The 57,671-nt window shown below is 72.6% G+C and carries 49 protein-coding genes and 1 tRNA gene (2 of these 50 only partly in view); 27 read left to right on the top strand and 23 right to left on the bottom strand.

The annotated features are described in order from the left end of the window. The 5 genes from AB0O53_RS11455 to AB0O53_RS11435 form a co-directional block, all read right to left on the bottom strand. Window positions 1-732, bottom strand: the start of a protein-coding gene (locus tag AB0O53_RS11455) for an FAD-binding oxidoreductase (RefSeq protein WP_350996132.1). It extends 756 nt beyond the left edge of the window; only the first 732 of its 1,488 coding nucleotides appear in the window; its start codon is at window positions 730-732; the stop codon falls past the left edge of the window. A 58-nt stretch (window positions 733-790) separates the two neighbouring features. After that, window positions 791-1,201: a chorismate mutase gene (locus tag AB0O53_RS11450; RefSeq protein WP_365194717.1), complete on the bottom strand. Its 411-nt coding sequence runs from the start codon at window positions 1,199-1,201 to the stop codon at window positions 791-793. After that, complete coding sequence (locus tag AB0O53_RS11445) at window positions 1,198-1,662, bottom strand: flavin reductase family protein (protein ID WP_350996532.1); 465 nt, start codon at window positions 1,660-1,662, stop codon at window positions 1,198-1,200. The genes AB0O53_RS11450 and AB0O53_RS11445 overlap by 4 nt, the downstream gene beginning before the upstream one ends. A 513-nt stretch (window positions 1,663-2,175) precedes the next feature. Then, on the bottom strand, window positions 2,176-2,853 hold the full coding sequence (locus tag AB0O53_RS11440; RefSeq protein ID WP_365194715.1) for an HAD family acid phosphatase: 678 nt from the start codon (window positions 2,851-2,853) through the stop codon (window positions 2,176-2,178). Between the two features lie 153 nt (window positions 2,854-3,006). Then, window positions 3,007-3,909, bottom strand: a complete 903-nt coding sequence (locus AB0O53_RS11435; RefSeq protein ID WP_350996123.1) for a hypothetical protein — start codon at window positions 3,907-3,909, stop codon at window positions 3,007-3,009. 174 nt (window positions 3,910-4,083) lie between these two features. Here AB0O53_RS11435 and AB0O53_RS11430 point away from each other — a divergent pair, with 174 nt between their 5' ends. The 8 genes from AB0O53_RS11430 (at window position 4,084) to AB0O53_RS11395 (ending at window position 14,997) form a co-directional block, all read left to right on the top strand. Further along, on the top strand, window positions 4,084-4,836 hold the full coding sequence (locus AB0O53_RS11430; protein ID WP_240803803.1) for a S1 family peptidase: 753 nt from the start codon (window positions 4,084-4,086) through the stop codon (window positions 4,834-4,836). Between the two features lie 235 nt (window positions 4,837-5,071). Further along, a complete protein-coding gene (locus tag AB0O53_RS11425; protein ID WP_350996119.1) occupies window positions 5,072-5,725 on the top strand; it encodes a response regulator in 654 nt (217 codons plus the stop codon). A gap of 319 nt (window positions 5,726-6,044) precedes the next feature. After that, window positions 6,045-7,217, top strand: coding sequence for a sensor histidine kinase (locus tag AB0O53_RS11420; protein WP_350996116.1), 1,173 nt, complete (start codon window positions 6,045-6,047; stop codon window positions 7,215-7,217). Between the two features lie 81 nt (window positions 7,218-7,298). Continuing rightward, a complete protein-coding gene (locus tag AB0O53_RS11415) occupies window positions 7,299-7,655 on the top strand; it encodes a chorismate mutase (RefSeq protein ID WP_365194711.1) in 357 nt (118 codons plus the stop codon). Window positions 7,656-7,695: 40 nt separating this feature from the next. Further along, entirely contained in the window at window positions 7,696-10,206 is a 2,511-nt protein-coding gene (gene pepN, locus AB0O53_RS11410) for an aminopeptidase N (RefSeq protein WP_365194708.1), read from the top strand. A gap of 375 nt (window positions 10,207-10,581) precedes the next feature. Further along, the gene (locus AB0O53_RS11405) at window positions 10,582-11,988 is read left to right on the top strand and encodes a pyridoxal phosphate-dependent decarboxylase family protein (protein WP_365194706.1); all 1,407 of its coding nucleotides are present in this window, start codon (window positions 10,582-10,584) and stop codon (window positions 11,986-11,988) included. Next, window positions 11,985-13,394 (top strand): lysine N(6)-hydroxylase/L-ornithine N(5)-oxygenase family protein, encoded by a 1,410-nt coding sequence (locus tag AB0O53_RS11400; RefSeq protein ID WP_350994970.1) that lies wholly within the window; start codon window positions 11,985-11,987, stop codon window positions 13,392-13,394. Before AB0O53_RS11405 ends, AB0O53_RS11400 begins: the two co-directional genes overlap by 4 nt. A gap of 103 nt (window positions 13,395-13,497) precedes the next feature. Then, window positions 13,498-14,997 (top strand): peptidase M16 family protein, encoded by a 1,500-nt coding sequence (locus AB0O53_RS11395; RefSeq protein WP_365194703.1) that lies wholly within the window; start codon window positions 13,498-13,500, stop codon window positions 14,995-14,997. A gap of 62 nt (window positions 14,998-15,059) precedes the next feature. Here AB0O53_RS11395 and AB0O53_RS11390 read toward each other — a convergent pair whose 3' ends face one another. Continuing rightward, window positions 15,060-16,871: a bifunctional metallophosphatase/5'-nucleotidase gene (locus AB0O53_RS11390; RefSeq protein ID WP_350994966.1), complete on the bottom strand. Its 1,812-nt coding sequence runs from the start codon at window positions 16,869-16,871 to the stop codon at window positions 15,060-15,062. A 127-nt stretch (window positions 16,872-16,998) separates the two neighbouring features. Here AB0O53_RS11390 and AB0O53_RS11385 point away from each other — a divergent pair, with 127 nt between their 5' ends. The 5 genes from AB0O53_RS11385 (at window position 16,999) to AB0O53_RS11365 (ending at window position 21,013) form a co-directional block, all read left to right on the top strand. After that, a complete protein-coding gene (locus AB0O53_RS11385) occupies window positions 16,999-17,703 on the top strand; it encodes an SIMPL domain-containing protein (RefSeq protein ID WP_350994964.1) in 705 nt (234 codons plus the stop codon). 146 nt (window positions 17,704-17,849) lie between these two features. Next, on the top strand, window positions 17,850-19,277 hold the full coding sequence (gene pyk / locus AB0O53_RS11380; RefSeq protein ID WP_350994963.1) for a pyruvate kinase: 1,428 nt from the start codon (window positions 17,850-17,852) through the stop codon (window positions 19,275-19,277). A 170-nt stretch (window positions 19,278-19,447) separates the two neighbouring features. Further along, entirely contained in the window at window positions 19,448-20,041 is a 594-nt protein-coding gene (locus AB0O53_RS11375; protein WP_350994961.1) for a GNAT family N-acetyltransferase, read from the top strand. Further along, window positions 20,038-20,592 carry a GNAT family N-acetyltransferase gene (locus AB0O53_RS11370; protein WP_365194698.1) on the top strand — a complete coding sequence of 185 codons (555 nt, stop codon included), beginning with the start codon at window positions 20,038-20,040 and terminating at the stop codon, window positions 20,590-20,592. Before AB0O53_RS11375 ends, AB0O53_RS11370 begins: the two co-directional genes overlap by 4 nt. A gap of 70 nt (window positions 20,593-20,662) precedes the next feature. Continuing rightward, window positions 20,663-21,013: a hypothetical protein gene (locus tag AB0O53_RS11365; protein ID WP_365194695.1), complete on the top strand. Its 351-nt coding sequence runs from the start codon at window positions 20,663-20,665 to the stop codon at window positions 21,011-21,013. Between the two features lie 34 nt (window positions 21,014-21,047). On the opposite strand, the gene AB0O53_RS11360 is transcribed toward AB0O53_RS11365, so the two are convergent. From AB0O53_RS11360 to AB0O53_RS11350, 3 genes are all read right to left on the bottom strand, one after another. Then, a complete protein-coding gene (locus AB0O53_RS11360) occupies window positions 21,048-21,761 on the bottom strand; it encodes an alpha/beta fold hydrolase (protein ID WP_365194692.1) in 714 nt (237 codons plus the stop codon). A gap of 39 nt (window positions 21,762-21,800) precedes the next feature. Then, on the bottom strand, window positions 21,801-22,580 hold the full coding sequence (locus AB0O53_RS11355) for a helix-turn-helix domain-containing protein (RefSeq protein WP_365194689.1): 780 nt from the start codon (window positions 22,578-22,580) through the stop codon (window positions 21,801-21,803). 86 nt (window positions 22,581-22,666) lie between these two features. Next, a tRNA-Leu gene (locus AB0O53_RS11350) sits at window positions 22,667-22,749 on the bottom strand. Window positions 22,750-22,841: 92 nt separating this feature from the next. On the opposite strand from AB0O53_RS11350, the gene AB0O53_RS11345 reads away from it, so the two are divergent. Beyond that, window positions 22,842-23,495, top strand: a complete 654-nt coding sequence (locus AB0O53_RS11345; RefSeq protein ID WP_350994952.1) for an ANTAR domain-containing response regulator — start codon at window positions 22,842-22,844, stop codon at window positions 23,493-23,495. A gap of 83 nt (window positions 23,496-23,578) precedes the next feature. On the opposite strand, the gene AB0O53_RS11340 is transcribed toward AB0O53_RS11345, so the two are convergent. From AB0O53_RS11340 to AB0O53_RS11305, 8 genes are all read right to left on the bottom strand, one after another. Next, window positions 23,579-24,295, bottom strand: a complete 717-nt coding sequence (locus tag AB0O53_RS11340) for an ABC transporter ATP-binding protein (RefSeq protein WP_030664901.1) — start codon at window positions 24,293-24,295, stop codon at window positions 23,579-23,581. Then, on the bottom strand, window positions 24,292-25,329 hold the full coding sequence (locus AB0O53_RS11335; protein ID WP_365194843.1) for an ABC transporter ATP-binding protein: 1,038 nt from the start codon (window positions 25,327-25,329) through the stop codon (window positions 24,292-24,294). The genes AB0O53_RS11340 and AB0O53_RS11335 overlap by 4 nt, the downstream gene beginning before the upstream one ends. 5 nt (window positions 25,330-25,334) lie before the next feature. Then, window positions 25,335-27,071 (bottom strand): branched-chain amino acid ABC transporter permease, encoded by a 1,737-nt coding sequence (locus AB0O53_RS11330; protein WP_350995090.1) that lies wholly within the window; start codon window positions 27,069-27,071, stop codon window positions 25,335-25,337. A 5-nt stretch (window positions 27,072-27,076) separates the two neighbouring features. Continuing rightward, window positions 27,077-28,009, bottom strand: a complete 933-nt coding sequence (locus tag AB0O53_RS11325; RefSeq protein WP_030664890.1) for a branched-chain amino acid ABC transporter permease — start codon at window positions 28,007-28,009, stop codon at window positions 27,077-27,079. A gap of 108 nt (window positions 28,010-28,117) precedes the next feature. Continuing rightward, complete coding sequence (locus AB0O53_RS11320) at window positions 28,118-29,350, bottom strand: branched-chain amino acid ABC transporter substrate-binding protein (RefSeq protein ID WP_031149227.1); 1,233 nt, start codon at window positions 29,348-29,350, stop codon at window positions 28,118-28,120. 540 nt (window positions 29,351-29,890) lie between these two features. After that, window positions 29,891-30,292 (bottom strand): hypothetical protein, encoded by a 402-nt coding sequence (locus tag AB0O53_RS11315; RefSeq protein ID WP_350994950.1) that lies wholly within the window; start codon window positions 30,290-30,292, stop codon window positions 29,891-29,893. Between the two features lie 441 nt (window positions 30,293-30,733). Next, complete coding sequence (locus AB0O53_RS11310; protein ID WP_350994948.1) at window positions 30,734-31,225, bottom strand: PaaI family thioesterase; 492 nt, start codon at window positions 31,223-31,225, stop codon at window positions 30,734-30,736. 54 nt (window positions 31,226-31,279) lie between these two features. Then, entirely contained in the window at window positions 31,280-33,550 is a 2,271-nt protein-coding gene (locus AB0O53_RS11305; protein ID WP_350994946.1) for an FdhF/YdeP family oxidoreductase, read from the bottom strand. Between the two features lie 200 nt (window positions 33,551-33,750). On the opposite strand from AB0O53_RS11305, the gene polA reads away from it, so the two are divergent. Continuing rightward, window positions 33,751-36,474 (top strand): DNA polymerase I, encoded by a 2,724-nt coding sequence (gene polA, locus AB0O53_RS11300; protein ID WP_365194686.1) that lies wholly within the window; start codon window positions 33,751-33,753, stop codon window positions 36,472-36,474. A 54-nt stretch (window positions 36,475-36,528) separates the two neighbouring features. Here the strand turns inward: polA and AB0O53_RS11295 are convergent, their stop codons facing one another. Next, window positions 36,529-37,410, bottom strand: a complete 882-nt coding sequence (locus AB0O53_RS11295) for a DUF4184 family protein (protein ID WP_365194684.1) — start codon at window positions 37,408-37,410, stop codon at window positions 36,529-36,531. A 184-nt stretch (window positions 37,411-37,594) separates the two neighbouring features. Here AB0O53_RS11295 and AB0O53_RS11290 point away from each other — a divergent pair, with 184 nt between their 5' ends. From AB0O53_RS11290 to pgfA, 4 genes are all read left to right on the top strand, one after another. After that, a complete protein-coding gene (locus tag AB0O53_RS11290) occupies window positions 37,595-38,866 on the top strand; it encodes a lytic transglycosylase domain-containing protein (RefSeq protein WP_365194681.1) in 1,272 nt (423 codons plus the stop codon). Between the two features lie 306 nt (window positions 38,867-39,172). Beyond that, the gene (locus AB0O53_RS11285; protein ID WP_350994939.1) at window positions 39,173-40,957 is read left to right on the top strand and encodes a calcium-binding protein; all 1,785 of its coding nucleotides are present in this window, start codon (window positions 39,173-39,175) and stop codon (window positions 40,955-40,957) included. Between the two features lie 179 nt (window positions 40,958-41,136). Next, window positions 41,137-41,277: an SPW_0924 family protein gene (locus AB0O53_RS11280; RefSeq protein WP_350994938.1), complete on the top strand. Its 141-nt coding sequence runs from the start codon at window positions 41,137-41,139 to the stop codon at window positions 41,275-41,277. A 14-nt stretch (window positions 41,278-41,291) separates the two neighbouring features. After that, window positions 41,292-42,284, top strand: a complete 993-nt coding sequence (pgfA, locus tag AB0O53_RS11275) for a cell envelope lipid trafficking protein PgfA (protein ID WP_350994936.1) — start codon at window positions 41,292-41,294, stop codon at window positions 42,282-42,284. On the opposite strand, the gene hrpB is transcribed toward pgfA, so the two are convergent. Then, on the bottom strand, window positions 42,274-44,871 hold the full coding sequence (gene hrpB, locus AB0O53_RS11270; protein ID WP_365194678.1) for an ATP-dependent helicase HrpB: 2,598 nt from the start codon (window positions 44,869-44,871) through the stop codon (window positions 42,274-42,276). The two genes, pgfA and hrpB, sit on opposite strands and share 11 nt — an antisense overlap. A 4-nt stretch (window positions 44,872-44,875) precedes the next feature. Further along, window positions 44,876-45,724, bottom strand: coding sequence for a class I SAM-dependent methyltransferase (locus AB0O53_RS11265; protein WP_365194675.1), 849 nt, complete (start codon window positions 45,722-45,724; stop codon window positions 44,876-44,878). 352 nt (window positions 45,725-46,076) lie between these two features. Here AB0O53_RS11265 and rpsA point away from each other — a divergent pair, with 352 nt between their 5' ends. From rpsA to AB0O53_RS11245, 4 genes are all read left to right on the top strand, one after another. Beyond that, complete coding sequence (rpsA, locus tag AB0O53_RS11260; RefSeq protein ID WP_030666059.1) at window positions 46,077-47,585, top strand: 30S ribosomal protein S1; 1,509 nt, start codon at window positions 46,077-46,079, stop codon at window positions 47,583-47,585. A gap of 234 nt (window positions 47,586-47,819) precedes the next feature. After that, window positions 47,820-48,758: a PAC2 family protein gene (locus AB0O53_RS11255; protein WP_350994930.1), complete on the top strand. Its 939-nt coding sequence runs from the start codon at window positions 47,820-47,822 to the stop codon at window positions 48,756-48,758. A 69-nt stretch (window positions 48,759-48,827) separates the two neighbouring features. Further along, a complete protein-coding gene (gene coaE / locus AB0O53_RS11250) occupies window positions 48,828-49,487 on the top strand; it encodes a dephospho-CoA kinase (RefSeq protein ID WP_350994928.1) in 660 nt (219 codons plus the stop codon). 66 nt (window positions 49,488-49,553) lie between these two features. Beyond that, a complete protein-coding gene (locus AB0O53_RS11245) occupies window positions 49,554-49,940 on the top strand; it encodes a tetratricopeptide repeat protein (protein WP_350994926.1) in 387 nt (128 codons plus the stop codon). A gap of 59 nt (window positions 49,941-49,999) precedes the next feature. Here the strand turns inward: AB0O53_RS11245 and AB0O53_RS11240 are convergent, their stop codons facing one another. Both AB0O53_RS11240 and AB0O53_RS11235 read right to left on the bottom strand, forming a co-directional pair. Continuing rightward, window positions 50,000-50,260 (bottom strand): DUF6343 family protein, encoded by a 261-nt coding sequence (locus AB0O53_RS11240; protein WP_350994924.1) that lies wholly within the window; start codon window positions 50,258-50,260, stop codon window positions 50,000-50,002. 82 nt (window positions 50,261-50,342) lie between these two features. Beyond that, entirely contained in the window at window positions 50,343-50,960 is a 618-nt protein-coding gene (locus AB0O53_RS11235) for a hypothetical protein (RefSeq protein ID WP_365194671.1), read from the bottom strand. Between the two features lie 170 nt (window positions 50,961-51,130). Here AB0O53_RS11235 and AB0O53_RS11230 point away from each other — a divergent pair, with 170 nt between their 5' ends. From AB0O53_RS11230 to AB0O53_RS11220, 3 genes are all read left to right on the top strand, one after another. Beyond that, entirely contained in the window at window positions 51,131-52,462 is a 1,332-nt protein-coding gene (locus AB0O53_RS11230) for a helix-turn-helix domain-containing protein (RefSeq protein WP_365194669.1), read from the top strand. A gap of 170 nt (window positions 52,463-52,632) precedes the next feature. Then, window positions 52,633-55,452 carry an SCO1167/SCO6262 family helicase gene (locus AB0O53_RS11225; RefSeq protein ID WP_365194839.1) on the top strand — a complete coding sequence of 940 codons (2,820 nt, stop codon included), beginning with the start codon at window positions 52,633-52,635 and terminating at the stop codon, window positions 55,450-55,452. Continuing rightward, window positions 55,449-56,654, top strand: a complete 1,206-nt coding sequence (locus AB0O53_RS11220; RefSeq protein WP_365194667.1) for an SWIM zinc finger family protein — start codon at window positions 55,449-55,451, stop codon at window positions 56,652-56,654. The genes AB0O53_RS11225 and AB0O53_RS11220 overlap by 4 nt, the downstream gene beginning before the upstream one ends. On the opposite strand, the gene AB0O53_RS11215 is transcribed toward AB0O53_RS11220, so the two are convergent. Beyond that, on the bottom strand, window positions 56,635-57,183 hold the full coding sequence (locus AB0O53_RS11215; protein ID WP_350994916.1) for a hypothetical protein: 549 nt from the start codon (window positions 57,181-57,183) through the stop codon (window positions 56,635-56,637). The genes AB0O53_RS11220 and AB0O53_RS11215 overlap by 20 nt on opposite strands. A gap of 150 nt (window positions 57,184-57,333) precedes the next feature. On the opposite strand from AB0O53_RS11215, the gene AB0O53_RS11210 reads away from it, so the two are divergent. After that, a protein-coding gene (locus AB0O53_RS11210) for a chaplin (protein WP_365194663.1) crosses the window boundary here: on the top strand, window positions 57,334-57,671 show its 5' portion. 325 nt of this gene lie beyond the right edge of the window; only the first 338 of its 663 coding nucleotides appear in the window; it begins with the start codon at window positions 57,334-57,336; the stop codon falls past the right edge of the window.

Raw genomic sequence — 57,671 nt, 5'->3', positions numbered from 1 at the left:
GGCCCGGACGGTGCTCTGGCGCTCCGGGCGCGGCAGCAGCCGGACCACGGCGGCGGTGACGATCCCGAGGTCGGACTGCGTGAACAGGTGCAGCAGGCTGGGGCCGAGACCGAGCGGGTTGAAGGCGTCGCCCTTGCCGTGCGCGGTGTCGCCGGGCCACCAGCCGACGTGCGCGAGGGAGCCGTCGGGCAGCACGACCTCCAGGCCGAGCAGGTCCTCGGTGCGCTGGTGGCGCAGCCCCACACCGCGGTCGACGGTGTTGCCCAGGACGCTGGTGTGGCCGGAGGACGCGGTGACGTTCAGCATCCTGCGGGTGCCGGCGAGGAGTTCGGAGAGCTCCTTCTGGGTGACGCCCGGCTCGACGACGGCGTAGCCGGCCCCGGTGTCCAGCTCGCGCAGGGCGTCGAGGCCGTCCAGTTCGACGCGTACGACGGGACCGGCGGCGGGCTCCTTGGAGCCCAGCCCCCAGTTGCGGCCGGTGGAGACGGCCTGGAGGCCCGGGAGTTCGCCGCCCGAGGCCTTGGCGTGGTGGAAGGCGCCGACGAGGGCGCGTACGTCGGCGACGGAGCCGGGCCGCAGCACGGCGCGGGTGTCGCGGGCCGCGAAGGCGGAGACGTTGGGGGCCGGGGGGAGCGGAGCCGTGGCGTCGTGCCGCACGCGCTCCGCGCCGAAGGCTTCCCGGAGTTCTTCCAGGACGGCCTTGAGATCCGGGTACAGGGACGGGTCTTGCATGTCTCGACCTCGATCGTGATGTGGGTGGTCGGTGAGGTGGACAACCGGTGGGTACGGGCTACGCCGGGGACTGCGCGGGACGGGTGGGCGCGGAGTCGCCGAGGTAGACGGGTGCGAGCGGGCCGCACGAGGTGACGTGGGCCAGGACGCGGACGGTGCGGGCGGGCGCCCCGGACCAGGCGGTGTCGGCCGCGCACAGCACGGGCACCTCCCAGCCCTCCTCGCGCAGCGCGAGGGCCGGGGTGTCGCTGGTGAGGTCCGGGCTGCAGGTGAACATCAGGCTGATGACGGCGTCGCGGTCCAGTCCGTTGCGGACGAGGAGTTCGCCGACGAGCCGGCGGGTGGCGGCCGCGATCTGCTGCGGAGTGTCCTCGGCCACCGTGACGGCCCCGCGTACGGCCCGTACGGCCGGTACCGATGGTTCGGCCGGTACGGCCCGTTCGGTCGCGGGGCCCGGGCCGGGGCTCACTGCGCGGCCGCGGGAGCGGGTGTCAGCCGGCCCCGGTGGAACAGCAGCGCGCCGCCGGTGTCCTCGCCGGGCCGCACGTGTTCCACGCGGGCGAGGAAGAGCGTGTGGTCCCCGCCGGGGAACCGCTCCTCGATCCGGCAGCCGAGCGAGGCCAGGGCGCCGGGCAGGTACGGGTGGGAGGTCTCGCCGTCGGCGGCGAAGTGCCCTTCCAGCTCCCGCCCGAAGGGCTTGTCGCGGGAGGCGAACAGCCGCGCCACGTCGCCCTGGCGGTCGGAGAGCAGGTGGACCTGGAACTCCCCGCCGGAGTCGATCGCCGGGTAGGTGCGGGACGACTTCATGACGGAGACCAGGACGCGGGGCGGGTCGAGCGAGATCGAGACGAACGAGTTCGCGGTCATCGCCGCCGCGTGCTCGCCCCGACCGGACGACAGGACGGTGACGCCCGTCGGGAACAGCCGCATCACGGACCGGAGATCGTCCGGCGGCGCGGATGCGGATCGGGGTACGGGCCTGGCTGGGCCCAGAGTTGTGGCCATGTCCCCCTCCTCAGGAGTTATCGGCAGAAGAAAACTTAACAGAGTTTAGTAACGGTGGAAACCCAGGTCAGGGGCCTGTCGATCGCCTTTAACGCAATCGAAATGGGCTTTGGACCATGGAGTTAACGGCAGGGGACGGCTCGGCGGCCTGGCCTGCGACGCCGGCGGCCCGGCGGGGCCCGCCCGCGGAGGCCGGAAACGGAAGCGGGCCCGGCCCCCTGGCGAGGGGTCGGGCCCGAGTCTTCGTCGGTGCGTTGAGGTATGACTACCCGCTGGGTCCACCCGCTGAACCGCAGTCGGGCCATCATGTTGTGCGCGATGGTCCGCGTGGTGTGCGCGACGGTCCGTGCGGGGGGCGTGCGAGGGCTGCGCGAGGGTCGCGCGAGGGCCGGGCGAGGGCCGGGTGTGAAGGGGAACCGGGCGGTTCCCCTTCGCGCGTCAGGAGAGCTTGCCGCCGTAGTCCGGGAGCTTGACGGTGCGTTCGGCGTGGCCGCCGACCAGGTCGGTCGGGCTGTTGCCGATGTTGGCGATGATCGTGTAGCCGCGCGCCTCGATCTCCGCGCGCTTGCCCGTCTTGTAGGCGCTGACCTCCTCGAAGAGATCGGGCAGGTCGCGGACGTAGAGTCCCGAGACGGGGTAGCCGACGGCCTTGAGGTTGTACTCGGTGAGCGAGTGGATGATGCCGGGCCGGGCCGTGACGAAGAAGACCGCCACGCCGCGCGCGTGCGCGTACTGCGTCAGGGCGCGGACCTTGGCGATGGCGGGCGTCGGGTAGGTCCAGAACCAGTGGAAGTCCGTCTCCAGCGAGGTGTTGTCGATGTCGAGGACGAGGGCCGGCTTCTCGCCGGCGGGCGAGTTCGCGATGCGCTGCTCGATGGCCGGACGGGCCGCGTCGACGATGGCGGCCACCTCCCGCTGCCAGGCGGCGTAGTCGATGCCGAGGATCGCCGCGTTCCCGCCCGGCGCGGAGGCGTTCGCCGGGGCGGAGACGGGCGCGGGCGCGGCGGCGGGGGCCGCCTCGGCCGCGGTGGCCGGAACGAGCGTCAGGACGGCGGCCGCTGCGGCGAGGCCGGCGGCGGCGGTACGGGGCGTTCGGGTGCGGCGGGGCAGGCGCATGTGGGGTGCTCCTCGGTCATGAATTGACATGGACGTGACCAGAGTTGGCGAGAACCGCACCCATGTCTACTGGCCGGTAGGAAACTTTTCGCGACCGACCGGTGAATGATCAAGCCATGTGCGCGCGGGCCGGGGCCGCCGGGACGTCCGGGACTACGTGTCGCACTCCAGCACCGTGCGGCACAGGCCGCACCGCGCCCGCAGTCGTCCGCGCGCGGGGACCCGCAGCCGCTGCCCGCACACCGGGCAGGGGAAGTCGACCCGCAGTCCGGCGCCGGCGCCCGTGGCGTCGCGCTCGAAGCGGTACGCCGACCCGTCGGCCGGGGTGGTCCCGGTGCGCCGCGCCTTCGCGTACCGCCGCCGGGCCGCCGGGCCGGCGGCGGCGAGCGGTGCCCGGCGGTGGTCCCGGGCCGCCAGTGCGCTCCCGCGCACGTAGGCCTCGTACGCCTGCGGGCTGGTGAACCACGGGGACGGGTCCTCGCCCAGCAGCGCGGCCCGCTTGGCGAGGACGTAGCCGAACTCCTCCGGCGTCAGGTAGCCGAACCTCTGGTGGGTGAGGGCGTCCTCCCGGTAGGCGTCCAGGAGCAGCCAGCCCACCCCCAGGTACGCGGCGGCGGTGTCGGTGAGGATCTCGTTCTCCGCCGGATCGGGGAAGGCGAGTTCCAGCCGGTGCAGCAGCACGTGGGTGGCCTCGTGCGCCAGCGCGGCCGCCAGGTCCCGCCGGTGGGTGCGGAAGCGGTCGTTGACCTCGACGAAGTACTCCGGCCCCGCGTCCAGTTCCACGGCGGCGGCCTCCTGCATCGGGCGGAAGGCGACCACCATGCGCGCGTCCGGCAGCCGCAGCGCGCGCACCATCGCCGAGGCCACCCGCTGCGCCCCCAGGTACAGGTCCTCGGAGGCGTCGAAGGCGGCGTCGGCGGGGGAGAAGCTCGCGGCGTGGGCGCGGATCCCGTCGCCGGACATGCGGCGGAAGAGCGCGGTGATCGAGGCGCGCACGACCGCCAGGTGCGGAAAACCGTGCTCGATGACCGAGCCCGGCCCGCCGTTCTCCTCCATCGGGCCCTCCTTACAGCAATCCCTGTCGCCCTGACGGGAGTTGGCCGAAACTGCCTTCTTGTTGGCCGCCATCCTCCTGATGTGTCATGGACCCGTCATTCATCCCCGATGACACGCACGGCCCAACCCCCCACGAAAGGCAGTGTGTTGACTGTGTCCAGCCTCGTGCGATTCATGAAGCGCACCCTCGCCGTCGGCGCCGTAGCCCTCGCAGCCGTCAGCCTCCAGCCCGGCACCGCCTCCGCCGGCCCGGCACCCGTCGTAGGCGGCACCCGAGCCGCCCAGGGAGAATTCCCCTTCATGGTGCGCCTCTCCATGGGCTGCGGCGGCGCCCTCTACACCCAGCAGATCGTCCTCACCGCCGCCCACTGCGTCAGCGGCTCCGGCAACAACACCTCCATCACCGCCACCGCCGGAGTCGTCGACCTCAACAGCTCCAGCGCCATCAAGGTCAAGTCCACCAAGGTCCTGCGGGCCCCCGGCTACAACGGCACCGGCAAGGACTGGGCCCTGATCAAGCTCGCCAAGCCCATCAACCTGCCCACCCTCAAGATCGCCGAGACCAAGGCCTACGACAACGGCACCTTCACCGTCGCCGGCTGGGGCGCCACCCGCGAGGGCGGCGGCCAGCAGCGCTACCTCATGAAGGCCACCGTCCCCTTCGTCTCCGACGCCGCCTGCGGCGCCGCCTACAGCGACCTCGTCCCCGGCGAGGAGATCTGCGCCGGCCTCCTGAACCAGGGCGGCGTCGACACCTGCCAGGGCGACTCCGGCGGCCCCATGTTCCGCCGCGACAACGCCGGAGCCTGGATCCAGGTCGGCATCGTCAGCTGGGGCATCGGCTGCGCCCGCCCCGACTACCCGGGCGTCTACACCGAGGTCTCCACCTTCGCCGCCCAGATCAAGAGCGCCGCGGCGACCCTGTAGCCCCCACGGCCCACGCAGCGCCTCGTCCTTCCGGCCGGGTACGAACCGGCCGGAAGGGCGAGGCGCACCCGCTCCCGCCCCCGTAGCGTGGACCGACGTACCGCAAGGCCGCAGCACCGCAGCCCGCGCCTCGCGACACCCTCCCGGCGGCCCGCCGTGCGGTTGCGGGCCGACGCACCCACCGGTCCCATGGGAGGCAACCGGTGGCAGCGGGCGACAGTGGGGCAGGTGGCGCATGGCGATCAGCGTGGTCATCGCGGACGACCAGGAAATGGTCAGGACCGGCTTCCGGATGATCCTCGAGAGCCAGCCCGACATCGAGGTCCTCGCCGACGTCGTCGACGGAGAAGCCGCCCTCGCCGCGGTCGCCGAGCACCGGCCCGACGTCCTCCTCCTCGACATCCGCATGCCCGGGCTCGACGGCCTCGAAGTCACCCGGCGGCTGTCCGGCAGCGACCGGCCCCGCATCGTCATCGTCACCACCTTCGACCTCGACGAGTACGTCCACGCGGCGCTCCACGGCGGAGCGTCCGGCTTCCTCCTCAAGGACGCGAGCCCGGCCATGCTGGTTGAGGCCGTACGGGCGGCAGCCGCCGGCGACGCCCTCGTCTCGCCCGCCATCACCGTGCGGCTGCTGCGCGAGCTGGCCCCGAAGACCCCGCCCGCCCGGGCCCGCCGCCCCGCCGAACCGCTCACGGAACGCGAACGGGACGTCGTACGCTGCCTCGCCCGCGGGATGACCAACGCCGAGATCGCCGGCGAGCTCTACGTCTCCCTCTCCACCGTCAAGACCCACCTGGCCAACGTCCAGGCCAAGCTCGACGCCCGCAACCGCGTCGAGATCGCCGCATGGGCCTGGGAAAGCGGCCTGGCCGCCACGACGACGTGACGCACCGACTCCCCCCGCCCGACACCCCCGCACGACCCGATGCCCCGCGGCCCCGCGGCGCCGTTCCGGCCGGGCAGCACCAGCCCCGCAGCGCCGTTCCGGCCGGGCAGCACCAGCCCCTCGCGCCGCGCGCCGCCGGGCAGCGAACCCGCTCCCGCCGGGGGAGCGCGAGGCACGGAGCCCCGGGGCGCCCCGGCGCCGCCGCCGAGCCGCAGCCCGGGCGTACCCCGCGGGGCCGGGGCCGGGGCCTGTGCCCGGGGACCGGTATCCCGGGGTGGGGGCGTACCCCCGCGGGCATCGGCGCAGCCGGGAGCCGCTCGTGAGTCCCCTCGGCGGCTGGGTGCGCGGCCACCCGCACGCCGCACCCTGGTTCCGCCTCTTCCTCGCCCTGGCCCTCCTCGCCCTCGTCACCTTCGAGGGCGTCGTCCTGGCCCGCCGCCCCAGCCTGCCCCACGCAGCGCTGTGGACCTCCGGCGTCCTCGTCTGCCTCAGCGCCGTACCCTGGCCGGCCGTCCCCCTCCTCACCCGAGCCTGGTTCGCCGCCGCCGTCTCCTGGACCGTCAGCCTCCTGCTGGTCCTCGGCCACCACCCCCTCGTCGTCTGGGGTGCCGGCGAGGCCGTCGCCCTCCTCGTCCTCCTCTCCCAGGTCGTCCTCCACGCCCCCGCCCGCACCGCCGCCGTCCTCGGCCCCGTCCTCGGCCTCGGCTGCATGGCCGTACCCGCCCGGGACACCGACCCCGGCCGCTTCACCCTCCTCTTCTCGGTGCTCGCCGTGGTCGTCGGCGCCTACTCGATCCTGCTGCGCCTCCAGGCCACCCAGCGCGTACTCGACCTGCGCGCCGTCCGCACCGTCGAGCGCCTCGAACTCGCCCGCGAACTCCACGACCTCGTCGCCCACCACGTCACCGGCATCGTCGTCGAGGCCCGCGCCGCCCGCTTCACCCATGTCTCCGCCGAACGCGCCGCCGAGACCTTCGGCCGCATCGAGACCGCCGGCGACGAAGCCCTCGGCTCCATGCGCAGCCTCGTCAAGATCCTCCGCGACAGCGACAGCGACAGCGGCAACGGCTCCCCACCCGCCACCACCGCCACCACCCCCGTCGCAGGCCTCGCCGACCTCCGCACCCTCACCGAACGCTTCTCCAGAACCGGCCCGCCCGTCGTCCTGTCCATCGAGAACGGGCTCCAGGACCGACTCCCCGCCCACGTCGCGGCCACCGCCCACCGCATCGTCCTCGAAGCCCTCACCAACACCGCCAAGCACGCCGCCACCGCCACCGCCGTCCGCGTCACCCTGCGCACCGTCCCCGCCGGCCTGGAAGTCCGCGTCGCCGACGACGGGGGCCACCCCGCCCGCCTCTCCGAAAAGGCCCGCGGCGGCGGCTACGGCCTCGCCGGCATGACCGAACGCGCCGAAGCCCTCGGCGGCCACCTCACCGCGGGCCCCAGCCCCGAAGGCGGCTGGGTCGTCACCGCGGTCCTGCCCCTGTGAGCCACCCACCTCCCGGCCCGCCGTCTCACAGGCCGACTGCCCCCGCGACCTGCGCGCCCGCGCCACGTAAGCTCGGGAACCATGAACATCAGCGACCTCGACAACGGCACGGGCAACGGCCAGGGCCGCACCGCCGACGGCATCGACGAGAGCGTCACCGCCGAACTCGCCCGCCTGCGGGACAGCATCGACAACATCGACGCGGCCGTGGTCCACATGCTCGCCGAACGCTTCAAGTGCACCCAGCAGGTCGGCCACCTCAAGGCACGCCACCAGCTGCCCCCCGCCGACCCCGGCCGCGAGGCCAGCCAGATCGCCCGGCTCCGCCAGCTCGCCGAGAACGCCAAGCTCGACCCCGCCTTCGCCGAGAAGCTCCTCAACTTCATCATCGCCGAGGTCATCCGCCACCACGAGACGATCGCCGCGGGCGAAGAGTAGACGCTCGGGGTCCGGCCGCCCCCTGGGGCAGCATGGGCCCATGTCCGCACTCAAGCGCAACGAAGCGCAGCTCCGAGCCCAGCTCCTCGACGTCCACCACTACGCCGTCACCCTCGACCTCACCGGCGACGACGACACCTTCGACTCCACCACCGTCATCCGGTTCACCGCCCGGACCGGCGGCGACACCTTCGTGGAGCTGAAGCCGGAGACCCTGCGCTCGGCCACCCTCGACGGCAACCCCCTCGACCCGGCCGCCCTCGAAGACAACAGGCTGCCGCTCACCGGCCTCACCCAGGGCCCCCACGAGCTCCACCTCGACACCCGCATGCGCTACTCCCGCACCGGCGAGGGCCTGCACCGCTTCACCGACCCCGCGGACGGCCGGACGTACGTCTACAGCCAGATGTTCCTCGACGACGTCCAGCGGGTCTTCCCGGCCTTCGACCAGCCCGACCTCAAGGCCGTCTTCGAGTTCACCGTCACCGCCCCCGCCGGCTGGACCGTCCTCGCCAACGGCATCACCACCCGCCTCGCGGACCGCGACATCGACGGCGCCGGCATCTGGCAGTCCGCGCCCACCCCCGTCATCTCCACCTACCTCGCCGCCGTCGCCGCAGGCCCCTGGCACAGCGTGACCACCGAACACGCCGGACTGCCCTTCGGCATCCACTGCCGCCAGTCCCTCGCGCCGTACATGGACGCCGACGCCGACGAGATCCTCTCCATCACCAAGGCCTGCTTCGACCGCTACCAGGTCAAGTTCACCGAGCCCTACCCCTTCGACTCCTACGACCAGGCCTTCGTACCCGAGTTCAACGCCGGCGCCATGGAGAACCCCGGCCTCGTCACCTTCCGCGACGAGTTCATCTACCGCTCCGCCGTCACCGACACCGAACGCCAGTCCCGCGCCATGGTCATCGCCCACGAGATGGCCCACATGTGGTTCGGCGACCTCGTCACCCTCGCCTGGTTCGACGACATCTGGCTCAACGAGTCCTTCGCCGAATACATGGGCTACCAGACCCTCACCGAAGCCACCCGCTTCACCGACACCTGGACCGACTTCGGCGTCACCCGCAAGCCCTGGGGCTACGACGCCGACCAGCGCCCCTCCACCCACCCCGTCGCCCCCGCCCCCGACGACGTACCCGACACCGCCTCCGCCCTCCTCAACTTCGACGGCATCTCCTACGCCAAGGGCGCCTCCGCCCTGCGCCAGCTCGTCGCCTGGCTCGGCGAGAAGGACTTCCTGGCCGGCATCAACACCCACTTCGCCCGCCACAAGTTCGCCAACGCCTCCCTCGCCGACTTCATCGACTCCCTCGCCGCCCACACCGAACGCGACGTCCGCGCCTGGGCCGACGCCTGGCTGCGCACCACCGGGATCGACACCCTCACCCCGCGCATCGAGGACCCCGAAGGCACCAACGGCTGGACCCTCACCGTCGACCACGCCGGCAGCCGCCCCCACCACATCGCCGTCGGCGTCTACGACCACGACCCCGTCGACGGCCGCATCCTCGAACTGCGCGAACTCCTCGACCTCGACGTCCCCTCCGACGAGGTCATCTCGGCCGGCGGCACCCGCCCCGCACTCCTCCTCCTCAACGACGCCGACCTCACCTACACCAAGGTCCGCCTCGACGAGACCTCCCTCGAAACGGTTCTGCGCGGCCTCTCCGGCATCCCCGAGGCCCTCACCCGCGCCGTCGTCTGGAACTGCCTGCGCGACATGGTCCGCGACGGCGAACTCGACCCGCGGGACTTCCTGGCCACCGCCGCCGCGCACCTGCCCGAGGAACACGACCTCGCCATCGTCCAGGGCGTCCTCACCTTCGCCCGCACCCAGATCGCCGACCACTACGTCGCCCCCGAGGACCGGCCCGAGGCACTGGCCACCCTCACCACCATCGCCCGCGACCTGCTCCGCCGCACCGAGGACGGCTCCGAACCCGGCATGCGGCTCACCGCCGTACGCACCCTCGTCGGCAGCGCCACCCAGCCCGACACCATCGCCGCCTGGCTCGCCGACGACACCGTCCCCGGCGGCCCCGCACTCGACCCGGAACTGCGCTGGCGCGTCCTCACCCGCCTCGCCGTCCTCGGCGCCGTCGGAGAGGCCGAGATCGACGCCGCCCTGGCCGCCGACCCCAGCGCCACCGGCGAGGAAGGCGCCGCCCGCTGCCGCGCGGCCCTCCCCACCCCCGAGGCCAAGGCAGCCGCCTGGGACCGCCTCTTCCACGACGACAGCCTCTCCAACTACCTCTTCAGCGCCACCGCCCAGGGCTTCTGGCAGCCCGAACAGGCCGACCTCACAGCGGAGTACGTGACCCGCTACTACCCCGAGGCCGTCGCCCTCGGAGCCCGACGCGGCCCCGCAATCGGCGAGGCCGCGGGCCGCTACGCCTTCCCGGCCCACGCCGTCGACGAGGCCAACCTCAAGGCCGGCCGGGCCTGCCTCGCCGACCCGGACGTCATCCCCCTCCTGCGCCGCAAGCTCGTCGACCAGCTGGACGACCTGGCGCGCGCCCTCCGCGTCCGCCGCTGACCCTGCGGGTTCGCTCGGCAGTACGGGGGCCGGGCCGCGCGGCCCGACCCCCGTCACCCCGACCCGGGGCGATGCGGGGCCGGGGCCGCGCGGCCGGTGCCGGGGGCGGGGTGGGGTGCTGTCCGGGACGTAGAACGTGATTTGTCGGCGCGGCAGGAGGTTGTACCAACCGGCCCGGTTCAGGCGCCATAAATCATGCAGTCCCGGACGGCACCCCACCCCGCCCCCGGCACCGGCCCCACCCGCACCGGCCAGCCGCCCGCAGGGCCCCGGCTGATTCGGACAAACCCCGGCGGTTACCCCATTCGGGTCTGATCGTTGTACTGGTCGGGTGCCCCGCCCCGCACGGCGCCCCGCCAGCCCCCGGAGGTCCCGTTGACAGCGCCGCACGGCACCCCGCACGGCACCCCGCACCGCAACCCGCTCGCCGGCGGAGCCACCGGCCCCCAGGCCCTGCGGCCCCTCCTCGACACCGTCCTCGACGCCCTCCGCACCGGCGCCGCCGACCGCCGCGGCCCGCTCCCCGCCGGCGGCCCCGACACCGTCACCGCCCACATCCGCGAAGCGCTCGGCACCGTACTGCCCGACCACGGCACCGGCGACCACGAAGCCCTCCGCACCCTCGTCCACGCCCTCGCCGCCGGCGCCGCCGACCCCGCCGACCCCCTCTGCGCCGCCCACCTGCACTGCCCGCCGCTCGCCGTCGCCACCGCCGCCGACCTCGCCGCCGGCGCCCTCAACCCCTCCCTCGACTCCTGGGACCAGGCCCCCGCCGCCTCCGCGATCGAAGCCCTCCTCACCCGCACCCTCGCCGCCGAGTTCTACGACACCCCCCACCCCGACGCCCTCGTCACCACCGGCGGCACCGAAGCCAACCAGCTCGCCCTGCTCCTCGCCCGCGAACGCCACGGCCCCCGCCTCACCGTCCTGCACGGAGCCGCCGCCCACCACTCCGTCCCCCGCGCGGCCTGGCTCCTCGGCCTGCCCCCGGCCACCGAACTCCCCACACCCGCGGGCATCCTCGACCCGGCCCGCCTCGCCGAGACCCTCGCCGCCACCCCCGGACCCACCCTCGTCACCGCCACCGCCGGCACCACCGACGCGGGCCTCATCGACCCGCTCCCCGCCATCGCCGACCTCTGCGAGCACCACGGCGCCGACCTCCACGTCGACGCCGCCTACGGCGGCCTCCTCGCCCTCAGCCCCCGCCACCGCCACCGGCTCGCCGGACTCGGCCGCGCCCACTCCCTCACCGTCGACCTGCACAAACTCGGCTGGCAGCCCGTAGCCGCAGGACTCCTCGCCGTCCCCGACGCGGCCCTCCTCGCCCCCCTCGCCCACCAGGCCGACTACCTCAACGCCACCGACGACACCGAAGCCGGCCTCCCCGACCTCCTCGGCCGCTCCCTGCGCACCACCCGCCGCCCCGACGCCTTCAAGATCGCCGCCACCCTGCGCTCACTCGGCCGCGACGGCCTCGCCCACCTCATCGACCGCACCTGCGAACTCGCCCGGCACCTCGCCCGCCGCCTCGACGCCCACGCCGGCTTCGAACTCCACGCCCCACCCACCATCAGCACCGTCCTCTTCCGGCCCACCCGCGCCACCGACGACGAACTCGCCACCCTGCGCCGCACCCTCCTCCACCAAGGCCGCGCCGTCCTCGGCCGCACCCACGCCGACGGCCGCCTGTGGCTCAAAGCCACCCTGCTCAACCCGCACACCACGGCGGGAGACCTGGACACCCTCATCGCCCTCCTGGAAGGCAGCACCCACCGATGACCGCCCAGCTCGATGCACCCCACGACCTCGTCGGAATCGGCATCGGACCGTCCAACCTGTCCCTCGCCGCCCTCGCCCACGGCCTCCCCCAACAAGGAGCCGGCGAACTCGCCACCGCCTTCTACGAGCAGCGCCGCGACTTCCGCTGGCACCCCGGCCTCCTCATCGACGGCACCACCCTCCAAGTCCCCTTCCTCGCCGACCTCGTCACCCTCGCCGACCCCTCCAGCCCCTGGAGCTTCCTCAGCTACCTCAGGCACAAAGAACGGCTCTACCCCTTCTACTTCGCCGAGCAGTTCCACATCCACCGCGCCGAATACGACGCCTACTGCCGCTGGGTCGCCGGCCGCGTCCCCGGACTCCACTTCGGCCACCAGGTCGACGCCGTCCGCTGGAACCCCGAACGCGACCTCTTCGAAGTCGACTTCACCCAGCTCGACCCCGCCGGCGAAGCCGAAGCCCTCGGCCGCACCCACACCCGCAACCTCGCCCTCGGCATCGGCACCGCCCCCCACGTCCCCGACGCCCTGCGCCCCCTCGCCGAAGCCCCCACCGTTCCCGTCATCCACTCCGCCGACTACCTCGACAACCGCCAACGCATCCTCGGCGCCGAGCACGTCACCGTCATCGGATCGGGCCAGTCGGGCGCCGAAGTCTTCCTCGACCTGCTCCGCGCCCGCCCCGCCGGCCGCGAACGCCTCACCTGGCTCGCCCGCACCCCCTCCTTCGCCCCCATGGAGTACTCGAAACTCGGCCTCGAACACTTCACCCCCGACTACACCCGCTACTTCCACTCCCTTCCCGAACCCGTACGCGACCAGCTCGTCCCCGCCCAATGGCAGCTCCACAAGGGCATCGACACCGCCACCATCGCCGCCATCCACGACGAGCTCTACCGCCGCACCCTCCACGGCGGCTGGCCCGACGCCGTCCTCACCCCCGGCGTCACCGTCCGCACCGCCGGACGCGTCGCCACCACCAAGGTCGAACTCCACCTCGAACACGCCGAACAGGGCGCCCGCTCCCGCCTCACCACCGACGCCGTCGTCCTCGCCACCGGCTACCGCGAACGACCCCTCACCCGACTCCTCGCAGGCCTAGACCCCTACCTGCGCAAGGACTCCTCCGGACGCCCCCGCATCGACGACCGCCACCGGATGGTCCTCGACCCCTCCGTCACCGGCAGCATCTTCGTCCAGAACGGCGAACGCCACACCCACGGCGTCGGCGCCCCCGACCTCGGCCTCGCCGCCTGGCGCAGCGCCGCCATCCTCAACACCCTCACCGGCAAAGAGCCCTACCCCCAGCCCCCGCGTACCGCCTTCACCACCTTCGGCCTCGAACAGCGCGAGCACACCCGTCCCCGCCCCGCGGGCGATCTCCTCCCGCTCGTCGAGCACCCGTAGCAGGTGTCCTGTCGATCGGGCCGGACCGACAGGACACCCCACCGGGCCCGATCCGGCGGCCCCCTCGGCCCACCACACCTGACCTGCGGCTATCGTCGCCGTCATGCAGCGAACCAACGCCGACGGGGTCACCGTCCTGTGGCAGGCCGCCCCAGCACCGGGCCCCCTCAGCGCGGTCCTCTCCTTCGGCACCGGACTGCGGGACGAAACCGCCCCCACCCTCGGCACAGCCCACCTCGTCGAAGCCCTCGTGACGACGCACCTCGGCAGGCGGCCCCACGAGTTCACCAGCTCCGTCGAGGAAGAGGCGACCCACTTCGCCGTCAGGGGCACCCCCCAAGAGGTCACCGGCTTCCTCCACACCGTCTGCAGCGCCCTCAGCGACCTGCCGACCCAGTACACGGAGCACGCCACCCGCCTCCTCGGCCTCCACCCGCCCCGCACCTGCGACCACCGCGGCGCCGAACCCCTCAGCGCCCGCTACGGCCCCCACGGCCTCGGCCTCGTCCTGCACCACGACCCCGACATGTACACCCGGCTCAGCCCCGACGCCGTCCGCACCCACGCCGCCACCCACTTCACCCGCGCCAACGCCGTCCTCGCCCTCGACGGCCCACCGCCCGCCGGACTCACCCTCCCGCTGCCCGACGGCCCCCGACCCGACCGCGCCGCCCCCCGCCGGCGCGCCGGCGTACCCGGCACCTGGCAGCACCGCCTGGTCGACACCGTCTCCCTCCTGCTGACCTCACGCGCCCACGAACCCGCCGCCGTCGCCGCCTGCCACGTCCTGGCCCGGCGCGTCGAACACCTCACGCACGACACACGCGGCATATCCGACGGCGTCACCCTCCACCGGTTCCTCCGCGACCGACTGACCCTCGACCGCGTCCTCGTCCTGCAGCCCGCCGACGGCCACGCCGAAGAAGCCGCCGACATCCTCTGGAACGAAGCCCTGAACCTCGCCCGACGAGGCCCCACCCGCCAGGAACTCGACGCCCTCACCGAGCACGCACGCGCCGAACTCCACTGCCACGACGGACGCTGCCACCACGACCGCTGGACCTCCCTCCAACGCGCCGTCGAAAGCGAGCACTTCGGCATCCCCTACCACGACCCCGGCACCCTCCTTGCCCAGCACGCCGCCGTCACCCCGCAGGACGTCGCCGACCACCTGCAACGCGCCCTCACCGACGCCGTACTCGTCGTGCCGGCCCAGGTCTTCCCCCGGCCCGCCACCCTCCGCGGCACCCCCCTGCCGAACTCCACCTGCTGGCGCTCCCACGGCGAGCACCCCGCCACTCCCCGCACCGCCGGCACCCGCTTCCGCAAGAACCCCCTCCGCCGCCTCATCACCCCCCGCGACGAAAGCGGCGAATACCTCCTCACCCCCTGGGGCCTGGTCCTGAGCGACGGCAACCGCGACGAACACGACATCCGCTTCGACGAGATCGCCCTCGTCCGCCACGAAGGCCCCGGCCGCGTCGTCCTCACCGGCTGCGGCTGCCACCTGCACATCCACCCCGACCACGTCGCACGCGGCGAACGCCTCATCGCCGCCCTCGACGCCGCCGTCCCGCCCCACCTCGTCCACACCGACGCCTGAAAACACGCGCGGGGCCGGTGCCCGCCGCCGCGGACACCGGCCCCGTCACGCGCGAGGGCGTACTAGAACACCGGCACGCCCGCCCGTGTCAGCCGCCAGTCCACCGAGGCGAACTGCGCCGGGTCGATCGTCCCCTTCGCCTTCACCCACTGGATGATCGTGTTGCGGATCTCGTCCGAGTTCGACCACAGCTGCTTGGCCTGCGGCACGTGCGGGAAGTTCCCGCCTCCCGAAGCACGGTAGTTGTTCACCGCCAGCACGAACTGCGCCGCCGGATCCACCGCCTTCCCCTGGAAGGACAGCCCCGAGATCCGCGAACCCGCCGGCTGGGCGATGTCGATGTCGTACGCCAGCCCGTACACCGCGTCGTAGTTGTAGTCCGGAATGCTCTCCGCGTTCGTCAGCTTCGCCGGATCCACCGCGTCACCCGGCGCCGTCCGCACGAAGTACCGCGCCGAGTACTCCAGGTAGTCCTTCAGCTGCGCACCCGTCACCAGCCGCGCCTCCATCGTGTTCTCGAACGGGTACAGACCCGCCGCATCCCGGATCGTCACCTGCCCGGCCGGGATCGCCGCCGTCCGCGAGAAGCACGAGGCCTGCGACAGCACCGGCAGCGCCGCCCACTGGGTACCCGCCAGGGCCGTCTTCACCGTCTCCGCCTGCACGTGGTTGATCAGGTCGATGATCGCCACGTCCTTGACCGGGCCCTCCGCCGAGGACATCGCCTGCGTCGAGGTGCCGATCACCTGGTTCACGTACGCCACGACCTTGCGGTGCTCGTCCGACAGCAGCCGCGTGATCTTCGCGTCCTCCGCCACCGTGTTCGAGTTCAGGACCTTCGCCGCGACCTTCGCCACCGACCAGCGGCCCTTCTCCCACACCAGCTCGAAGTCGAACAGCGTCAGCCGCTGCCCCCACTTCAGCGGCTCCGACAGCACCACGTCCTTGCCGGTCGCCGTGTTCTTCACCCGGTACTCCGGGATCTCCGTGTGCGCGTGCCCCACCAGGATCGCGTCGATCCCCGGGACCTGCTCCGCCACCAGCGCCGCCGCGTTCTCGACGTACGGCAGCTGGTCACCGTACGAGGACGTGCCGCTCGATCCCGAGTGCGCCGACACGATCACCACGTCCGCACCCATCGACCGCAGCTTCGGCACGTACTTCGCGGCCTGCTCCTCCAGCCCCGGGAACGTCATCTTCCCCTGCACGTTCGCCTTGTCCCACAGCGCGATGCCCGGGTTCGTCAGCCCCAGCACCGCCACCTTCACGTCCCGCCCGCACGGCGTGCGCAGCTTGTGCATGCTGTACGGAGCGAACGCCGGCCGCAGCGTCTTCGCATCCAGCGCGTTCGCCCCCAGCAGCGGGAAATCGCACTGCTCCTCGAACTTGCGCAGCACCGGAATGCCGTAATTGAACTCGTGGTTCCCCAGCGCCGCCGCGTCATAGCCGATCGCGTTCATCGCCTGCGCCATCGGGTGCACCGGACCACGCCGCGCCGTGATCGGATCGACCTTCGCGTAGTAGTACGACAACTGCGTGCCCTGGATGGTGTCACCCGCGTCGATGAGCAGCGTGTTGCGCCGGCCCTTCTCCGCCCGCACCTGGTTCACCAGGGTCGAGATCTTCGCCAGACCGACGTCGTTGTGCGCCTTGTCGTCGAACTCCTTGTCCGTGAAGTAGTCCCAGTTGAAGACGTTCCCGTGCAGGTCGGTCGTCCCCATCACCGTGAACGCGTACGTCCGCGGCTGCGGCTTCCTCGCATCCGGCTGCTGCGTCGCGGCTGCGGCAGCCGGGGTGCTCGTGGCCCCCGCCAGCGCCACGGCCGCGCCGGTGGCGGCCGTGGTCCCTATGAAAGTCCTGCGGTCGAACGCCATGCCATCTCCCTTTTGAGGCCTGAACAACGCGCGTAGATTCTGACCCACGGGTAACAAGCCGCAACACCCCCGTCAGGTTTCGATCCGGTGACCACACCCGAACGGGCGACAGTGCGAGAGTGAATCCATGACCCAGGACGCATCGCACCAGCCCTACGGCACCCCCGAAGTGCCCCGTGTCGCAGTCCGCGGCGAAGCCCGCCTCGAAGTCGACCCCGAAATCGCCCGCATCGGCATCACCGTCAGCGCCCGCGGCACCGACCGCCGCACCGCGCTCGACGACCTCACCCGCCGCAACAACACCGTCCTCGACCTCGTCAAGAGCTACGGCGACCCCGTCGAAAAGCTCGAAACCGGCGTCCTCTCCATCACCCCCGAACTCACCCGCCACGGCAAGGGCGAGCGCGTCCGCGCCTACCACGGCCGCGTCCACATCACCGCCGAACTCAGCGACTTCACCGCCCTCGGCGAACTCACCACCCGCCTCGCCGACCTCGAACTCACCCAGGTCGAGGGCCCCTGGTGGGCCCTGCGCCCCACCTCGCCCGCCCACGGCGAAGCCCGCCGCCAGGCCGTGCTCGAAGCCGTCCAGCGCGCCCGCGAATACGCCGACGCCCTCGGGGCCAGCCTCGCGGCCCTCGTCGAACTCGCCGACCTCGGAACCGAGAACGCCACCCCCTTCGCGCAGGCCCCCGGCGGCTCCGGCATGCGCACCATGGCCTTCAGCGCCGACGTGAAGGGCGGCCCCCCGCCGCTCGACCTCGAACCCCAGCGCCAGACCGTCCACGCCCAGGTGAACGCACGCTTCACGATGACCCCGCCGCAGCTCTGAAATCAGGGCGAAACGGGCTCGTGGGGGTGCTCATCGGAGCACCCCCACGCACATTCAACAATTGTCAACAAGCTTTTGCCCATTGGTTGTTGAGAGGACACCCGGAAGCGATTACCTACCCGTTGGTAGGGGAATAGGCTCGCCCCATGCGCCGAGCGAAAATCGTATGTACCCTGGGCCCCGCCACCGACTCATACGACCAGATCAAAGCACTGGTCGAAGCCGGAATGGACATCGCCCGCCTCAACCTCAGCCACGGCACCTACGCCGAACACGAGGAGCGCTACCAGCGCGTACGCAAGGCCTCCGACGAGACCGGCCGCAGCGTCGGCATCCTCGCCGACCTTCAAGGCCCGAAGATCCGCCTCGGCCGCTTCCACGAAGGCCCCGTACTCCTTGAACGCGGCGACGACTTCACCATCACCGTCGAAGACCACGAAGGCGACCGCCACACCTGCGGCACCACCTACAAGGGCCTCGCCGCAGACGTCACCACCGGCGAACGCATCCTCGTCGACGACGGCCGCGTCACCCTCGAAGTCACCGCCGTCGACGGACCCCGCGTCCGCACCCGCGTCATCGAAGGCGGCATGGTCTCCGACCACAAGGGCCTCAACCTCCCCGGCGTGGCCGTCTCCGTCCCCGCCCTCTCCGACAAGGACATCGAAGACCTCCGCTGGGCCCTGCGCACCGGCGCCGACGTCATCGCCCTCTCCTTCGTCCGCAGCGGCCGCGACATCGAAGACGTCCACCGCATCATGGACGAAGAAGGCCGCCGCCTCCCCGTCATCGCCAAGATCGAAAAGCCCCAGGCCGTCGACAACATCGACGAGATCGTCGCCGCCTTCGACGGCATCATGGTCGCCCGCGGCGACCTCGGCGTCGAAATGCCCCTGGAACAGGTCCCGATCGTCCAGAAGCGCGCCATCAAGCTCGCCAAGCGCAACGCCAAACCCGTCATCGTCGCCACCCAGATGCTCGACTCGATGATCGACAACTCCCGGCCCACCCGCGCCGAAGCCTCCGACGTCGCCAACGCCGTCATCGACGGCACCGACGCCGTCATGCTCTCCGGCGAGACCAGCGTCGGCAAATATCCCGTCGAAACCGTCCGCACCATGTCCCGCATCGTCGAAGCCGCCGAAGAGGACATCCTCGCCAAGGGCCTCCCGCCCCTCACCGACCGCAACAAGCCCCGCACCCAAGGCGGAGCCGTCGCCCGCGCAGCCGCCGAAATGGGCGACTTCCTCGACGCCAAGTTCCTCGTCGCCTTCACCCAGAGCGGCGACACCGTCCGCCGGCTCTCCCGCTACCGCAGCCCCATCCCCCTCCTCGCCTTCACCCCCGACCCCGCCACCCGCTCCCAGCTGAACCTCACCTGGGGCGTCGAAACCTTCCTCGGCCCCCACGTCGACTCCACCGACGCCATGGTCGCCCAGGTCGAAGAAGAACTCCTGCGCATCGGCCGCTGCGTCACCGGCGACGTCGTCGTCATCACCGCCGGCTCACCCCCCGGCGTCAGCGGCTCCACCAACCTCGTCCGCATCCACCACATCGGCGACGCGGTCCACTGAACCACCCCGCCCCACCGCGCCGGACCACCCGGCGCGGTGGAGACGACCACCCCCTGCACGTCATCGAGCCGCTCGAACAGCCGCACTCCGACCCCGGCGGCGACGGCAACAGGCCCTGACCAAAGGAAATGGGCTGGCGGCAGGCCCGACGGCCGAGTAGGAAGGGCGCCATGAGCACCCCCCTACGGGCCTTCGTCCGCACCACGCTCGACCTGGGAGACTTCACCCTCCACCCCTGGGGCCGCCCGCCCGCCGGAACCGAGCGCCTCGACGACCTCGTCGCCGCCGCGGCCGACCCGGCCATCGCCCTCTGGAACCCCCTCGCCACAGCCGACCACAAAGCCGCCCAGACCTGGCTCGAAGCCCGCGAAGACGGCTGGGACCGCGGCGCCGGCGCCGCCTTCGCCGCCCTGGACACCACCGACGGCACCGACGGCACCCTGCTCGGCACCGTCAACCTCCGCTGGACCGACCGCGCCGACGGACAGGCCATGATCGGCTACTGGTTCCTTCCCCAGGCCCGCGGACGCGGCCTCGCCACCCGCGCCACCAGAGCCGTCACCACCTGGGGCTTCCGCACCGCCGACGCCCGCCGCATCGAAATCGCCCACGCCACCGGCAACGACGCCTCCTGCCGCGTCGCACAACGCTGCGGCTACCTCCCCGAAGGCACCCTCCGCCAGTCCCACCTCTTCGGCGACGGCCGCCACCACGACGAACACCTCCACGCCCGCCTCGCCACCGACCCGGAACCCCTCCCGTGACCACGACCGTCCGCGACCGCACCCCCCACGACCTCGGCCCCTGCGCGGACATCCTCGCCCAGGTCCACGAACACGACGGCTACCCCGTCAACTGGCCCGCCGCGCCCGACGCATGGCTCACCCCACCCGCACTCCTCCACGCCTGGGTCGCCGAACTGAACGGCACCCTCGCCGGCCACATCGGCCTCTCCCGCAGCGACCCCGCAGACGCGGCCCCCAGCCTGTGGAGCGCCCGCACAGGGGCGAGCCCCGACGCGACCGCCGTGATCAGCCGCCTCTTCGTCGCCCCGTCCGCCCGCGGCCACCGCATCGGAGCGGCCCTCATGGCCCGTGCCGGCGCACAGGCCCGCGCCCACGGCCTCCACCCGGTCCTCGACGTGGTCGCCACCGACACCGCCGCGGCAGCACTGTACGAACGCCTCGGCTGGCACCTGCTCGGCACGGTCGACCAGCAGTGGACCCCCACCCAGACGGTCGCCGTCCACTGCTATGCGGCCCCTCTCGTGCCCCAGGAAGCACGGGCGAACCCGCCCAGGAGGACGACGGGGTGACCGCTCGCCTCAAGCGGACCCGTGTCACGATGACCCCGTGAACACTCCTGGTCCTTCGGCACGCCGTCGCATGCTGATCGAAGCGGTGGCCGTGGTCGCGGCAGACGCAACGGCTCAACTGGCATGGCTGCAGAGGTACGACGTGCCACCGGACGAGATCGCCCTGGGCTTCGATGACGGCTTCCGACTGGCCGGCCAACTGGTCGAAGAGGGGCAGCTCAGTCCGGAGGTACAGCCTCCCCTGCGGACGATCGACGAGATCTTCAACGAGATGAGCCGGCCCGCAGGGGTGGATCGGTGGACGAGGGAGGCCCTGTCCACCGACGCGGGATGGGCCCGCGCCCGGCAGCTGGCACGCGAAGTCCTCACGGCGGAAGGCGAGGCGGACGCACCGCTGCCGCACATCTGCATCGTCCGATGACTACGGGAGCGGGGCGCAGGACCACGAGGCGCTCTCACTCCACGGCGGCATCGAGGAGGACCTGCGCCAGCTCGCGCGGCCGCGAGAACATCGGCCAGTGGCCGGTGTCCATCGTGACCAGCCGCCAGCGCTTGCCGTCCACCAGCTCGGCCACGACCTCGTCGGGCCCGGCGTCCTCAGGCTCGGTCCCCGGCATCACGCACAGGACGTACGTCGCCGGAAGCTCCCCGAGCGGCCCCGACAGCACGGCGGGCTCGGTCAGCGTGGCACCCGGGTGAGGGGTCGAGCCGCGCACGAGGCGTGCGATCTGCTCATCGGTCAGACCCTCGCCGTCGAAATGAGCAGCCGGCGCGAGCGGCCAGAACCCGCCGCTCCCGGCGATCGACGCCTCCACCGCCGCCCTGCCGTCCGGCCAGGCGGAGACGAACGACTCGCCGTCGACCGGAACACTTGAGTCGACGAACACCACGCGGGCCAACCGGTCACCGATCCGCTCGGCGGCCTGACCCACCGGGATGCCCGAGTAGCTGTGACCCACCAGCACCACCTCACGCAGATCCAGGCGCTCCACCTCGGCAACGATGTCCTGGACATGAGTCGCCTGCCCCGCCGGAACACCCTGCTTCTCGGCAAGACCGGACAGCGACAACGGATGGACGCCGTGGCCGGCCGCGCGCAGATACGGCACCACCTCGTCCCACGCCCACGCCCCGAGCCGTGCCCCTGCGACCAGCACGTAATTCACCATGCCCGCACCGTAGCCGGACGGCCCGACGATCTCCCAGGGCTAATACTTCGCCCCGATGTGGGCGTCCATGAGCGCGACGGACGCCTTCCGGGCGACGGAGACGTTGAACGGGTCGCTGCCGCGCGCCAGGACCGTCCACTCGACACCGAGCGCGGTGAGCGTGTCGGTACAGAGCCTCCGGATGTCGTTCGACTTGTTGGTGAAGATGTACCGCGGGTACTCGTAGCGCTTGCCGTTGCGCACCGTCCAGTTGGTGATCCGACACCCGTCGGAGTGGATCAGCCCCCGGACGAACTCCCACGGGCACGCGTCGACGATCTCCTGCTGCCAGTCTTCGAGGACGATCCGCCGCTCGTGCTTCTTCCCGGGCCCGTGCTGCGGGAACAGGCATGGCAGGTGCTTGAAGTACACCTTGATGTTCTGTGCTCCGACGGTTCGCACACGACACGTGGCATTGTGCGGAAAGACGGCGTGCAGTGCGGCTTCTGCCTCGTCCTGGATGCCGGGCCACGCGTTGTCCAGGGTGATCATGAGGCTGGGGACCTTGTGCTTCACGTAGTGGCTGATGTGGCCGTCGCCGAGGTAGAGGCCCAGCAGGTAGGCGTAGGCGGAGAGGTCCAGAGCCCGTCCGTCGCAGCGGGGGCACAGGAGTGACGGTCGGATAGCAACCGGCTCGCCCCGTTTGCGGCGGTCTATGTGTTTCCAGTAGCTGACGGTTCCGAGCGGGACATCGAGGTGGCGTGCGACGTCCGCGTTTCTCGCGCCGCCACGCAACAGGGACAGCGCCGTTTGCCGTACGCCGAGGCTGTGGGACTCCATGGAACAACTGTGCGTGACCATGGGTGGCTGCACGTAGCAAAAAGTGGACGTTCACGCGAAGGTGAACGTCCACTTTTCGAACGCGGTGCCGGGTGCGGGACTCGAACCCGCAAGCCCTCACGGGCAGATGTGTTTGAGACATCCGTGTATGCCATTCCACCAACCCGGCAAGGTCGCACGTCGGAGTGTACCGGGTGACCGCCGGGCGGCGCTGCTAGGTAGGCTCATCCAAGCAGCAGCGCCCCGCAAAGAGGAGCCCCCGTGACCGCCGAGCACGAGTCGACGCCCACGCCCGACGCCGACCAGTCGCACGTTCCGCCGCTGACGACCCGGGTCGTCATCGCCGAGGACGAGGCGCTCATCCGTCTCGACCTCAAAGAGATGCTCGAAGAAGAGGGCTACACCGTCGTCGGCGAGGCCGGCGACGGGCAGACGGCCGTCGAGCTCGCCCGCGAGCACCGGCCCGACCTGGTCATCCTCGACGTGAAGATGCCCGTCCTGGACGGGATCTCCGCCGCCGAGAAGATCGCGCAGGAGTCCATCGCCCCCGTCCTGATGCTGACGGCGTTCTCGCAGCGCGACCTCGTGGAGCGGGCCCGGGACGCCGGAGCCATGGCGTACCTCGTGAAGCCGTTCAGCAAGAGCGACGTGGTGCCGGCCATCGAGATGGCCGTGTCCCGGTTCGCCGAGCTGCGCGCGCTGGAGCAGGAGGTCGCCGACCTCTCGCAGCGGCTGGAGACCCGCAAGCTGGTCGACCGGGCGAAGAGCATCCTGCAGACGCAGTACGGGCTCACCGAGCCCGCGGCCTTCCGCTGGATCCAGAAGTCCTCCATGGACCGCCGGATGTCGATGCAGCAGGTCGCCGAGGTGGTCATCGAGGACGCCGAGTCGAAGAAGAAGGAGGGCGGGAAGTAGTTCCCGTCCGGTTCACGTCCCGGGCTCCCCGGGACATGCGTGAGGCCCGCCTCCCCCGAGGGAGGCGGGCCTCACACGTTGTGTCAGTCCTCGCCGAGGTAGGCCTTGCGGACGTCCTCGTTGTGGAGGAGGTCCTGGCCGGTGCCCGAGAGGACGATCTTGCCGATCTCCATGACGTGCGCCTGGTCGGCGAGGGAGAGCGCCGCCTGGGCGTTCTGCTCGACGAGCAGGATCGTCATGCCCGAGGCCTTGAGCTCGGAGATGGTCGACATGATCTTCTGCATCATCAGCGGGGAGAGACCCATGGAGGGCTCGTCCAGCATGAGGAGCTTCGGCTGGCACATGAGCGCGCGGCCCATGGCGAGCATCTGCTGTTCACCGCCCGAGAGGGTGCCGGCGGCCTGCTTGCGACGCTCGCCCAGGATGGGGAAGAGGTCGTAGGCGCGCTGGATGTCCTTCTCGATGCCGTCCTTGTCGCTGCGGAGGAAGGCGCCGAGCTGGAGGTTCTCCTCGATCGTCAGCCGGGGGAAGATGTGGCGGCCCTCGGGGGAGTGCGCCAGCTTCAGGGCGACGATCTTGTGGGCGGGAACGCCGACCAGGGGCTGGCCGTCGAAGGTGATGCTGCCCGCGGTGGGCTTCAGGAGCCCGGAGAGGGTGCGGAGGGTGGTCGTCTTGCCGGCGCCGTTGGTGCCGACGAGGCAGACGATTTCACCTTCGTTGACCTCGAAGGAGATTCCCTTGACGGCTTCGATCTTGCCGTAGGCGACCTTGAGGTCCTCGACCTTGAGCAGTGCGGTCACTTGGCCTCTCCTTCCGTGCTGGTGGTGCTGGTGGTGCTGTCCGCGTCGCCCTCGGCGTCCGCGGGGGCCTCGTCCTCGGCCGCGGCTTCCGCCTCGGTCTCGGTCTCGGTCTCGGCGGCGGCCGGGGCCGCAGCCTCGGCCACCGGCTCGGCCTCGACCTCAGCCTCGACCGCAGCCTCGGCGTGGGCTTCCGCGGCCTCGACCTCGGCGACTTCCTCGGCACCGGGCTCGCCCTCGAAGGGAGTTCCGAGGTAGGCCGCGATGACGCGCTCGTCGCCCTGGACCTCGGAGGCGGTGCCTTCGATGAGCTTCTCGCCCTGGACGAGACAGGCGACGCGGTCGCACAGGTTGAAGATGAAGCGCATGTCGTGCTCGATGACGAGTACGGCGATGCCCATGTCCCGGATCGCGAAGATGAGCTCTTCGGCGGCGCGGGTCTCCTGCGGGTTCATGCCGGCGGTGGGCTCGTCCAGGAGGATGAGGCCGGGGTCGCTGGCGAGGGCGCGGGCGATCTCCAGCTTGCGCTGCTCGCCGTAGGGGAGGTTCTTCGCGAGGTGGTCGGCCTTGTGCTCCAGGCCGATGAACTCGAGGAGTTCCATGGCGCGTGCCTCGCTGGCGGCTTCGGCCTTCTTGAAGCCGGGGCCGCGCAGCAGGGCGGACCAGAGGCCTTCCTTGGTACGGGTGTGGCGTCCGACGAGGACGTTCTCCATCACCGTCATGTTGTGGAAGAGCCGGATGTTCTGGAAGGTACGGGCGATGCCGGCCTCGGTGACCCGGTGGGGCTTGGGCGGGAGGACCTTGCCCTTGTAGCTGACGGAGCCCTCGGTGGGGACGTACAGCCCGGTGAGGCAGTTGAAGAAGGTGGTCTTGCCGGCGCCGTTGGGGCCGATGAGTCCGACGATCTCGCCCGCGTTGACCTGGAGGTCGACGCCCTTGACGGCGGTGAGGCCGCCGAAGCGCATGGTGACGCCCTTGGCTTCGAGCACCGTGGTCTTCGTGGTGGTCGTGGTGGTGGTGTCCGTGGTGGTCGTCATGTCGTTCACGCCCCCGCCTTGGCGGTGGCCAGGTCCTTGGGGGCCTGGTCAGCGGTGTCGTCGTGGAACTCGAGCTGCGCGCGCTTGTTGGCGATGAGGCCTTCAGGGCGGAAGCGCATGAGCAGGATGAGGGCGATGCCGAAGGCGAGGAGCTGGTAGTCCTGGAGGAAGGCCAGCTTCGCCGGGATCAGGAAGAGCAGTGCGGCGCCGAGGATGGGGCCGCGGATGGTGCCCATGCCGCCGAGGATGACGGCGGCGAGGAGGAACGCGGAGTTCGGCGGGACGGGCCCGGCGAAGACGTAGTTCTCGGGGACGACCGTGGTGTTGACGTGTGCCTGGACGGTGCCGGCGAGGCCTGCGAGGGTGGCGCCGAGGGCGAAGGCGATGAGCTTGACCTTGAAGCCGTTGATGCCCATGGCTTCGGCGGCGGTCTCGTCCTCGCGGATGGCGACCCAGGCGCGGCCGATGCGGCTGTTGCCGGCGCGGGCGAAGACCACGACGACCAGGGCCATGACCAGCAGCATCAGGAAGTAGTAGTTGGCGTAGGCGCCGAGTTCGATGCCGGCGACGATGTGGGACTCGCCGAAGTTCCACCCGAAGATTTCGAGGTGGGGGATGTTCGGGATGCCGTTCGGGCCGTTGGTGACGTCGGGGCCGGAGGTGCCGTCGAGGTTGCCCATGGCGATGCGGAAGATTTCTCCGAAGCCGAGGGTGACGATGGCGAGGTAGTCGCCGCGCAGGCGGAGGGTCGGTGCACCGATGACCACGCCGAAGACCAGCGAGACGATGGCGCCGACGATGACCGCCGCCCAGAAGGGGAGGTGGATGCCGAAGGCGGAGGCGGTGCTGCCGGAGACCAGGGCGGCGGCGTAGGCGCCGACGCCGAGGAAGGCGACGTAGCCGAGGTCGAGGAGGCCGGCGAGGCCGACGACGATGTTCAGGCCGAGGGCGACGGTCGCGAAGATCAGGATGTTGACCGCGATCAGCGTGTAGGTGTCGCCGCTCTGCTGGATGAACGGGAAGGCGATCGCGGCGGCCGCGGTGCCGAGGAGGGTGACCTGGCGGTTGTTCGCGGTGAGCACCGAGAAGCGGGCGAGGAGGCCCGACTTGTTCAGGGCGAGGGCCGCGAGGCCGACCGTGATCAGGTAGGCGACGAAGAGCTGCGGTTCCTTGTCATCGGTGTCGATGCCGAAGGTGATGACGAAGAGGCCGAGGGCGAAGACGCCGGTGATGATGAGGATCTCGGCCCAGTTGGGCAGCGTGCTCTTGGCCGGGGTGACCTTGCGGCTGTCGTCGGGGAGCTTGTACGCGGCGAGGGCCGGGACGAGGGAGCCGACGAGGGCGACGTAGGCGCCGGGTTCGAGGTTGACGACGCCGCCGAGGACGACGGTGATCGCGATGACCGTGAACCAGGTGGCGGCCATGTTGCCGAGGGCCAGGAACCAGATGGGCTTGCGGGAGCCGGCGGGGGTGAGCCAGCCGAAGCCCTTGACGCCGAGTGCGGCGAGCGCGTGCACCAGGGTGAGGGCGGCGCCGGCCAGGGTTATGTACTGGAGGTCGGCGGGGCTGCCGTAGAAGGTGAGGTCGCCGGGGAAGTCGGCGGTCCACGTCCAGGCGAGGAAGGCGCTGACGATGGTGAGGAGGCTGCCACCGACGATCGCGTAGAGGAGGGTCGCGGGGGCGGGTGCCGTCTTCGCGGTCTCCGTCGGCGTCTGCGTCTGCGGGGTGGTGTTGGTGGTCATGGTTCTCACGCCCGATCCGTGACGCGCTGGCCGAGCAGGCCTTGGGGCCGCACGAGGAGGACGACGATGAGGAGTACGAAGGCCCAGACGTTGGACCAGGCTCCGCCGCCGAGCTGCTGCATGCCGGGGATCTCTTCGATGTAGGCGATCGAGAGGGCTTCGGCGAGTCCGAGGACGACGCCGCCGACCATGGCTCCGTAGATGTTGCCGATGCCGCCGAGGACGGCTGCGGTGAAGGCCTTGAGGCCGAGGATGAAGCCCATCTCGAAGTTGATCTGGCCCTTGTCGACGCCGTAGGCGACGGCTGCGACGGCGGCGAACGCGGCACCGATGGCGAAGGCCATGACGATGATGCGGTCGGTGTTGATGCCCATCAGCTTGGCGGTGTCGGGGTCCTGCGCGGTGGCCTGCATGGCGCGGCCGCTGCGGCTCTTCTGGACGAAGACGCCGAGGGCGAGCATGCAGAGCGGGGCGAGGATGAGGACGAAGAGGTCCGCACGCTGGATCGCGAGGCTGTCGGTGATCTTGAAGGCGGCTCCCTTGAACTCCGGGAAGCTGACGGCCTTCTTGGCGTCCGGGTAGAACTGCCAGACGAGCTGCTGCAGCGCGATCGAGAGGCCGATTGCGGTGATGAGGGGTGCGAGCCTTGGAGCGCTGCGCAGGGGGCGGTAGGCGAAGCGTTCGGCTGCGCATGCCACGGCGACGGAGCAGATGGCGCCGCCGACGATCATGACGGGTATCGCGATCAGCAGGGTGGTGCCGGTCGGGAGGATGGCGTAGGCGGTGAGCGCGCCGAAGCCGCCGATCATGAAGATCTCGCCGTGGGCGAAGTTGATGAGCTGGACGATGCCGTAGACCATGGTGTACCCGATGGCGATGAGGCCATAGAGAGCACCGAGGGCCAGGCCGTTGGCCAGCTGTTGCGGCAGTTCGTGCACCGCAGGGCCTCCGATGAGCGTGTCGGATAAGACTCCGCGCGAGGGCACTGTTTGCGCCCTCGCGCGGCGTTGGTTCAGGTGTTACGGGTGGTGCTGGGTGCTACGGGCTTACTGGTTGAAGGTGTCGCTCTTGACGTCGACCCACTTGCCGCCCTCGACCTTGTAGACCGTGAGCTGCTTGTTGGTGGTGTCGCCGTACTGGTCGAAGGCGACCTTGCCGGTCACGCCCTCGAAGGAGACCTTGCCGAGAGCCTCGACGACCTTGGCGCGGGCGTCGTCGGGGAGCTTGCCGCTGTTGGCGGCGACGACGGCCTTGACGGCCTGGATGACGGCCCAGCCGGCGTCGTAGGAGTAGCCACCGTAGGCGGCGTACGGGTCCTTGTAGCCTTCGGCCTTGTAGTCCTCGATGAACTTCTTGGCGGTGTCGAGCTTCTCGACCGGGTAGCCGATGGAGGTGGCGAGGTCGCCCTCGTTGGCCTCACCGGAGGCGCTGATGAAGGCGGGGTCCTGGATGCCGTCGCCGCCCATGAGCGGGACGGCGGCGCCGGCCTTCTTGATCTGGTCGGCGAGCAGGCCGCCCTCGGGGTACTGGCCGCCGAAGTAGACGGAGTCGGCGCCGGAGGACTTGACCTTGTCGGCGGTGGAGGAGAAGTCGGTCTCCTTCACGGTGACGTGGTCGGTGCCGGCGACCTCGCCGCCGAGCTTCTTGAACTCCTCGGCGAAGATCGCGGCGAGGCCGGCGCCGTAGGTCTGCTTGTCGTCGACGATGAAGACCTTCTTCTTGCCGGCGTCCTTGAAGAGGTACTGGGCGGCGAACTTGCCCTGGACCACGTCGGTGGCGGCGGTGCGGAAGTAGGTGTCGAAGCCGCGCTTGAACTCGCCCTTGCCCCAGTTGTCACCCTGGCTGAGCGCGGGGTTGGTGTTGGCGGGGGAGACCTGCGCCAGCTTGGCGGAGGCGAAGACGCCCTGCATCTGCTGGGCGACGCCCGAGTTCAGCGGGCCGACGACGCCGAGGACGTCCTTGTTGCCGACGAGCTTGGTGGCGTTGGCCTGGCCGGAGGCCGGGACGGCCTGGTCGTCGAGGGCCTCGACCTTGAACTCGATGCCCGGGACCTCGTTGTTCTTGTTGGCCGTCTTGGCCGCGAGGTCCACGGAGTTCTTGATGCCCTGACCGAGAGCGGAGAGGGATCCGGTGAGCGGGGCGTCGACGCCGATGACGACGACGGTCTTCTTGCCGCCGCTGTTGTCCTTGGAGCCTCCGTCGCGCGATCCGCAAGCGGTGAGGGTCAGTGCTCCCGTGGTGATCACGGTGGTGAGGATGAGCAAAGAACGGTGTCGCACGATTCTTCCTTTCCCTGGCGCAGCCCTCTGTCGAGGTGCCGTTGGGTCGCCGGGCCGCACTGGAGAGGTCCACGGCCGTGCTGATTCGCGCCCTGCGGCGCGGTGACTGGCCGTGACTCTAGGGCCGAGGTGGCGAGCACCGGGAGGCGGGAAAGGAGGATGTGACGCTCTTGTTATGCCAAGGCCAAGAATGTGTGGTGGGAGTTTGAACAAACCGGACATTTAACCCCCCTTGAGATCGTCCGCATGGTGAGAAATCGCAGTTCCTCTAAGGGGCTTGAGGCCTTCATGCTCCTGTCTTAGATCAAATTGAGCCGAATGTGGCTGCGCGTGCCCGAAAGAATCCTCCGGGTGGCCATTCTCGAGGGAAAAGGCGGATTCGAGCCGTCTCGGGAATTACGCAGAGTGATGATTGCGGCGTTGTGTCGGGACTGTGAACGATCTTGCTTCGGTGGCGGCAGGGTCTCCCACCTGCGGTTCGACCCCGCGGGGGCACCTGCCCGGAAGACGGACAGCGTGGTCGGAATGCGGTGACGCCGGTCACACGGGAGGGCGCCAGTTCTCCGAGCTGCGGGTGGCGCCGCCCTGCTCGGCGCAGCGCTGCGCCACGAAGCGATCGATCAGCTCAAGTGCCTTTTCCCGCCCGGCAGTTCGCTCCTCCGCACGCCCTGCGGCCACCGCGTCCTCGTGGATCGCGTACTGGTCGTTGGACAGCCCCTTCTGCTCCCAGTCCAGGCCGGACCAGGTGGTGCCCAGGAGGGTCTCCTTCGCCCAGTAGGACACGAGGCTCGTGCACACCTGTACGGGGGAGGCGGGGGTGGGGGCGGAGGGGCTCGCGGAGCCCGCCGCGGAGGGTGGTGCGGAGGATGAGCATCCGGCCAGGGCGAGCGCCGCGAGGAGGGTGTGGGCGGCGTACCGGGCCGTGCGTGGCATGGTCCCCATGGGGGGACGGTAGGCGGTGACCACCGGTGAGACAACAGATGTCACCGCGAAGCGTGCGGAGTGGCGGATTCCGGGCGGTTGCGGCGCCGTTGCGGCCGGGCCGGCGGGCGCGGCGGAGGACCGGGGGCGACGTCCGGCGGGGGAGAGGCGTGGCCGGAAAGGGTCGGCCCGAGGGGGGTGTCCTGCCGGTCGGGCCGGACCGGCAGGACGCGGCGAGCCCGGCGGAGCCGGCCCGGCACCGCCGGTCGGGCCGGCGGTGCGGGTGCGCAGGCGGGCCGGTGCCGTACCCGGCGGCCAGGCGGGCCGGGGCGGCCGGCAGGCGGGCCGGTACCGCCCCGGGCGGCCGACGGACGGGCGGCCCGGTGTCGGCGGGCAGGCCCGCCGGTACCGGCGGGCGGCGGTCCGCCCGAGCGGGGCTCCGGAGCGGGGCTCCGGGGCCGGTCAGGCCTGGGAGTGGGCCTCGGCGCCGCCGGCGACCTGGTCGACGTCGCGCAGCAGGCAGGTCAGGCGGGCGGTGCAGATCCGCTTGTCCTGCTCGTCGGTGATGACGATCTCGAAGGTGGTCGTCGAGCGGCCGCGGTGGACCGGGGTGGCGACGCCCGTGACGATGCCGCTGCGGGCGCCCCGGTGGTGGGTGCAGTTCAGGTCCACGCCGACGGCGATCTTGCTGATGCCGCCGTGCATCATGGCGCCGATCGAGCCGAGGGTCTCGGCCAGTACGGCGGAGGCCCCGCCGTGCAGCAGTCCGTAGGGCTGGGTGTTGCCCTTGACGGGCATGGTGCCGACGACGCGGTCGGCCGAGGCCTCCAGGATGCGGATGTCCATGCGCTCGCCGAGGTCTCCGGCCGAGAACAGCGCGGGCAGGTCGATGCCCAGGGCCGCGTACTCGTCGAGGACCTCCTGCGGGAACTTCACTGCGTGCTGCTCACCCATGGTCAGGCTCCGTTCGTCAACGCTCGTTAACCTTCTTTTCCTGAGGTCGTTCTATCAGGCGGGTTCGAAGCGCACGACGACGGACTTGCTGGCCGGGGTATTGCTGGTGTCCGCGGTCGAGTCGAGCGGGACCAGCACGTTCGTCTCGGGGTAGTACGCGGCGGCGCAGCCGCGGGCGGTCGGGTAGTGCACGACGCGGAATCCGGGTGCGCGGCGCTCCACGCCGTCCTTCCACTCGCTCACCAGGTCGGTGTACGAGCCGTCGGCGAGGCCCAGCTCGGCGGCGTCGGCGGGGTTGACCATGACGACGCGGCGGCCGCCGGTGATGCCGCGGTAGCGGTCGTCGAGGCCGTAGATCGTGGTGTTGTACTGGTCGTGGCTGCGCAGGGTCTGCAGGAGCAGCCGGCCCGGCGGGACCCGCGGGTACTCGACGGGGGCGGCGGTGAAGTTCGCCCTGCCGGTCTTCGTCGGGAAGCGGCGTTCGTCGCGGGGGGCGTGCGGGAGGCGGAAGCCCTCGGGGCGGGCGGCGCGGGCGTTGAAGTCCTCGAAGCCGGGGACCACGCGGGCGATCCGGTCGCGGACGGCGCCGTAGTCGCGCTCGAAGTCCTCCCACGGGGTGGCGGAGGCGGAGCCGAGGACGGCGCGGGCCATGCGGGCCACGATCGCGGGCTCGGAGAGCAGGTGGGGGGAGGCGGGGGCGAGGTTGCCGCGGGAGGCGTGGACCATGCCCATGGAGTCCTCGACGGTGACGAACTGCCGGCCGGAGGCCTGGACGTCCTTGTCGGTGCGGCCGAGGGTGGGCAGGATCAGGGCGCGCCGGCCGGTGACCGCGTGGGAGCGGTTGAGCTTGGTGGAGACGTGGACGGTCAGGGCGGTGCGGCGGATCGCGGCCTCGGTGACCTCGGTGTCGGGGGTGGCGCCGACGAAGTTGCCGCCCATGGCGAAGAGGACCTTGGCCCGGCCGTCGCGCATCGCCTGGATGGAGCGGACCACGTCGTAGCCGTGGCCGCGCGGCGAGGTGATGCCGAACTCCTTGTCGAGGGCGTCGAGGAAGGCGGGTGCGGGGCGTTCGAAGATGCCCATGGTGCGGTCGCCCTGGACGTTGGAGTGGCCGCGGACGGGGCAGACGCCGGCGCCGGGGCGGCCGATGTTCCCGCGCAGCAGGAGGAGGTTGACGACCTCGCGGATGGTGGCGACGGCGTGCTTGTGCTGGGTGAGGCCCATGGCCCAGCAGACGATGGTGCGCTTCGAGGCGAGGACCATGGCGAGGGCGCGCTCGATCTCGGGGCGGGTCAGGCCGGTGGCCGTGAGGGTCTCGTCCCAGTCGGCCTCCTTCGCGGCGGCCGCGAGGTCCTCGTAGCCGTGGGTGTGCTCGTGGATGAACGCCTCGTCGGTGGCGCCCTCCGTTTCGATGACGAGCTTGTTGAGGAGGCGGAAGAGGGCCTGGTCGCCGCCGATGCGGATCTGCAGGAACAGGTCGTTGAGGGCGGTGCCCCGGAGCATGCCGAGGGGGGTCTGCGGGTTCTTGAACCGCTCCATGCCGGCCTCGGGCAGCGGGTTCACCGAGATGATCTTCGCGCCGGCGGTCTTGGCCTTCTCCAGGGCGGAGAGCATGCGCGGGTGGTTGGTGCCCGGGTTCTGCCCGGCGACGATGATCAGGTCGGCCTGGTGGAGGTCTTCGAGGGAGACGCTGCCCTTGCCTATGCCGATGGTCTCGGTCAGTGCGGAGCCCGAGGACTCGTGGCACATGTTGGAGCAGTCGGGCAGGTTGTTGGTGCCGAACTCGCGGGCGAAGAGCTGGAAGAGGAACGCGGCCTCGTTGCTGGTGCGGCCCGAGGTGTAGAAGAGGGCCTCGTCGGGGGAGTCGAGTGCGGTCAGCTCCTGCGCGATGACCTCGAAGGCGCGCTCCCAGCTGATCGCCTCGTAGCGGTCGCCGCTCTCGGGCAGGTACATCGGCTGGGTGATGCGGCCCTGCTGGCCCAGCCAGTAGCCGGAGCGGGTGGCCAGGTCGGCCAGGGGGTGCGCGGCGAAGAACTCGGGGGTGACCCGGCGCAGCGTGGCTTCCTCCGCGACGGCCTTGGCGCCGTTCTCGCAGAATTCGGCGGTGTGCCGCTTGTCGCCCTCGGGCCAGGCGCAGCCGGGGCAGTCGAAGCCGTCCTTCTGGTTGACCTTGAGGAGCGTGCGGGCGGTACGGGCCAGGCCCATCTGCTCCTGCGCGATGCGCAGGGTGTGGCCGATCGCCGGAAGGCCGGCCGCCGCGTGCTTGGGCGGTGTGACCTGCGGTGCGTCCTGGACCGGATCACCTGTGGGCGGCTTGGTCGCCATCGCGCTCCCCTTCGAGCGTACGTACGGGTGCAGCACGGGTGGCCGCGTGCTTCGATCCTTGCACGACCCACGCGGTTCGGGGAGGGCGGTCCGGTGCTCGCGGCGCCCCGGCCGGGTGCGCCGGGGGCGTCCGGTGGGGCGGATGCGCCGGTGGGGGCGACGGGCCGGAATTGTCGGTGGGGGCGCCTAGGATCGGGGACGTGGCAGATTCAGCATCGAAGAAGACGGACCAGACGACCGCAGCGGACCGCCCCCGCCTGATGCTCATGGACGGGCACTCCCTGGCGTACCGGGCGTTCTTCGCGCTGCCCGCGGAGAACTTCACGACCGCGACGGGGCAGCCGACCAACGCCATCTACGGCTTCGCGTCGATGCTGGCGAACACGCTGCGCGACGAGGCGCCCACGCACTTCGCGGTGGCGTTCGACGTGTCCCGCAAGACGTGGCGTTCGACGGAGTTCCCCGAGTACAAGGCGAACCGTTCCAAGACGCCCGACGAGTTCAAGGGGCAGGTCGAGCTGATCGGCGAGCTCCTCGACGCGATGAAGGTGCCGCGGTTCGCCGTCGACGGCTTCGAGGCCGACGACGTGATCGCGACGCTGGCGACGCAGGCGGAGGCCCTCGGTTTCGAGGTGCTGATCGTCACCGGCGACCGGGACTCCTTCCAGCTCGTCTCCGAGCACACGACCGTGCTCTACCCGACCAAGGGCGTCTCGGAGCTGACGCGCTTCACGCCGGAGAAGGTCGAGGAGAAGTACGGGCTGACCCCGCAGCAGTACCCGGACTTCGCGGCCCTGCGCGGAGACCCGTCCGACAACCTCCCCGGCATCCCGGGCGTCGGCGAGAAGACCGCCGCCAAGTGGATCACCCAGTTCGGGTCGTTCGCGGAGCTCGTGGAGCGCGCCGAGGAGGTCAAGGGCAAGGCCGGGCAGAACTTCCGGGACCACCTGGAGGCCGTCAAGCTCAACCGGGTCCTGACCGAGATGGTCAAGGACGTGGAGCTGCCCCAGGGCGCCGCCGACCTGGGCCGCCTGCCGTACGACCGGTCCGCCGTGACCGGCGTGCTGGACGTGCTGGAAATCCGCAACCCGTCGCTGCGCGAGCGGCTGCTGGCCGTGGACCCGGGTGCCGCCGAGCAGGAGGCCGCTCCGGCGCCCGCGGCCGGCGTCGAACTCGACGCGTCCGTGCTCGGCACGGGCGAGCTGGCGCCGTGGCTGGAGAGCCACGCGGGCGGGCCGCTGGGCGTCGCGACCGTCGACAGCTGGGCCCTGGGCCAGGGCAGCGTCGCCGAGGTCGCGCTGGCCGCCGCCGGGGGAGCCGCCGCCTGGTTCACCCCGGCCGAGCTCGACGAGAGCGACGAGCGGGCCTTCGCGGCCTGGGCGGCCGATGCGGCCCGCCCCAAGGTCGTCCACAACGCCAAGGGCCTGATGCGGGTCTTCCCCGAGCACGGCTGGAGCCTCGACGGCGTCACCATGGACACCGCGCTCGCCGCCTACCTGGTCAAGCCGGGCCGGCGCTCCTTCGCCCTGGACGCCCTGTCCACGGAGTACCTGCACCGCGAGCTGGCCCCGGCCGCCGCCGACGGGCAGCTGGCCTTCGGTGCCGACGAGACGGCCGAGGCCGAGGCGCTGATGGCGCAGGCCCGCGCCGTCCTGGACCTGGGCGACGCCTTCGCCGGCAAGCTCACCGAGGTGGGCGCCGCGGAACTGCTCCACGACATGGAGCTGCCGACCTCCGAGCTGCTCGCCCGGATGGAGCGCGCCGGCATCGCCGCCGACCGCGACCACCTGGAGGCCATGGAGCAGCAGTTCGCCGGAGCGGTGCAGCAGGCGGTCAAGGAGGCGCACGCGGCGGTCGGCCACGAGTTCAACCTCGGCTCGCCCAAGCAGCTCCAGGAGGTCTTCTTCGGCGAGCTGGACCTGCCGAAGACGAAGAAGACCAAGACGGGCTACACCACGGACGCCGACGCGCTGGCCTGGCTGGCCACGCAGACCGACCACGAACTGCCGGTGATCATGCTCCGGCACCGTGAGCAGGCCAAGCTGCGCGTCACCGTCGAGGGCCTGGTCAAGACCATCGCCGCCGACGGCCGGGTGCACACCAGCTTCAGCCAGACGGTCGCCGCGACCGGCCGGCTGTCCTCCACCGACCCGAACCTGCAGAACGTGCCGGTCCGCACCGACGAGGGCCGGGCCATCCGCCGCGGCTTCGTCGTCGGCGAGGGCTTCGAGTCGCTGATGACGGCCGACTACAGCCAGATCGAGCTGCGCGTGATGGCCCACCTCTCCGAGGACGAGGGCCTGATCGAGGCGTTCGCCTCCGGCGAGGACCTGCACACCACCGTCGCCTCCCAGGTCTTCGGGGTCGAGCGCGACCAGGTCGACGCCGAGATGCGCCGCAAGATCAAGGCCATGTCCTACGGCCTGGCGTACGGGCTGTCCGCCTTCGGCCTCTCGCAGCAGCTGAACATCGAGCCCGCCGAGGCGCGCGGCCTGATGGAGACCTTCTTCGAGCGCTTCGGCGGGGTCCGCGACTACCTCCAGCGCGTGGTGGACGAGGCCCGGGCCACCGGATACACGGCGACCGTCTTCGGCCGCCGCCGGTACCTGCCCGACCTCAACAGCGACAACCGCCAGCGCCGCGAGGCCGCCGAGCGGATGGCGCTCAACGCCCCGATCCAGGGCACCGCCGCCGACATCGTCAAGGTCGCGATGCTGCGCGTGGACAAGGCGATCACCGGGGCCGGCCTGCGCTCGCGGATGCTGCTCCAGGTGCACGACGAAATCGTGCTGGAGATCGCCCCCGGCGAGCGCGAGCAGGTGGAGGAGCTGGTGCGCCGCGAGATGGGCGCCGCCGTCGAGCTCCGCGCCCCGCTGGACGTGTCGGTGGGCGTCGGCGCGGACTGGGAGTCCGCCGCGCACTGATCCCGCGCGTCGCGCGACGACGAGCGAACAGCGCCCGTCCCCGTCCCCGTCTGCTCAGGCGGCGGGGACGGGCGTTCGCGTCTCCTCGTCCGAGCGGCCGTCGTGGTGCCGGTCACGGTCACGGTCACGGCCGCGGCGCTGCCGCAGGCGTACGAGGACCCCGTAGACCAGCAGGGACACGCACAGGCCGCCGCCCGCACCGAAACAGATGGTCGGGATGATGTCGAGGGGCGTGCGGATGCGGTCGAAGAAGGTGAAGAAGCGGATCACGCGGAAGGTCACCCCGACCGCGACGCCCGCCGCGATCAGCGCCAGCGCACCCCAGTACTCCGCGCGGCCGAGCACCGGCACCGACGCGGGCGGCGCACCGGCCGGCAGCCGGCGCAGCGCCGTCGCCGTGAACCACAGCAGCGCGCAGGCCGCGATCGCCGAACTCCCGTACTGCAGGAAGGTGTAGGGCGGGAAGCCGAAGGCGACGGGCTCGCCGAGCCAGGGCATCGCGTTCGTACCCCACCGGTCCCCGTGCGTGAAGCTGTCCCACAGCACGTGCGTGAGCGAACCGGCGACCGCCGACACGTAGAACCAGGAGGCGAGCGCGGGCAGTCGGCGGCGGGCGCGCCACTCCTCGCCCCGCAGGAGGGCGTGGACCCGGCCCTGCCAGCGGCCCGGCAGGAGCGCGACGAGCGGCTCGCGCAGCAGCAGCCAGAACCCCACCAGGACGGCCGTGAGGACCGCGTCCAGCGTGAACACCCCGAGCAGCGAGTGCGTGACGCTGCCGTACGCCATGAAGCCCTCGACGACCGCGTCCGTGAAGTAGAAGGTGTCCGGCGCGAAGGAGCCGAGGACCATCGCGGAGGCGACGAGGGGACCCCGTGCACGGCCCGTCCGGCGGATGGCCGGAAGTACGGCCGCCGCATGGCTGAGGGTGAACGGCATGGCACCTCTTCTGGATGTTGCTGTCGTCGTTCCTTACTTCGGGCCAATGCGCCCGAAGGGTCCCGACAGTATGCGTGACCTGCCCGAGGACGTGGGGATCCGGTGAATTCCGGCTCTCGGTGCGTGCTGGTTGCAGGGAGTTGACGTAGGGTCACGCGGACGTCGAGGGGGAGGGGTTCGGCACATGTCGTCTCGGATATTCGGCCGCAGGCTGCGCAGGGGGACCACGGCCGCGCTGGTCTGCGCGCTGACGGTCGCCGCGCTGACCGCTTCGCGGGGTCCCGCGGGATTCGCCCCGGAGGCGACGGTCGCGGCCGGCGGCGGGAACGCCGCGGACGGGCCGCTCCCGGCCGACGCGAGCGGCGGCGACTCGGCGTACTTCACCGAGCTGCCCCCGCTGGTCAGCCCGCAGCCGCCGGCGGTGCTGCTGCCGGACGGGACACCGCCGACGACGCCGGGCACGGACCCGGCGGCGCCGCCCGCACAGCCCGCCACACCGGTCGTGACCGGGCCGGGGGAAGGGGCGCAGGGGATACCGGCGAGCGTGCTCGCGGCGTACCGGCGGGCGGAGCGGACCGTGGGACAGAGCGACCCCGGCTGCGGCCTGCGCTGGCAACTCCTGGCGGCCATCGGCAAGGTGGAGTCCGGGCAGGCGCGCGGCGGGCAGGTCGACGCGGCCGGGACCACCCTGAGGCCGATCCTCGGACCGGTGCTCGACGGCAACGGCTTCGCGAACATCCGCGACACCGACGGCGGCGCCTACGACGGCGACGCGCGGTACGACCGGGCGGTCGGGCCGATGCAGTTCATCCCCTCCACCTGGGCGGCCTGGGGCCAGGACGCGGACGGCGACGGGCGCCGCAACCCGAACAACGTGCACGACGCGGCCCTCGCGGCCGCCCGCTACCTGTGCGCGGGCACCCGGGACCTGCGCGTGGAGGCCGACCTGGACCGGGCGGTGCTCTCCTACAACCACTCCACGGAGTACCTGCGGACGGTCCGGTCCTGGTTCACGTACTACCTCAAGGGCACGCACGAGGTCCCGGACAGCGGCAGCGGCAGCGGCGGTACGCCGGCACCGGCACCGGCCCCCGCACCGGCGAAGCCGAGCCCGACGCCGAGCCCGACGCCGAAGCCGACCCCGACGCCGGACCCGAAGCCGACGCCGACGCCCACGCCGGCCCCCACCCCGACGCCGGACCCGAAGCCCACGCCGACCCCGACGCCGGATCCCAAGCCCACCCCGACGCCGACCCCGACGCCGGATCCGAAGCCGACGCCCACGCCGACCCCGACGCCCACCCCCACGCCCACGCCCACCCCGAGTCCGACCGTGACCCCGACGCCGAAGCCGACCCCCACTCCGGCCGCGACGGCGCCCACCCGGACCCCGGCACCCACGGCCACCCCGAAGCCCGCCCGGACCCCCGCGCCGACGTCCACCCCGGCGCCGTAGCGCCGTCCGGGTGATCGCCGGGTGGACGCGGCGTGCCCGCGGCCGTGTCCACCCGGGCGCACGTTTGTATGACTTCCGGATCACCGGCACCGCCACAGGCGGTGCCGGTCCGCACGTTCCGGGAGGGTTTCCGATGCGACTGAGACGTGGCCCGGCCACCGGACGCAGTCGGCTCCTGCCACCTCACTGAGGCCTCCGCCGACCCGGACGGTTCGCCCACTCCCGCAGCCCGTCCGCCGCGCCCGGCCCAGGCCGGACGGCGCCCGCGGACCGTTGCTGCCGCGCCGCAAGGAGACACACAGCGCCATGCCGTTCCACCCCACCTCCCGGCCCCGCCGCACGTCCCGTCGCCTGCTCCGGGCGTCCTCCCGGCTGCTCGTCACCTCGGCCGTGCTCGCCGGCGGACTCGCCGGTTCCCTGCTGACGGCCACGCCCGCCCTCGCGGTCGGCGAGTGCGGCACCGACTCCATGGGCGGCAGCACCGGGATCGACGTCCAGATCGTCGGCAACACCATCACGTGCACCTACTCCCTCACCGGCGACGCCGGCGGCGAGTTCACCTTCGCCGTGCCCGCCGGGGTCACCTCGCTGAGGACCATCACCGCGGTCGGCGGCTCGGGCGCCGCCGCCGGGGGCGGTGCGGGGGGCGGCGCGGGCCAGGTCACGGCCGATTCGCTCGCCGTGACCTCCGGCGCCACCCTCTACCTCCAGCTCGCCGGACGGGGCGCGGGCCAGGCCGGCGGCTACAACGGCGGCGGCGCCGGCGCCGCCGCCACGGGCGGCTCGGGCGGCGGTGGCGGGGCCACGGCCATCCAGACCTGCATGGCGGGAAGCTGCGCCTTCACGGGCGCGACGGCGACCGACCCGCGGCTGCTCGTCGCCTCCGGCGGCGGCGGCGCGGGAGGCGTCAACCTGGGCGGCGGCGGTACCGGCAACGGTCCCGGCGGCGCCAAGGGCGCTTCGATTCCCAACGCGATCGCGGCCGGCGGCGCCGGCGGCGGGTTCGGCATCGGTGGCGGCGGGGGCGGCGGCAACAACAACGGCGGCAACGGCACCACGATCGGGGGCGGCTTCATGGGAACCGGCGCCGGTACCGGTGGCGGTGTCACCATCCTCTCCATGGGCAACCACGGTGGTGCGGCCGCCTCCTACACCGCGGGCGGCGGTGGCGGCGGCAGCCGGGCCGACTCGGGCCCCGGCGGTGGCGGCGGGGGCAGCACCGCGGGATTGTCGCCGGCCGCCGGCAACGGCGCCCCCGCGCAGGGCGGCAACGGCAATCCCAGCATCGGCGGTGGCGGTGGTGGCGGCGGCTGGTACGGCGGCGCCGGTGGCGCAGGCGGCGCCGGCGCGGGCTCCTCCTACGCCTCCCCGACGGCCGTCACCAACCCGGTGGCCACCCCGGTAACGCCCGCGACCCGTCCGACGCTCGTCTTCACCTACACCATCCAGAACCTCGCCTGGGTCACCACGAGCCCGCTGCCGAACGCCACGCAGGGCAGCCCCTACTCCACCACCCTGCAGACCTCCGGCGGCTCCGGCGCCCCCGCCTTCGCCGTCACCGCAGGCGCCCTGCCGCCCGGCCTCGCCCTCGACCCCGCCACCGGTGTCATCTCCGGGACCCCGACCGCGACCGGCACCTACGACGTCACCGTGCGGGCCACCGACCCGGACCCGAACGTCACCCCGATCACCCGGGACTTCCAGCTGACCGTCGTCGCCGCGCCCGTCCGGACCTGCGCGAACACCGCACCCACCATCACCGGGAACAACCTCCCGAACCTCCTCGTCGGCACCCCCGGCGACGACGTGATCTTCGGTCTCGGCGGCGCCGACGTCATCGACGGCCGCGGCGGCAACGACCTCCTGTGCGGCGGCGACGGCGCCGACCGGATCACCGGCGGCGAGGGCAACGACCGCGTCGAGGGCCAGGAAGGCCCCGACGCCCTCTCCGGCAACAACGGCGACGACGCCCTCTTCGGCGGCAACGGCCCCGACGTCCTCGACGGCGGCGCCGGCACCAACACCAACGACGGCGGCGCGAGCCCCAACGTCTGCGTCCGCCCGCTCACCGGCCCCGGCTGCACCGTCTGACCGGGCGCCCGCCCTCCCGTACGGGCTGAAGGAGGAGCCACCCGCCACCCCCCACGGGCGGGTGGCTCCGCCGTGTCCGCCCACAGGCCGCGGACCGGGCGCCCAGACGGTTCTCATCTCGCCCCCGCGTTGCTACGGTGCCCCATCTCTGACGCCTCATCAGATTCCGGAGCCCCGGCATGCGCGCATTCGTCGCCGCCGTCATCGGCCTCGCGGCCGCGCTGGCCCTCGTGTTCGCCGTCACGGCGTTCGGGGTGCCCGAGGGCGAGACCTCACCCAAGCCCCTGCTCACCACCGCGCCCCCCGCGCCCGGACAGTAGAGGAGGGCCCGGCCGTGCGACGCAGAGCGAGCCTTGTCCTGCTGGCCCTAGCCGTGTTCTGCGCAGCCCTCGCGCCCCTGCTGCGCTGGTACGCGTACCCGCGCCTCGCGAAGATCCCGCCGAACCAGTACCAGGAGATGGTCCTGGAGGCGAAGGACGCGACCCTCCTCGACTACGCCGGCGGCATGCAGCCCAAGAAGGTCGACAAGGTCACGATCGTCCAGACCCTCAAGGGCAACGTGGAGGCCTCCAGGGAGATCGAGGCCGACGCCGGCAAGGACGTCGTCGTCTGGGACACGCTGTCCTACATCATCGGCCCGGACGGCAGGATGGTCTCCCAGATCCCCGAGCGCTACATCTTCGACGCGCACACCCAGGACCCGGTGCACGCCACCGGGGAGATGGTCGACGGCGACCCGGTCAAGCGCCAGGGCATCGAGTTCAAATGGCCCTTCTTCACCGAGCCGCGCGACTACCTCTACTTCGACGCCCAGACCCGCACCTCCTCGCCGATCCACTACGTCGGACCGCGCCGCTTCAAGGGCATGGACGTCTACTACTTCGAGCAGACCGTCCCCTGGACCAAGGTGGCCATGCCGAAGAAGATGCCGATCGAGGGCATCGACCCCGCGACGATCGAGGCGGCCACCGGCACCACCCTCTGGTACACCGCCAAGGTGCGCTTCTGGGTCGACCCGGTGACCGGGGCACCCGTCAACGCCGAACAGGACATCCAGCAGGAGATGCGCGGCGGCATCGCCTCGGGCGGCCCCGACGGCAGGCTCACCGCCTTCGCCGGACACGTCACCCTGCGCGAGGACTACTCCGACCACACCGTCGCCCTGGTCAAGGCGAACCGCGCCAAGGTCCTCGCGCTGCACACCTACGCCCCGGCCGGCCTGGCCGCCGGCGGCCTCGCACTGCTCGGGCTGGCCCTGTGGCTGGAGGCCCGCGGCCGCCGGGCACGCGACGACGGACCCGTCCCGCGGGACGGGGTCAGCGCCTGAGCCGGGCGTTGGTGTGCCGGGTGGGCTCGGCCGTGGCCGGGTCCTCCGGCCAGGGGTGCTTGGGGTAGCGGCCGCGCAGCTCCGCCCGTACGGCGCGGTAGCCGCCCTGCCAGAAGGAGGCCAGGTCGGCGGTGACCGCCGCCGGACGCCCGGCCGGCGACAGCAGGTGGACGAGTACGGGAACCCCCGCCACCCGCGGGGTCTCGGCGAGCCCGAACAGCTCCTGCAGCTTCACCGCCAGCACCGGCTGCCCGTGCTCGGCGGAGTAGTCCAGCCGGATCCGGGACCCGCTGGGCACCTCCAGGCGCTCCGGAGCCAGCTCGTCCAGCCGGGCCGCCTCGCCGGTGGCCCACGGCAGCAGCCGGTTCAGGGCCTGGCCGGCGTCGATCCGGGCCAGGTCCGCGCGCCGCCGGGCCCGCGACAGCTCGGGCTCCAGCCAGTCGTCGGCCCGCTCCAGGAGCACCCCGTCCGCCTCCACGTCGGGCCACCCGCCGCCGAGCGTCCGGTGCAGGAAGGCCAGGCGCGCCCGCAGCGTCCGCGCGTCCGGGGACCAGCGCAGCAGCTCCAGCCCCTCGGCGCGCAGCCCTTCGAGCAGGGCCGCCCGTACCAGCGCCGGGTCGGGGGTGCGCAGGGGGCGCACGGCCAGCTCGACGGCCCCCAGCCGCTGCGCCGCGCGGGCGACCACGTCCCCGTCCTCCCAGCGCACCTCCTCGGCGTCGGTGCGCAGGTGTGCGGCGGCGGTCAGGGCGGTGTCCTCGTCGACGACCGCCGCGAGCCGGATCCGTGCGGAGGCGGAGTGCGGGGGCCGGTCGGCGACGGCGACGGCCAGCCAGGGCGCGTGCCGCAGCGGTGATCCGTCGCCGAGCGCGGCCCCGGTCCCGGAGGCCATGAGGAAGGCCCCCTCGCCCCTGGCCTTCGCCACCCGCTCGGGGAACGCGAGGGCGGCGATCAGCCCGGCGGCGAGGTCATCGGGTGCGGCGCCGCCGCCGGGGCTCCGCCCCGCACCCCGCTCCTCAAACGCCGGAGGGGCTGGATTCGCCGACGGCCGCCCGACGGCTGCGGTCCCGGATTCGGCGGTGCGCCCCGCAGGGGTCACGGCACGGGAGAGGCGGCGGACCTCCGCGCGCCAGCGGGCGGCGTACGCGTCGCCGCCCGCGCGGGCCCGCCGCCAGGCCGCGGCCAGGTCGTCCCCGTACTCGCGCGGCGGCTCGTCGCCCAGCAGCGCCACCACCTCCGCCGCCCGCTGGGTGCCGAGCGCCGCGCTGCCGTCCAGCAGGGCCCGCGCCAGCCGCGGGTGCAGCCCGAGCCGGGCCATGCGCAGCCCGCGCGGGCCCGGCCGCCCGGCCGCGTCCACCGCGCCGACGGCCACGAGCACCTCCCGCGCCGCGGCCATCGCCCCGGCCGGCGGCGCGTCCAGCAGCGCCAGCCCGGACGCGTCCGGGTCGCCCCAGCACGCCGCCTGCAGTGCGAACTGCGCCAGGTCGGCGATGCGTATCTCCGGCGCGGGGAACGCCGGCAGCCGGCCGTCCTCCGCCTCCGTCCAGCAGCGGTACACCACGCCCGGCGCCTCGCGCCCGGCCCGGCCCGCCCGCTGGCGTCCGGCTGCGCGGGAGGCCCGTACGGTCGCCAGCGCGCCCAGCCCGCGGGCATGGTCCACGCGGGGTTCGCGGGCCAGCCCCGAATCGACCACCACGCGCACCCCGGGGACGGTCAGGCTCGACTCCGCCACCGCCGTCGCGAGGATCACCCGGCGGTGCTCCGAGGCCGTCAGCGCCGCGTCCTGCACGGCCGCCGGGGCCCGGCCGTGGACCTGGAGCACCTCCGCGTCCACACCGCCCAGCTGCCCCGCCACCCGCGCGATCTCGCCGACGCCGGGCAGGAAGCACAGCACGTCGCCCGTACGCTCCGCCAGCGCCCGCCGCACCACCGAGGCCACGTGCGCGAGCTGCGCCGGGTCCACGCGCATCCCGTGCGGCGGCCGCACCGGGCGGGCCGGGGGCGCCCAGACGGTCTCCACCGGGTACGAGACCCCCGCGGCCTCCACCACCGGCGCGCCCCCGAGCAGCCGGGCCCAGCCGGCGGAGTCCGTCGTCGCCGAGGCCGCCACGAGCCGCAGCTCCGGGCGCAGGGTCTCGCGTACGTCGAGGAGGAACGCGGCGACGGTGTCGGCGTCGAGGTGCCGCTCGTGGCACTCGTCCAGGACGACCACGTCCACGCCGGCCAGCTCCTGGTCGCGCTGGAGCCGCTGGAGCAGCACCCCGGTGGTCACCACCTCCACCACCGTGCCGGGGCCGGCCACCCGCTCGCCGCGGACCGTGAACCCGACCGACGCGCCGACCTGCTCGCCCAGCAGCCAGGCCATCCGGCGCGCCGCCGCCCGGGCGGCGATCCGCCGCGGCTCGGCCACGACCACCCGGCGCCGCGGCCCGCCGCCCACCAGGCCCGCGAGGACCAGCGGCACCAGCGTCGTCTTGCCGGTGCCGGGCGGCGCGCACAGCACCGCGGTGCCGTGGGCGTCGAGCGCGGAGACCAGCGCGGGCAGGGCCTCGCGTACGGGAAGGGCGTCGAGGGCGGCCTGGCGGATCAAGACGTCAGGCCCTCTCGCAGACGAAGATCGCGGTGCCGGGGATCAGGTTCCCGCGCAGCGGGGACCAGCCGCCCCACTCCTGGCCGTTCCACTCGGGCCACTCGGGCTCGACGAGGTCGAGCAGGCGGAAGCCGCCCGCCACCACGTCGCGGACGCGGTCGCCGAGGGTGCGGTGGTGCTCGACGTAGACCGCGCGGCCCTGCTCGTCCTGTTCGACGTAAGGCGTCCGGTCGAAGTAGGAGGCGGAGACGGTCAGGCCCTCGGGTCCGGGTTCGTCGGGGAAGGCCCAGCGGATCGGGTGGGTCACGGAGAAGACCCAGCGGCCGCCGGGGCGCAGCACGCGGTGCACCTCGCGCATGACGTTCACCGGGTCGGCGACGAAGGGGACGGCGCCGTAGGCGGAGCAGGCGAGGTCGAAGGAGCCGTCGCGGAAGGGGAGCCGGCCCGCGTCGGCCTCGACCAGGGGGACGTCCTCGCCGATGCGCAGGGCGTGCTGGAGCTGGCGGTGGGAGAGGTCGAGGGCGACCGGGCGGGCGCCCCGGGCGGCCAGCCAGCGCGAGCACTGGGCGGCGCCGGCGCCGATCTCCAGCACGTCCTTGCCCTTGAGGGAGGCGGCGGGGCCCAGGAGGGCCGCGTCCGCCTCGTCGAGCCCCTCGGGCCCCCACACGAAGCGGTCGTCGCCGAGGAAGGCGCCGTGCTCGCTCTGGTACTCGTCGGCGTTGCGGTCCCACCAGCCGCGGCTCGCGCGGCTGCTCTCCGCTTCCCCGGCGTCACGGCGTGTGGCCTCCGCGTCGTCCGCGGAGTCGGAATCGGCCGCGTACGCGTCTTCGGGGGCGTCGTCCTCTTGGTTCATGGGGCCCGTCGTCGTAGTCTGCGAATGTCTTGGGAAGTGGCAGGAACCGCCATCAGGGCGTTCCCGCCCATGAATTGTGCCGGTTGTGCGGTGATCCGCCCGGGGTGTGGGCCTTCGCGCATTGACCCTGTCCGGCCGCCCCCGTATGCTACAAGTTGCGCTGCGAGCCTGTGCTCCTCAGACCTAGCAGGCTGCGCTTGCATCTGTTGATGTCCCCTCGGTTTTCGAGGCCCTTCCCGCTTGTGCGGATCAGGGCTTCCTTGGCTGTCCGGCTTCTTCGGCAGATGCCGATAAGGGCTCCCGGCGTAGCAGTACCTACGACTTTCTGTCCGTAACCGGAGCCCTTTCCCACATGACGAGCAGCACCGAGACCACCTCTACCACTCCGCAGGTAGCGGTCAACGACATCGGTAACGAGGAAGCCTTCCTCGCCGCGATCGACGAGACGATCAAGTACTTCAACGACGGCGACATCGTCGACGGCGTCATCGTGAAGGTCGACCGGGACGAGGTCCTGCTCGACATCGGTTACAAGACGGAAGGCGTGATCCCGAGCCGCGAGCTCTCGATCAAGCACGACGTCGACCCGAACGAGGTCGTCAAGGTCGGCGACGAGATCGAGGCCCTGGTTCTCCAGAAGGAGGACAAGGAAGGCCGTCTGATCCTGTCCAAGAAGCGCGCTCAGTACGAGCGTGCCTGGGGCACGATCGAGAAGATCAAGGAAGAAGACGGCATCGTCACCGGTACCGTCATCGAGGTCGTCAAGGGTGGTCTCATCCTCGACATCGGCCTCCGCGGCTTCCTCCCGGCCTCCCTGGTCGAGATGCGTCGCGTCCGCGACCTCCAGCCCTACGTGGGCAAGGAGCTCGAGGCGAAGATCATCGAGCTGGACAAGAACCGCAACAACGTGGTCCTGTCCCGCCGTGCCTGGCTGGAGCAGACCCAGTCCGAGGTCCGCCAGACGTTCCTCACCACCCTCCAGAAGGGTCAGGTCCGCTCCGGCGTCGTGTCCTCGATCGTCAACTTCGGTGCCTTCGTGGACCTGGGTGGCGTCGACGGTCTGGTTCACGTCTCCGAGCTGTCCTGGAAGCACATCGACCACCCGTCCGAGGTTGTCGAGGTCGGCCAGGAAGTCACCGTCGAGGTCCTCGACGTCGACATGGACCGCGAGCGTGTCTCCCTGTCGCTGAAGGCGACGCAGGAGGACCCGTGGCAGCAGTTCGCCCGTACGCACCAGATCGGTCAGGTCGTCCCGGGTAAGGTCACCAAGCTGGTTCCGTTCGGTGCGTTCGTCCGTGTGGACGAGGGCATCGAGGGTCTGGTCCACATCTCCGAGCTGGCCGAGCGCCACGTGGAGATCCCGGAGCAGGTCGTCCAGGTCAACGACGAGATCTTCGTCAAGGTCATCGACATCGACCTCGAGCGTCGCCGGATCTCGCTGTCCCTGAAGCAGGCCAACGAGTCCTTCGGTGCCGACCCGGCGTCGGTCGAGTTCGACCCGACCCTGTACGGCATGGCCGCGTCCTACGACGACCAGGGCAACTACATCTACCCCGAGGGCTTCGACCCCGAGACCAACGACTGGCTCGAGGGCTACGAGAAGCAGCGCGAGGCCTGGGAGACCCAGTACGCCGAGGCGCAGGCTCGCTTCGAGCAGCACCAGGCTCAGGTCATCAAGAGCCGCGAGGCCGACGAGGCCGCTGCTGCCGAGGGCGCTGCCGCCCCGGCCGCCGGTGGCAACGCCGGTGCGGGCATCTCGGGTGGTTCCTACTCCTCGGAGTCGGACGAGACCTCCGGCGCCCTGGCGTCGGACGAGGCCCTGGCCGCGCTCCGCGAGAAGCTGGCCGGCGGCCAGAGCTGATCGCAGCGCGCATCGCACTCCGGTGTGAGCAGAGCTGACTGAGTACGACGGTGAGGCCCGTCCCCTTCGGGGGGCGGGCCTCTCCGCGTTCCCGGTGTCCCGGTGTTCCGGTGCGGTTCCGCGGTTCCGGGCCCTTCGTGATCGATTGCGTTCCTGTGAAGGCGGCCAACTGGGGAATGGCGGCGCGGCCTTGGACGTTCTTGGCAGAGAACGAGACGAGGAGGAGTGGTGGCGGTGCTTGATCCACAGGGCTTGTACGAATGGGATGCCAAGGGTCTGGCGGTGGCGGACCTGGCGGTCGCCCAGGACTCGGCCGGGCTGGTCATGCTGTACCACTTCGAGGGGTACATCGACGCGGGAGAGGCCGGCGAGCAGATCGTCGAGCGGCTCCTGGACACGCTGCCCCACCAGGTGGTCGCCCGCTTCGACGCGGACCGGCTCGTGGACTACCGGGCGCGCCGTCCGCTGCTGACCTTCCAGCGCGACCACTGGGCGGAGTTCGAGGAGCCCCGGCTGGAGGTCCGGCTGGTCCAGGACGCCACCGGCGCGCCGTTCCTGCTGCTGTCCGGCCCGGAGCCGGACGTGGAGTGGGAGCGGTTCTCCGTCGCCGTCCGGCAGATCGTCGAGCGCCTCGGGGTCCGGCTCTCGGTCAATTTCCACGGCATCCCGATGGGCGTCCCGCACACGCGGCCCGTCGGCATCACCCCGCACGGCAACCGGACCGACCTCATGCCGGGGCACCGCAGCCCCTTCGACGAGGCCCAGGTGCCCGGCAGCGCCGAGTCCCTGGTGGAGTTCCGCCTGTCCCAGGCCGGGCACGACGTGCTCGGTGTCGCCGCCCACGTACCGCACTACGTGGCGCGCTCCCCGTACCCGGACGCCGCACTGACGGTGCTGGAGGCCATCACGGCGGCGACCGGCCTGGTGCTGCCGGCCGTGGCGCACGCGCTGCGGACCGAGGCGCACCGTACGCAGACGGAGATCGACCGGCAGATCCGCGAGGGCGACGAGGAGCTGGTCAGCCTGGTGCAGGGGCTGGAGCACCAGTACGACGCCGCCGCCGGGGCCGAGACGCGGGGCAACATGATCGCGGAGCCGGCGGAGCTGCCGTCGGCGGACGAGATCGGCCGCGAGTTCGAGCGGTTCCTGGCGGAGCGCGAGGGCGAGGGCTGAGACCCGTACGGGGGTCCGGCGCCCGCACGGGTGTACGGGGATCGCCGGACACCCCCTAAGCTGCGGGGCATGCTGAAAGTGGGCCTGACGGGCGGAATCGGTGCCGGCAAGAGCGAGGTCTCGCGACTGCTGGCGGGGTACGGGGCGATCGTCGTCGACGCCGATCGGATCGCACGGGAGGTCGTGGAGCCCGGTACGCCGGGGCTCGCGGCCGTCGTCGCGGCCTTCGGGGAAGAGGTGCTGACCCCCGAGGGAGCCCTGGACCGGCCCAAGCTCGGCTCCATCGTGTTCGCGGACCAGGACAAGCTCCGCACCCTCAACGCGATCGTGCACCCACTGGTCGGGGCCCGGTCCGCCGAGCTGGAGGCCGCCGCCGGCCCGGACGCCATCGTCGTCCACGACGTACCGCTGCTCACCGAGAACGGCCTCGCGCCCCTCTACGACCTGGTGGTCGTGGTGGACGCGGCCCCGTCGACGCAGCTGGCCCGGCTGACCGCGCTGCGCGCGATGGCCGAGGAGGAGGCCCGGGCCCGGATGGCCGCGCAGGCCACGCGCGAGCAGCGGCTGGCGGTGGCGACCCTCGTGATCGACAACGACGGGCCGCTGGACGCGCTGGAGCCGCAGGTGCGCAAGGTGTGGGAAGAGCTCACGGCCCGGGCCGCGGACCGGGCATCGGGCGGGGCCCCGGGAAGCGCCCCGGACCGGGCCCCCGGAAGCGCCACCGCCTGACGTGTGCATGGAATAGCGGGTGGGGCGGGGGCGTTGAAGGCGCCGGTAGAGGGAAGGATCCATACCGTGTCCGAGACCACGCGTCCCACGCCGTCCAGCCCGGAAACACACGTCATCGACTTCCGGGCGGCCGAGCAGCTGCTCGCCGCCCGCGACCCGCGCGGCGCGGTCAAGCTGCTCGACTCGGTCATCGCCGCCCACCCGGAGAACACGGCGGCCCGGCTGCTGCGTGCCCGGGCCTTCTTCGCCGCCGCCCAACTGCGTCCGGCGGAGCTGGAGTTCGAGCTGGTGCTGGAGCGGGAGCCGGACAACGCCTTCGCCCACTTCGCGCTCGCCCGCACGCACGAGCGCGCGGGCCGACCGGAGCAGGCGCGCAAGCACTTCAGGCTGGCCGCGGCCCTCGACCCGCAGCCGGAGTACCTGGCGGCCGCCCGCTTCGAGGAGCAGGCCTGACCGCTGATGGCCCGATGGCCCGATCGCCCGCCTGACCGCGTGATCCGGCCGGGCGCCGGTCAGTGGCCGGCGGGCGGCTCGTACGGGGGGACGTCCCGGCCCGGCTGGTAGTGCGGACCCTGGTGGATGTGGCGCACGATCATGAACAGGTCCACGCTCACCACCACCGCCAGCGCCCCGCACGCCGCCGCCCATCCGGGACGGCCCGCCAGCGAGAAGGCGGCCGTCCCAGCGGCGGACCAGACCAGCCCCCAGACCCCCAGCCAGAACCGCAGCCGCAGCGGACTGCGGGCTGTCACCGGCTCGTTTCCGGAACGCATGGCCATCGCCTCTCGCTGTCCATGGTCCCACTCGGCCGGCCCGCCGGGCCGCCCCTCCGGGCTACGGGCTACGGGCTGCCGGTTACGGGTGGAGCTTGTTCACGGCCTTGGTCGTCGTCTTCTTGAAGGCGGCGACCGGGGCCTGCGACAGGTCGCCCATCTGGCCCCACTTCACGACGGTCACGGTCGAGCCGTCGCGCCCGATCCCGTACAGGTGCACGCCCGGCTCGGACTCCGGGATCGAGGTGTGGACCCCGTAGACGTGCGCGCCCTCCTCCACGGGCAGGGTCCCGTAGTCCTGCCAGGAGGCCGTGCCGCCCGGGGTCGTGCGCAGCCAGTCGGCGGCGCAGGCGGCGACCTTGCGCTCCAGCGTGCCGACCAGCTTGGCGGCCGCGGCGGGCGAGGCGGACCGTACGGAGACCTGCACGGCCCCGGTGTCGAGCTCCGTGCCGAAGGTGCGGTGCCAGCTGCCCGCCGACGGCAGTGCGCCGTCCAGGCAGAACGGCGCCGTCTCCGGCAGCCCCTTGGTGATCTCGCCGGAGTACCAGGGGGACGTCGGGTGCGGCGGCAGGTCGGTGCCGGTCAGGAAGCCGGGTGCGCCGGCGGCCGCGGCGGAGGTCGAGGTGGTGAGGACGAGGGTGGCGGCCGCCGCGACCAGCGCGGTGGCGAGGGCGGCGGCGGTGTCGGTACGTCGGAACATGTCGGTCTCCCCGTGGATGGATCGGTATGCCTGACAAGGCTGTTCCCCGGCACGGGCGCAGGGCGAGGGTTCGGGGCGAAATCGGGACACTGGAACGCCCGTACGCGCTGTCACCTGGGGTAACACCTCAGGCATGGAACGGAGCCACGGGACACGGGACGGGGGACGGCGTGAGTGAGGCCGAGGATTTCGCGCGGCTGATGCGGGAGCTGAAGGAGCGTGGCGGGCTGAGCTACGGCGTCCTGGCGCGCAGGCTGCACACGAGTACGTCGACGCTGCACCGCTACTGCAACGGGGAGGCGCTGCCGGCGGAGTTCGCGGTGGTGGACCGCTTCGCGCGGGCCTGCGGGGCCTCGGCGGCGGAGGCGGTGGACCTGCACCGGGCATGGCTGCTGGCGGACGCGCGGAGGCGGGCGGGGACGGCCGCGCCGGCGCCTGCGCCGGCGCCGGTACCGGAGCCGGAGCCGGAGGTACCTGCCCCGGCCCCGGAGCCGCCGGTACCCGCCCCGGCCCCGGATGCTGCCGCTGCGGCGGAGACGGCCGTGCTGGTGGTCGGTCCGGCCGCGGTGGCGGAGCCCGGGGTCCGTCCGCGCTGGTACCGGCGCAGGGCGGCCGTGGTCGGTGCCGCGGGGCTGGCGGCGGGCGCGGTGGCCGTGGCGCTGCTGGCGGTGACCGGACCCGACCGGGGTGCGCCGCACCCCGGCGCGGGCGCCGGCCCGGGGGCCGCCACGGGCGGACCCGCCGGATCCGCCTCGGCGGCGGGAGCGGCTCCGTCGGAGCCCGCGGCGGGTTCGGCGACGGGCTCGGCCCCGCCTTCGGCAGCGTCGGCGGAACCGACCGCGGCACCGGCCCCGTCCTCCGCCCCGCCGTCCGCCCCCGGGCAGGCGCCGGCGGCGCCCCTCAGGGCGGCGGTGCGGACGCACGTGTGGGCCGCGGGCTGCGACCACGCCTACCTGTCCGAGCGGGGGCCCGCATCGGTGCCCCCGCCGCCCGTGGAGGCGGACGCGCCCGCCTGGGCCTCGGCGCAGCGCGCCGTCCACGCCGGGGACCAGACCGTGGAGGTCACCCTGCACGGCACGGGCGCGGGCGCGGTGGTCCTGGAGGGCCTGGAGGTGCGGGTGGCGGCGCGACGTACCCCGCCCGCCTGGAACGTCTACCAGATGTCGCAGGGCTGCGGCGGGGGCATCACCCCGGCCGTCTTCGCCGTCAACCTCGACGCGCCGCGCCCGCTGGCACGCCCCGTCGCCGGGAACGACGCCGGGAACCGGCTCCCCGCCCCGGCCTTCCCGATGCGGGTCTCGGCCGCCGAGCCGGTCGTCCTGCGGGTGGCGGCGGCCACCACGGGCTGCGACTGCGACTGGTCCCTGGACCTGCGCTGGTCCTCACCGGCCGGGTCGGGGACCCTGCGCATCGACGACGGGGGCCGGCCCCTGCGCACGAGCGCGGCCACCGGTCGGCCCGTCTACGGGTACGCCCTGGAACAGGGCCGCTGGGCCCGCTGAAACCGCAGGTCAGAGGGTGTTGTCGGTGGCCGCACCTAGACTCGTGGGGAAGGGTCGGCAGGACCGGTGAGGACATCGTGAGGGAGGGGGACACCATGACGACGCAGATTCGGACGCAGACGCAGACGTTCGCGCGGGCGCAGACGCTCACGCGGGAGCAGGAGCGGTCGATGCCGCACGCGGCGGCGCTGCTGCGCCATGCCGCCGTCTTCCTGCCCGCGGCCGTCCCCCGGGAGGGGCGGGTCGCCTTCTGGTCGCCCGCCGGGGACCCCCTGCCCGAGGCGGGCACCCCCGCTCCGCTCACCGTCGTGCGGCCGCACGGCACCGGGGTCCGCAGCCGGACCGTGCCCGCGGTGACCTTCTCCGTCGCCGCCGCCCTGCCCCTGCTCGCTCAGGCCCCCCGCGGCGGCCTCGCGCACCCCGCCACCCGGGCCTGGGGCACCGCCGCCGTGCAGGCCCTCACCCTGGCCGCGCGCGGCCGGCTGCTCCCCGGGCTCACCCCCGAGGGCATCGACGCCTGGCGCGCGGGCCCGCTCGACGCCGCCGACATCGCCCACCTCAGGGCGGTCGCCGCCGCCCTGCCCCACGAGGGGTACGCGACGCCCCTCGCCGGGCGCCGCCCGCTCCGGCTGCCCGAACCGGAGGCGCTGGTCCGCGCGTTCCTCGACGCCGTCGCCGACAGCCTGCCCCGCACCCCGGCGGCGGCCGTCGCCGCCGGGCGGCCGTTCGCCGCCCGGGAACCGCAGCGGGTGCCCGGGATACAGGAATGGGCCGCGCAGGTCGCGGCCGGATCCGACAGCGGGGTCGGGCTCTCGCTCCGCCTCGACCTGTCCTCCTTCCGCCTCTTCGACGAGGCCGAGGGGGAGGAGACCCGGCGCGCCGGGGCCGCCGTCGTCCAGGTCCACAGCCTCGCCGACCCGACGCTGGTCACCGATGCCGGGCAGCTCTGGGCCGGTACCGCGGGGGCCGGCTTCGGGCCCCGGGCGCGGATCGACGCCGTACTCGCCCTGCGCCGGGCCGCGCGGGTCTGGCCGCCCCTGCTGCGGCTGCTGGACCAGCCCGTGCCCGACGCGCTGGCCCTGTCGGACCCCGAGCTGGAAGACCTGCTGGGGGCCGCCGCGAACCGGCTGGGGGCCGCCGGGGTCGTCGTCCACTGGCCGCGCGACCTGGCCCGTACGCTGTCCGCGACCGCCGTCGTACGCTCCACCGCGCCCGGATCCGCCACCGACGGGACCGCGTTCTTCGACGCGGAACACCTCTTCGCCTTCTCCTGGGAACTGGCCCTCGGCGGCGACCGGCTCACCCCCGGCGAGATGGACGCGCTGGCACAGGCCCACCGGCCCGTCGTACGGCTGCGGGACCAGTGGGTGCGGGTCGACCCGGAGCTGGTGCGCAAGGCGCGCAAGCGCGAACTGGGCCTGCTGGACCCGGTGGACGCGCTGGCCGCCGCACTGTCGGGGACCGCGGAGGTCGGCGGCGAGCCGGTCGAGGCGGTGCCCGTGGGCGCGCTGGCCGCGCTCCGCGAGCGGCTGACGCGGGAGGTCGAGCCGCTGCCGCAGCCCGCCGCCCTCAAGGCCACCCTGCGCGACTACCAGGCCCGCGGCCTGGCCTGGCTGGACCTGATGACCTCCCTCGGCCTCGGCGGCTGCCTCGCCGACGACATGGGCCTGGGCAAGACCGTCACCCTCATCGCGCTGCACCTGCACCGGGACCGCCGCGAGCCGACGCTCGTCGTCTGCCCGGCCTCGCTCCTGGGCAACTGGCAGCGGGAGATCGAGAAGTTCGCCCCGGGCACCCCCGTACGCCGCTTCCACGGCGGCGGCCGCAGCACCGAGGACCTGACGTCCTGCGAGGGCGGGTTCGTCCTCACCACCTACGGGACGATGCGCGCCAGCGCCGCCCAGCTCGCCGAACAGCGCTGGGGCATGGTCGTCGCCGACGAGGCGCAGCACGTCAAGAACCCCCACTCGGCGACCGCGAAGGCACTGCGCACGATCCCGGCGCCGGCCCGGGTCGCGCTGACCGGCACCCCGGTGGAGAACAACCTCTCCGAGCTGTGGGCCCTGCTCGACTGGACCACGCCGGGCCTGCTGGGCCCGCTGACCACCTTCCGGGCCCGCCACGCCCGCCCCGTGGAGCACCAGCAGGAGGAGGACGGCGGCAACGAGGCCGCGGTCGCCCGCCTGTCCGCGCTCGTACGGCCGTTCCTGCTGCGGCGCAAGAAGTCCGATCCCGGTATCGCGCCCGAGCTGCCGCCGAAGACGGAGACCGACCATCCGGTGTCCCTCACCCGGGAGCAGGTCTCCCTCTACCAGGCCGCCGTGGACGAGGCGATGGCCGTGATCGAGTCCAGCGAGGGCATCGAGAGGCGCGGCATGATCATGAAGCTGCTCGCCTCGCTCAAGCAGATCTGCAACCACCCCGCGCAGTACCTGAAGGAGGAGCAGCCCCGGCTGCCGCACCGCTCGGGCAAGCTCGCCCTGCTGGACGAGCTGCTCGACACGATCGTCGCCGAGGGCGGTTCGGTGCTGGTCTTCACGCAGTACGTGACGATGGCCCGGCTCATCGAGCGGCACCTGTCGGCCCGAGGGATCGATGCGCAGCTCCTGCACGGCGGTACTCCCGTCGCCCGCCGCGAGGAGTTGGTGGACCGCTTCCAGGCCGGCGAGGTCCCCGTCTTCCTGCTCTCCCTCAAGGCCGCCGGCACCGGTCTGAACCTCACCCGCGCGGGCCACGTCATCCACTTCGACCGCTGGTGGAACCCGGCGGTCGAGGAACAGGCCACCGACCGCGCCTACCGCATCGGCCAGACCCAGCCCGTCCAGGTCCACCGGATCATCGCCGAGGGCACCGTCGAGGACCGCATCGCCGAGATGCTGGAGGCGAAGCGGGCCCTGGCCGACGCCGTCCTCGGCTCGGGCGAGGCGGCGCTGACCGAGCTGACCGACCGCGAACTCGCCGACCTCGTCTCCCTGCGGAGGCCCGCATGATCACCGCGCGGGACGACCGCCGCCGCACCTTCGAGACCGTGCCCGCGGGGGCGGAGGCGGTGAGCTGGTGGGGCCGTGCCTGGGTGGCCGCCTTGGAGGAGACCTCCGGCGACCCGGCCCGCCTGGCCCGGGGCCGCGCCTATGCCGAGTCCGGGCACGTCGACGCGGTGACCGTCACCCCCGGCCGGATCGTCGCGTACGTCCGCGGCAGCCGGCCCCGCCCGTACCGCACCGAGCTGACCCTGCCCGCCTTCGCGGACCCGGAGTGGAGCGAGCTGCTGGAGGAGGTCGCGGCCGACCCGGCGGCGCTCGGCGCCCTGCTGGAGCGCGAGGTCCCGCAGTCGCTGGCGGGGACCGTCCTGCCGGGGGCGGGCGAGCTCGTCCCGCACTGCTCCTGCCCGGACTTCGGGCGTCCGCCGTGCAAGCACGCCGCCGCCCTTTGCTACCGCGCGGCCCGTCTCCTCGACGAGGACCCCTTCGTCCTGCTGCTCCTGCGCGGCCGCGGCGAGCGGGAGCTCCTGGAGGACCTCACCCGCCGCAATGCCGCCCATGCCGCGCGCGAACAGCCCGACGCGGCGCCGGACTTCCCCGCCGTCGGGGCCCGGGAGGCGCTCGCCCGCACCGTCCTGCCGCCGCTGCCCGCGCCGCTCGCCCCGCCCGCCGCGGCGGGCCTTCCGCCCGCCTACCCGGCCGACCCGGCGGCGCCGGACCCGCTGGCCCTCGACCAGCTCGCCTCCGACGCGGCCGCCCGCGCCCTCGCACTGCTCACCACCGGCGAGGACCCGATCGCCGGGCTCTCCCTCTGGCAGGACGCCGTACGGCTGGCCTCCGCCGAGCCCACCTCCGGCCTGACGGGTGCGGCCCGCACCCTCTACCGGGACCTGGCCCGCGCCACCGGGCGCACCACCACCGACCTCGCGCGGGCCGCGGCCGCCTGGCGGCAGGGCGGGCGCCCCGCCCTCGCCGCGCTCGAAGACCCCTGGGACCCGCCGGCCGGCCCCTTCGACCGGGCCCGCCCCGCGCTCCTGGCCGCGGCGCAGGGCGCCTTCCGCCCGGACCGCAACCGGCTGACGGCCCACACCCGCCAGCTCCGGCTCGGCCGCGACGCCCTCTGGTACGCCTACGAGTCCCGCCCGGGCGACGAGGACTGGTGGCCCACGGGCCGCCCCTCCCCGGACCCGGTCAGCGCCCTGCTGGGCTGAGACCCTCCGCCCAGCGGGTCAGGGCGGTGAAGTCGCGGTCCCGCAGGCCGTGGCGCGGGTGGACGCGCAGCAGCAGGGCCGGGGCCGGATGGTGGACGGCCACCCAGGCCCGGTCCTGTGGGGTGATCATGTCGTCGACCCAGGCGAAGGGGCGGCCGGCCGCCCAGTCCCGCAGATGGCGGGTCTTCCACGAGAGGCCGTCGGGGTCCTCGGCGAACAGTTCGGGCCATGCGACGACGGGCAGGTCGCCGGGGAGCCCGATGTGCGGGGAGATCAGGGTGTTGGCCTGGTGCGTCCAGGCGGTGGCCCAGGCGATCTCGAAGGGCAGGGCCAGCAGCCGGGCGCCGTGGGAGGGGTGGAGGCGGACGCGGGCGCCGCGCCGGGCCCTGCGGGTCTCCGGATCGCGGTAGGAGAGCCAGACGTCCGGCCACATGCGGTGGCTGCGGTAGCCGCGCAGGCCGGCGGAGAGGGAGCGGAAGGGGTTGAGCGGGCCGTCCACGTCGAGGAGCAGCAGTGGGCGATCAGTCATGAAGTACCCAGTACCCAGTACACGATTGAGTGAAATCCCTACCACCTCTATAACCCGTATGGGTTTGGAGGCGTTGTTTCCGGTGCGGGGCTGGCCCCCGAAATCCATCCGGAAGGCAGGAAAGTGATGCGTCACAGTCGTCGAAGTGGCTTGATCGCGGCGGTCGTTGCAGGCGGCGGCCTGGCCGTCGCGGGTGTGAGCGGACTCGCCCACGCCGATGCGGAGGCCGGCGGCAAGGCCGAGCGTTCGCCCGGTCTGCTGTCCGGGAACCTGGTGCAGCTGCCGGTGAATCTGCCGGTGAACCTCTGCGGGAACACCGTGAACGTCGTCGGCGCGCTGAACCCCGCGGCCGGAAACAGCTGTGCCAACGACTCGCGCGGAGGCGGCGGCGGCTCGTCGCAGCAGGGCGGGGGGAACGGCGGGGGAGCGGTGGCAGAGGGGCGCGGAAAGGATTCTCCAGGCGTATTGTCAGGCAATGGGATCCAGCT

Origin of the sequence: Streptomyces erythrochromogenes (assembly GCF_040684695.1) — a bacterium.
GTDB classification, from domain to species: domain Bacteria; phylum Actinomycetota; class Actinomycetes; order Streptomycetales; family Streptomycetaceae; genus Streptomyces; species Streptomyces erythrochromogenes_C.
This window is presented reverse-complemented; position numbering and strand designations above follow the sequence as displayed.

Coding starts and splice junctions, on each gene's coding strand:
- AB0O53_RS11225 (WP_365194839.1), top strand. CDS start 52,633: ATGCCGCACGCGGCGGCGCTGCTGCGCCATGCCGCCGTCTTCCTGCCC.
- AB0O53_RS11335 (WP_365194843.1), bottom strand. CDS start 25,329: ATGACGACCACCACGGACACCACCACCACGACCACCACGAAGACCACG.
- AB0O53_RS11330 (WP_350995090.1), bottom strand. CDS start 27,071: ATGACCACCAACACCACCCCGCAGACGCAGACGCCGACGGAGACCGCG.
- AB0O53_RS11235 (WP_365194671.1), bottom strand. CDS start 50,960: ATGTTCCGACGTACCGACACCGCCGCCGCCCTCGCCACCGCGCTGGTC.
- AB0O53_RS11385 (WP_350994964.1), top strand. CDS start 16,999: ATGACCCAGGACGCATCGCACCAGCCCTACGGCACCCCCGAAGTGCCC.
- AB0O53_RS11220 (WP_365194667.1), top strand. CDS start 55,449: ATGATCACCGCGCGGGACGACCGCCGCCGCACCTTCGAGACCGTGCCC.
- AB0O53_RS11290 (WP_365194681.1), top strand. CDS start 37,595: ATGTCGTCTCGGATATTCGGCCGCAGGCTGCGCAGGGGGACCACGGCC.
- AB0O53_RS11315 (WP_350994950.1), bottom strand. CDS start 30,292: ATGGGGACCATGCCACGCACGGCCCGGTACGCCGCCCACACCCTCCTC.
- AB0O53_RS11445 (WP_350996532.1), bottom strand. CDS start 1,662: ATGCGGCTGTTCCCGACGGGCGTCACCGTCCTGTCGTCCGGTCGGGGC.
- pyk (WP_350994963.1), top strand. CDS start 17,850: ATGCGCCGAGCGAAAATCGTATGTACCCTGGGCCCCGCCACCGACTCA.
- AB0O53_RS11295 (WP_365194684.1), bottom strand. CDS start 37,410: ATGCCGTTCACCCTCAGCCATGCGGCGGCCGTACTTCCGGCCATCCGC.
- AB0O53_RS11215 (WP_350994916.1), bottom strand. CDS start 57,183: ATGACTGATCGCCCACTGCTGCTCCTCGACGTGGACGGCCCGCTCAAC.
- AB0O53_RS11425 (WP_350996119.1), top strand. CDS start 5,072: ATGGCGATCAGCGTGGTCATCGCGGACGACCAGGAAATGGTCAGGACC.
- AB0O53_RS11365 (WP_365194695.1), top strand. CDS start 20,663: ATGCTGATCGAAGCGGTGGCCGTGGTCGCGGCAGACGCAACGGCTCAA.
- coaE (WP_350994928.1), top strand. CDS start 48,828: ATGCTGAAAGTGGGCCTGACGGGCGGAATCGGTGCCGGCAAGAGCGAG.
- AB0O53_RS11390 (WP_350994966.1), bottom strand. CDS start 16,871: ATGGCGTTCGACCGCAGGACTTTCATAGGGACCACGGCCGCCACCGGC.
- AB0O53_RS11400 (WP_350994970.1), top strand. CDS start 11,985: ATGACCGCCCAGCTCGATGCACCCCACGACCTCGTCGGAATCGGCATC.
- AB0O53_RS11305 (WP_350994946.1), bottom strand. CDS start 33,550: ATGGCGACCAAGCCGCCCACAGGTGATCCGGTCCAGGACGCACCGCAG.
- AB0O53_RS11310 (WP_350994948.1), bottom strand. CDS start 31,225: ATGGGTGAGCAGCACGCAGTGAAGTTCCCGCAGGAGGTCCTCGACGAG.
- AB0O53_RS11435 (WP_350996123.1), bottom strand. CDS start 3,909: ATGGAGGAGAACGGCGGGCCGGGCTCGGTCATCGAGCACGGTTTTCCG.
- AB0O53_RS11265 (WP_365194675.1), bottom strand. CDS start 45,724: ATGAACCAAGAGGACGACGCCCCCGAAGACGCGTACGCGGCCGATTCC.
- pepN (WP_365194708.1), top strand. CDS start 7,696: ATGTCCGCACTCAAGCGCAACGAAGCGCAGCTCCGAGCCCAGCTCCTC.
- rpsA (WP_030666059.1), top strand. CDS start 46,077: ATGACGAGCAGCACCGAGACCACCTCTACCACTCCGCAGGTAGCGGTC.
- AB0O53_RS11375 (WP_350994961.1), top strand. CDS start 19,448: ATGAGCACCCCCCTACGGGCCTTCGTCCGCACCACGCTCGACCTGGGA.
- AB0O53_RS11280 (WP_350994938.1), top strand. CDS start 41,137: ATGCGCGCATTCGTCGCCGCCGTCATCGGCCTCGCGGCCGCGCTGGCC.
- AB0O53_RS11440 (WP_365194715.1), bottom strand. CDS start 2,853: ATGCGCCTGCCCCGCCGCACCCGAACGCCCCGTACCGCCGCCGCCGGC.
- AB0O53_RS11395 (WP_365194703.1), top strand. CDS start 13,498: ATGCAGCGAACCAACGCCGACGGGGTCACCGTCCTGTGGCAGGCCGCC.
- AB0O53_RS11240 (WP_350994924.1), bottom strand. CDS start 50,260: ATGCGTTCCGGAAACGAGCCGGTGACAGCCCGCAGTCCGCTGCGGCTG.
- AB0O53_RS11285 (WP_350994939.1), top strand. CDS start 39,173: ATGCCGTTCCACCCCACCTCCCGGCCCCGCCGCACGTCCCGTCGCCTG.
- AB0O53_RS11360 (WP_365194692.1), bottom strand. CDS start 21,761: ATGGTGAATTACGTGCTGGTCGCAGGGGCACGGCTCGGGGCGTGGGCG.
- AB0O53_RS11355 (WP_365194689.1), bottom strand. CDS start 22,580: ATGGAGTCCCACAGCCTCGGCGTACGGCAAACGGCGCTGTCCCTGTTG.
- AB0O53_RS11430 (WP_240803803.1), top strand. CDS start 4,084: ATGAAGCGCACCCTCGCCGTCGGCGCCGTAGCCCTCGCAGCCGTCAGC.
- AB0O53_RS11415 (WP_365194711.1), top strand. CDS start 7,299: ATGAACATCAGCGACCTCGACAACGGCACGGGCAACGGCCAGGGCCGC.